Raw genomic sequence first — 55,400 nt, 5'->3', positions numbered from 1 at the left:
CATCCGAAATCTTCATCAAACGGTCAAGCTCATTAACAACTTCAGTTGTAGCGTTGAAATGAACCAGAACGAAATAACCGTCACGAAGCTTGTTGATCTCATACGCAAGACGACGTTTGCCGATCACATCAGTTTTCGTGACCTCGCCGCCGTTGGAGATGATGCCATTGAACTTATCAACGAGAGCTTGAACGTTTTCTTGCTCTACGTCTGGACGAATGATGTACATCACTTCATATTTGCGCATTGTGTTTCACCTCCTTTTGGACTAACGGCCCCATAAAATGGAGCAAGGAACGAGCTGTGCTCGCATCCTTTTACTATATCAAATTGTCCTGCCCATGGCAAGTGCCTTTCATGCTGCCGCATGGATTGCATGGCGGGGAATATCCGTAAACTGCTATTCATAGCACAGCGACGCCTGGTTCAAACTAAAGCGGCAGGACTCAGACACACCTCTGGCGGATGCTGTTAACCATCCCGCTTCGAGGAAAACCATTTTACAGCCGGAGGTATCAGTATGGGTGAATGGACTTTATTTTCGCCAGGCGATAAAGCGCCCAATGACGGTACGTATATTGAAGACGGCGTTAATTCCTTTCATATGGGGATTCAAAACCCCCAGAAGGTGGAATTGCGCAAAGGTCAGCGCTTTCCGGAAACAAGCAACCACGAACGAAAATGGAAAAGGATGGGGCGTGCATAAATTTCTGCAATATGGCCATCCTAATCAATGACGGTGGAAGAGAGGTGTGGTTCCGTTGGACCAATTGGTGCAAGGATCAGCAGTTGTATTTCATCCACTGCATGTAACCGCGAAGATGCTTTTTGAGAACAACGAGTTCTTGAGGGCGGCATTTGCAGGGAGTTGAACTGAAGCTAAGGACGCAAGTCCATTGTTCTTCATTTCGATGTCCAGCAGCACGTGAGAAGGATTACGCTTGACCATCAAACACACCGTCAAGAAAGAGGGCTCCTTAAAAAAGGGCCCTCTTTTCTTGGTTTGTTATGGATTTACAATGCAGTTATTCTGTAATACAGTAAATGGATGGTCTTATCTTCAATTACTAATTATAGGGGAACAAAAAAATGAATTTGCATAATATCCGCACCTTTTGTCATCGTTCTATCTGGATTATTCTAATGATCGTTGTTGCTGCAATCGCGCTGGCCGCTAATGCAAAATTTCTGCAAAATGTTTATCAATACGTCGGTCTGCCCTTAACGATCGTCTGCGCGCTGCTGGCAGCAGGCAGTATATGGGCCATTGCTTACTGTATAAAGCATGAAAAGCTGATTGTCCCACTGCTGAAATCCTGGGGAGGCTGGTTGGCGGCAAGACCGCTTGCCGTGACGATCGCCGTTGTTTCCTTGTCGGTTATTTTACGCGGCTTGTGGCTGTATGGCTTTCAAATTGACCAGTTTGAATCCGACTTTGAAGCTTATTTTGAACGGGCGGCCAGCTATGCCGGAGGTATCTATCCCGTTGACGATTATTCGGCGCTGTTTCCGCACGTATTCGGCTTTTCCTATGTGCTCGGCGCAGTCATGAAAGTGTTTGGCTCGACCATGCTGGTGTCGCAATTGTTTAATATCGCTCTTTATATTCTGTCGATTGTGCTGCTTTGGTTTCTGTTTCCCGCTGTCCGTTATCCCGGCCGTTACCTGTTCTGCCTGTTTGTGATCAGCTTATGGCCTTCATTTATTTATTTCACTACCTTTGCCAATACGGAATATATGTTTATTTTATGCTGGCTGCTCTTTCTTCTGGTGCTTAAAGCGACCTTTACCGCTCCGTTTCCCAAAATGGTTGCCTTCACCGGCTTGCTCCTTCTGATCGCGGCCCTCAGCAATTTTGTACGGCCGATCGGAAGCATTCTGGTCATTATTTTTGTCATTATGGTACTGCTGTCTCCCGGTCCATGGCGTCTGGTTCGCCGCGGCGTGTTGCTTGTCGTCGGGCTGGTTCTTTATTTCGGGGTTTCCTCCCTGCTGAACGGCTTTGTCAGCGACCATATCCAGCTGCAAGCTGCCAAAATGCCAATCGGCTTTAATGTTTTTGTTGGAACCAACCCTGACATGCAGGGTGAAGATCTCGGCTTATGGAACGCCAATGACAGCCAGGCGCTAGGCCTGGTTTACAATGAGCTTGGAGATGCGCAAGCCGCCCACGATGTCATGCTGGAACAGGGCTTGGAACGCCTGCAGGATTGGTTTGGCAGCGGACAAGGCGCCTTTTTCCTTGCCAACAAGATCAAAACGGCATGGGGCACGGATGGCTGGGCGCTGCAGTTAATCGACGCCCATATGGCCTCCTACGCCAAGCATGAAGGCGCGCACCAGCTTTACAATAAGCTGCACTTCAAGCTGCTGGGCTTGGGCGATCTGCTCTATACACTCCTTCTTACCGCAGCGGCATGCGTGCTTTTCGTCAAGCTCAGGCGCAGCAGCTTTAAGCCGACCGGACTGGTTCCGCTGGCAGCGGCCTTGTTCCTGATCGGCACCTTCCTGATGCTGCTGCTCGTGGAGTCCGCTCCGCGTTATCATGTGCCTGGCTTTATCGCGCTTCTGCTTGCTATTGCCGGCCCTCCCGCCGATCAAGAGGGGAACGGCCAGCAAGGGGCCTAACCCTTTATTTAAACATTTGGCTATGTTAAATTCTGATGTTGATAGTTGACCATAAGAAAACCGCCTTCGTTGAAAAGGCGGTTTATTGCTAGCGTGTCCTGTTAGCGCAACGAATAATGAGCCTAATCCGACAGTGCCCGCATGATGTTGGATTTCGCCTCTGCCGCGATCGCTTCATTCCCGTCATCGACCGCTTGCATCAAGATCAGTATGGGGATGTATACCGCGATCAGTCGCGCCAGCATCTTCGTTTCCTCGTCCGCTCCTCCGTATGTTTCGAAAAACACGCCGCGAGCGTAAGGTGGTAAAAAGCTGTAAGCAACGCTCAAATCGCAAGCCGGATGGCCTACGCTCAGATCCCCCCAATCAATGATGCCGGAAACGATCCCGTTCTCATTCACAAGCATATTTTTGAAATGAAGATCGCCATGTAGCAGTACATTCACCGCCTCGACACGGTCCTTTTGCAGCCTGCTAATATACCCTTCGATCACACCGGATTCCTCCGGCGACAGGTGTTCAACCACCTTTGATAGAAAGGCCTCCAATTTCACTTTGCGCGATGCTATGTCCGTCAAGTTTCGATGATCTTGCTGAACTCCGCACTTCAGCGCCGCCTGCACCGGAAACTCATGCAATCTCCGCAAAAATTTCGCCAGCGTCTCTGCCGATAAAGCCCGGCGTTCTTCCGTCAAACCGATTGGGAAATCTCCTTGCACGTAGGCATAGCCAAGAAATGGTGCCGGGTATTCGTCACTTGCTTCGCCATAAAACAACGGTTTCGGATAGGGGATGTTTATATATGTCTCCAGCTTAGGCAGCAGCTTCCCTTCCATACGAATCGAGCCAACTGCAATCGTTCTTCTTGGAAATCGGAACACGTACTCGTCACCGATGAGAAAAACCGTATTGTCCCAGCCCCAGCCCAATCGCTTCACTTGCTTCAATGACAGCTGAGGGAATTGTCTGCCGATCAGCGTCCGCGCCTGCTCTTCGCTAACCTCCCACTCCGCATCCCATACATTCGTTACTCCCATAAATTGTCTGCCTCCTCGTTCCTTACGTTATTTAGATGCTTACATTCCCTGGAAGTTGCGCATGACTGCCCGTTAGGGAGCTTAACAAGAATAAGCAAAAAGTTCCTTTTACCTTTATCGTCCAGTGTATCAGCAAACATTTAAAAACCTGATGATACCAGGTATGATATACTACGTATTTATGACTATTTTAAAGGCCGAGGTGATGTCAGCATGGAGAGAAAGCAAGTGTTTACGGGATCGCCTTGGGAGCCGGTCGTTGGTTACTGTCGCGCCATCCGAGTCGGCTCCATTATCGAGGTCGCTGGCACAACGGCCATGAAGGACGGAGAGGTCGTGGGGGTGAACTCGCCCTATGAGCAAACCCGCTACATTTTGGAGACCATTGAACAAGCTTTAAAAGAATTGGGTGCAGAGCTGTCCCACGTTACCCGGACACGCATGTTCGTAACGGATATTTCCCGCTGGGAGGAAATCGGCAAAGCGCACGGCGAGTTTTTCGGGAGCATTCAGCCCGTTGCCACAATGGTCGAAGTCAAAGCGCTCATCGACCCCCTGCTGCTGGTAGAAATTGAGGTGCAGGCTGTTCTGGATGAACAAAAATGAACCCCCGCAATAGCGGGGGTTGGACCTATGAACTGGAGGAGATCATTCCTTCCAGTTCATATTTATTTTACCCGAGCTTTTTTCCCCATAAAGCGTAATGACCACTCTGCTCTTGTCCGGATAAGGCGATAAGTCCCATGTAAACTCCTCGGTCAGTTCATTTAATGAAATGCGCTGAACCTCCTCGCCGCCTACCGTTATGCCAAGCTCCGCCTCTCCCTTAGTGATCTCGGCATTAACCCTGAACGTTTGGGGCTTTCCGTCCTTGATCGTAAATGCTTGCGCCTTCTCTCCATCAAAATAACGGAACGAAAGCTTCCATAAGCCCGGCCTCATCGTTTGAGTTTGAAACAGCGAAACGTTTTTGGAGGTGAACATTTCCGGCTGCTGTATCCCTATGGAAACCACCGCGCCTATCATCGTAGCAACAGTGATTCCTACACATGCCAGAGCCACTACCAACGGCGTTTTTCCTGTCTTTTTAACCGAAGCTGCAGCGAAATTCGTCATATCTTGATGATCGCACAAATTCGAACCACAATTTGAGCAAAACGGTTTGCTTGCTTCCGTTTTCTGGCTGCATGACGGGCACAACACTTTATGCTGCTTTCGGGCGATTAACATATACAGCAAGAAGCCAAGCAAGTTGGGAACCAGCACAACAATAGCCGTCCACATACCGGCTTCCAGCCCTCTGGCTCTGGCATCCCTATATGTCCATACCCCAAGGCCAATTAATGTCCCGATAACGGCCATTAAAACAATTCCTATATAGATGTAGGTTAGCTGCATGCTTCTCCATCCCCTTTTCCTTTTTGAAGGACTCTCGCAACGATTGTAAGAAGAATTGCACTGATCATCAGAATAGAACCCCCGATTGTTGACAACTGTGCCATCAGGGAGCCTGGGAACATGAGTTGAATACCCGCAACTAAACCTGCAGTCTGCAAACCGCCTGCCACAGCCGGCATCCAAAAAGGAAGGTGCCAGGGTGGCTTGCTATCGCGAATTTTGGCTATCAGCTCTGCCTGAAGTGCCGGCGGCGGCGCTTCCTCGAACAAAAGCGAAGCCGTCATCAACTCCTCCCATTGTTCATCATGAGAATTAACGTTCGAAGACGTTTTTTTCGTCATGTCCAATCCCCTCCAATCCCTTCTTTAATTGCTGCCTCGCTTGATGAAGCCGGCTTTTTACCGTACCTTGCGGAATGCTCAGCAAGCTGGCAATTTCCGCCGTGGTCAATTGGCCCATATATTGCAGCAAAACCGGCACGCGCAAAACATCGGGCAAATGCTCCACCAGCATACGGATATCAGCTTGAAGCTGTTTTTTCTCCAGTTCATTCTCCGTTGTTTCGGCAGAAGTAACCGAGCTGATATCCCCGTCCATATCCTGTATCGGGGCGATTCGCTGCCTTCGGGCATATTTCCTCGTTTCATCCCGCCAGATGCGGGCGGCAATCGCCATCAGAAATCCCGCGGGATTATGATCCATATCCATTTGCCGGGGCATGACCAGCACACGCAAAAAAGTCTGCTGGTACAAGTCGTCGGCATCGCTTTGCTTTAAAGCCAGCTTTCGGCAGAAGGCATAAATCCGGCTTCCGTAAAGCCGCACCAGCCTCTCTGCTTCCTGCCCTTCCATCGGCATATTTCCACCCCCTCGATTAGCTATCTGCACAACTGGCTAAACGGTTCGGCAAAACGCAAAAAAACCTCCTACATGTCGATGTAGGAGGTTTCTGTCTTTTCTTCGTACGGAGAGGGTGGGATTCGAACCCACGCACGCTTTGACACGCCTAGCTGATTTCGAGTCTCGTATGTCTCCGGTAATTGCCGCAGAAGTACCGTAAATACAGCGCTCGCTTACGTCCACATGCCCGCACTGATTCGTACTCTTCTACGTTTATTAAGTTAGTTTCTACTATTATATAACGCAAAAGGGACGACATCAAATGCTTTGTGTAGAAAATCTATGTATCAAACGGTTCTATCCTACTATTTTACACCATAGAGTAAATAGGATATTATTTACTTTGCGAGGAAATTAAAGGAGGAATACTATGAATAAAGTAGAGGCATATAAAGTTGCTTTCGAGCTTACTCAAGAGGGAAACTCTGTCCTGTTATTTGCTTTTGAATCTACAGCCCCGGTTGTATACGAGCTTCTTGTTTCGGAATACACGAAAACTCCACTAGACCTTTTACGGTCCGATGCTGAGTTGGAAAGAGAAAAGCGGGATCAGTTTAATGAACGCATAAGCCGTGACGAAAAGTTAGTGATAATTAGCGAAGTCACTCTATCCAATTCAGAAATTGAGGAACGGATTAAATCCTGTAAGCAGAAACATGAATTAACCCACGTAGTTTTTGATTCAGACATTGATGCCGACTTCTTCTTCAGGTTAGAGTCAAAGTTCAATATAAAGGTTATTTCCAGCAATATGCGTAACGATTGACCCCGAAGAAAAACATAATTTGCGTATTGTTCATATACCTGATGAACCCCCGCGGGACCGCCCCGTTGGGGGTTTTCATGTTATCAACTAATATACAGTCATATTCACTTGACACCTAGCTGATTGATAATCATAACGGTACGATGAACGCCAGCAAACGCAATCCCCGCGCGGCTTCCGACGATTCGACACGCTGGCGACCGTTTATGCACCGTTTCGGGGCCGAGATTATGCATGATTGACGCATATTTATGCAGTATACCCGTGAGTTTGCGGCCGCCCGTCCGTCCGGAGCGCGTTGCAGGATTACGGCATATAGTCGTTATTAGTCCCGCAACGTCTCCAAATCGTCCGCTTTCGTCCGCCCGCGCCTACGTTATCCGATCGTCAATTCCAACCGTATTAGACGGAATACGCGGATTTAAGCCGGTTAGTCAACGTATTGATGTCCAGCAACCGGTCGGACACTATCCGTACTCTCACCGCCAAGCAAGCGGTCAAGCTCTGCTATCTCATCGCGCAATTCATCGTTCGACTTCACGCGGTACGGCGAATCGTGCCCAACGTTCTCGACAACGGTCTTATCCGTAAGCAAGCCGTATCGACGCATATATAAGTCAAGCGCCTTAACGGAAGGAACTCCGTTAGCTCCGCCGCGAATCAGCTTCATTAGGCCGACGTTAGCTTCCGTACGCATGGCTTCGAGCTGCTTATCCGTCAGATAGTTCACGTACGCTATGAGCGGTTCCAACGCCTTCCATTCGTATAACGTCGACCTTGCTATTCCGATTTCGTCCGCCAACTCCTGCATTGTCCGCTTCCGACCGTCCTCGCGGATCAACTCGCCCCATTCGTTCTCTACGATAAGTTGCGCGGCCTTCCGTTGCTGCGGCGTCAATTGTGCTTCCAAATCACGTTTACCTCTACTCATGCGTATCCCCCCGTTTAATTTCGTCGTATTTCGTGCAAACCTCGTCATATGCTCCCTGGAACGCGGCGGAATCGGAACGCAACCGAGCGACCTCCGCTCTATGTTCGGCTATCATCCGTTCTCTCGTCAAATAGTCGGTATCTTGCGGCGACATATCTGAGCTTGTGTTAAATCGTGCAAATCTGATATAAAGCGTACTCGCTCGGATTGCCCGGCTTATGTCGGCCTCGGTCACGTCAGCCTGTGCGTTCATATCGTCCATGATCCGCAGTAATCCCCTTACGCCCGCGGCGGCAAGACTGCAATTTGAACCGGTCGAATGAGCAAGCAGTTCCGCATATTCGCGATACTGCGCCAGCTTATCCGTATCAATCCGGTATACTGTACCTTCTGCCAAAATTGCGAGGTATTTGACCGCAATCCGGATAAACGGCCGGAGCCGTTCAGCTATGACGATGGATAGCGGGATATCAACGAATGGAGCCGGCCTTTCCGGCTCAGCGGGTAGTCCGGCGCGGGCCTTCGCTTTTATCTCCTCAATCGAGTCTATTAGGCGCTGGAAATCCATAACGTTCAGTTTCTACAACCCCTTTCGTATTTCAGCCGCCACGTATTCCGTAAGCTTGTGCGCGTTCTCTTTTAGTGGACGCTCCAAGAACTTCGGCTGTGTGCCAGGCGTAGTCGGATTTTTATACTCGCCCATTTCATGCAGCTTCAGCGCGTAGTCGAATGCTTTGCCGTTTGCGTCCTTCTCACTAACACTAAAATGAATTTCGCTCGATAATGTGGTCGGGGTCTCCGAATACTCCGTCCAACTTTCGCGCCGGAGCGTACCTTTGTCATTTGGCGCTAGTTGTCGACTCGCATCATGTACCATTTGTGTAAAATCGTACAGGCCACGCGCAGCCCCTTCAGTAATCCGTTGCTCTAACGTCTCTAACCCCTTCGTAAAATCATGCGTATCGAAATCAAAAGCTCCCATTCCGCCACCCTTTCATTTTTTCATATTTTCACATAACAGAAAAAGACCCCCGACCGTATAGGCGAGGGCCTTGCGTTGTGTGTTCGGACAGTTAAGCGCTTTTTAGCTCAGCAAGTTCCGCTTCGAGCTTAACAATTTCTGCTTTTAGAACATCAATTCGAGATAAATTCTCCTGACGTGTCTTTTCGTACTCTGCTATATATTCATCCGAGATATTGGGATCGTAAGCAAGAAGTTGCTTGTGCGTCTTTTCGCTGCCTGCGATAATCTTTTCCATTCCTTCAATCTCGCTCTTAGCCTGCTTAAGCGTTTCGTTAATTTGACCTATCCGATACTCAGTCGGAGTCGGCCCCGTTAGACCATCTTCGATTTTTGTCGTAAGAAACACCTTCCCCTGTTCAAAGTCAACGTCCATACCGGCAATTTCCGCAATCTGGCGGACAGGTGCGTAGCTGCTGCCTTTGATTATCGGAACCTCGCCGACAGCCTCGCCGTTTACGTTCAACTCCCATACGCTGCCGACTTTTTCATTGACAAGCGACTTGATTCCGTCAGCCGAAGCTTGTACAGCGGTAAATGCCAGAGCCCCCGCAATAAATCCAACGATATATTTGCGCATAACAAATAATCCCTCCGTCTTGGTTTTATAGTTATACGCAATATATCGGGTTAAGTTATGGCTGTTATAACACCGTTAGAAATATGCAAGGTTGCCGTTCCAACGTTAATCGAACCAAAAACGCCGGACTTATCTGCTTTTGACGCTAGAGCCTGCGCCAACGTCTGCTCGCCGATTGCCGTACTTAGGTGATTCCATGTAGGCACATACAAACTACCGGTAAAGTACGTTGAAGGTGCTGCTATCTCAAAATCCCCTTGAGAGTACAATCCCGAATCTGCGTACGCTCCACCGACAGAGACGCCTAGTCTGACACGACGTATCCCATTTGTAGCGTGAAATTCCGGTGCTAACGACGGTCCAGACGAAGCAATTTCCGCAAAGTTTGTAACTGACGCACTTGCCCGGAATAGTTGTAATGTATTTGATGCTTCGACACGCGGGTACGACGTTGACGTAGCGAAGTAAGCACCAATTACACTTCCCCCGGAAATAAATGAACCAATAATGCTCCCGCCGAGTATCTGCCCGGTGCCCGATAAACTTCCGGTATTAATCGACCAGCCGCCAATCGTGCCGGACAACGCCGTAATCGAGCCGGTAAAGCTTCCGTTAGCGGCCTGCAATGTTCCGCTGAAATACGCGTTCCCCGTACTAGCGTCCTGCCATATAGTGCGCGCGCCGGCCTTGTTATACATCGCCATTCCATATTCGCCTGGCCCCGTCTGGCCAAAACGTAGCATAGTTCGGTCATGATCGTCGCTCACTCGCATCCCCAGGCCGTCAACAAGCGTAATGGAGTCGTCGTATTTCTGCCCTTTGAGGACGGCATTTTCCGACGTGTATACCATTGCTTTCCGGCTGGCGACCGTGGCCCGAAATAGGTAATCGCCGGTAGTTAATTCGCGGAAGTTCGCTAATACGATCCGGCCGCGTTTCGGCTCGAACGGGTAACGTTCGTAATCCGTTACTCGCGCATCGAAACGGTATCCCATCGACTCATCAATAACAGTGACGGTATCACCAATGTCCCGAATAGCCTCCGCTCTAAACTCGGCGTTCACCTTCTCCATTTCGATAAAGTCGATCTCATACGCGACCTTCGGCAGTTCGACCGTCTTTAAATGCCGCTGCATGGCGTCAAGTAACGCGGCTTGGTCCTCAATCTCCGGAAAGTCGATTCGCTCCATCAACGGGTTGTCCGGGTCAAAGTACGGGCTGTCGATATATTTCACGGTATGGCCGGCATGTCCCTCGATTGTGAGCCCGTTTTTACCATAACCGTATAACCGGGTCACGCGCTCCATAGATTGCGATTTCCGCGTAATGCCGGCAAGGTTCTTTCGATAGCGGATTTCTACGCCATGATTCGCGCCGGCTCGCGTTGTCAGCTTGATTGCATAGTTGTCGTACGTCAGGTCGCCGTTATAGAGTGTCTTAACCTCGGATAACAAATCGTGCTTCCGCTTCTCGCCAAACTCGAATACGTCCTGCGGCGTAAAGCTTCCCTCGATCATCATCGTATACGGCGTATCATTCCCAATCATGGCGAGCAACGATTCCGGCGGCTGGGCGGCAGCAAAGTCGATATAATCATCGAGGAAGTATTGACCAAGTTTGAACGCAACATGATGCGCTTCGACGTGCTTGTAAACCCGGAGGCCGCGGCGCTCCTCGTTGACGCTCTTTATCACAAAATGCTGCCCTCGCTCAATACCGTCAGGGAACCGGACTTCGTTTTCCTCGACCAGAGCGTCATAGCGTTCCTTGTCGTCCGGCAGCCGAGGATAAGTAAACGTTACCATATACTGACCGTTTAGCGTTTCCTTGACCCGCACCTCGGATGCCGCCGCGAGAACCTGCCGGGCCGATACTCCGTTGATGACGGAATGAAGTTCGAGTCGGCTACGAAATTTGTCCGTCAATTACAGCCCTCCCGTGTAAATCTTCCGACGCATTTCGTCGCGGAAACGTTCCTCGTCGGTTCTATCGTCTTCCCAGCTTGTTGGGAAATCTTCCTCCGGCAATACATCGTCTTCTTTCTCTCTTTCTTCAATCATGCATTATCCCCCTTTGAAATGAAAAAGAAGCCGACAGGCATGAGCCCGTCAGCTTCACACTTTTTAACCGATTATTTCGCGTTCTTTCCCGACACTTCGAGCAAGAATACTTCCGTACTTATACGCATTGTCAATTTCGTCTAGCCAAATACCGTGAAGAGGCGCGCCCCATGTATTGGTAAATACGACCTCGCCTCTAAAGTGCGGATTGCCGCCGACTTGCCGTGTTACATGAGACGTCGAGTCAGCACCGTCGCTGCCGTAATTCCAAATTGACCCAGCTTCGCGCTCAAGCTTCCGGTAATCCGTTAGCGCTTTTAAGTACGCGTACTTGGCATCTGCAATCGCCTGTTTTACTTGCCCGATATTATCGTTGAAATGGCGTTCAGCCTCTTCTTTCCCGATTCGCGCCGCCTCGATCCGAAGCTCCGACACCCTACCGGCTCCGACCTGAAACGCGCGTGAAGCTCGCTCGTCGCCGCTGGCTGTGGTCATACGTAGCTCCGCAACCTTGCGTCGGGCTTCCGTTTCCTTCTGCTCATTCGCTGGCGTCGGCTCCATAATCGCCCGGTCAATCGCCGCGTCAAGTTCCTGTTCAGCAGCCGCCAATTCTACCGCCAACTCAGCGTTACGTGACCGTACTCGTTCAGAAGCCGCTTCACCGGCTGCCTTGTATTTCTGGTACTCCTCAACCGCGTCTGTTACTCGCTTTGGCATCGTGAACCCGGTCTTCTCTCTCATTCAATCGTTCCCCTTATCGTATAATTTTGTTTGGCCGTAACAGGCAATCGCGCCAATACCGGAATGTTCCCGGCAGCGTGGCCGCTTGCTCCAACGCGTCTATTGCGTCATCAACTACGGATATCTCTTGCGGCGTAGCATCTGTTTCATCGCGCTTGAACGTTGCCAGCTCGCACTTATCGAACCTCCGCATGATTCGTTTTGTTGTTCTACATAACGTTGGGTACAACGGAGCCTGGGCCAATACGTCGATTAGTTCGTAGCCGATTGCGTCCGAAACCGTTTCGTCCATTACCAGGCGAAGTTGAATTACGCCTTCTTGCCGGGCCACCGCTCGAAGTGCCCGCTGCAAAGCGATATGGCTACCGTAGTTTTCGTCGAATTTTCGTTCACCTTGCGTCAAATAAATATCGGACGCGGCAACGCCGTCGCTATTAACGAGGAGCCACGAATAGGCCGTTCGTCTATCGTCAGACGCGGCCCCAATGTATAGCGAATGCTGCATTATTCCGCCATCCCCACCAGTTTATTTGATAACGATATAACAGCGCCAATGTCCTTACGGGACTTAGCATCCGCAAGCTGCTGCGTTACTTTATCGCGTTCCGTCGGCTGCGGCTGCTTGCTTTGCTCTACCAGTTCCGCCACTTGCTGCGTAAGTGAATCGAGCTTTTCTTCAATTGTCTTTTCCATATTTCGCTTCTCCTTTTTCGTTGAATATTAATTTTCAGTAGGTTTAACGAGCTGCACGTCGACCGCCTTTTCGCGGCTCGATCGTTTGTCGACGCCTTCTTCGTATGCCACTGTCGCGCCTTTACGTACATGCGCCTTATTGCCGTCGATCAATTCGGCAACGTGAAAGAATAGGCGGCCGTCGATGAAGCCAAACCCCTTATCGCGGACAAATCCCGTAACCTTGCCGACGTGCTTCGACGGGTTGACCGGTAAGTACTCCTGTTTAGGGCGCTCCTTTGCTGGTCGGCGCGGGCTGATCGCAATTGATGGTCCGATACGCGATTCCAGTTCCGCCCTGTCTGCGCCTGCACCTTCGAACCATACTTTCGATTCATTAAACATTTCGTTTCCTCCGTTTATTTTCTTTGTACACTAGCGGAGCCCGCCAGCGGATAACCCCGTCCGTAACCGAGTCACCGTAAATCATTTCGCCGACTAAGTCCGACTTGGTATCACAGATAACGACACGCTTACGATGGTACTCAATCGGAATGATTGCGGACACAAATAACATGACGTCACCGCCTCTTCATTAAATGCTTCTCAAGATACCGACATTGCTCCGGCTGCTCCCGCCAATATTTACATCTCGAATTGGTTTCAGTCGCCAACGCCTCCATAATCGCGCATGTCCGGTCCGGCCGAAGGTATCCGCATAGCCGGCGCGCGTCTGCTTGTGCGTTATTCATACCCGTCCCCGCTATCTTGGACGAAGAAGCCCGGTCCCGTATGGTACTCGTCCGGCCAATGCCCGGCCTTAATCCCGGCTAGCAACGTAAATACCACGACGCCGCGGACCTCCGGTTTAGTCACGCCCCAATTAGTAGTAGGCGAAAATGTCTTGCATACCATCGTTGCCAGCCGCTCGACCAGCGCGTAATAATTCGGCGGTTCCATTTTCTTAATGTGTTCCGGCGCATTCGCAATACGCGTAATCTCAGATATCATGCGGAATAGATTGTCGTATCGGGAAAAGTCGCCGGCAACGTCATACACGGCGATCTTTAGCGGCCGTTTACCCTCCGCGTACGTCACGTAGGTAAATCCGTCTTCGTGCCTTACTTCAACGATCATTTGCATCGTCCTCGTTGCAACCGTTCGCGTAACGATTGACTTCGTTTTGTTCCGCTGCCCTTTCGAGCCCTGCCGTTTAACGTCCGACTGTACGACGCTTAAAGCTAAGCCCCGATAAGGCTTTCGTACTGCCTGCGGGGTAGCATTTTTCGGAGTTGTTCATCCGTATAAAACTGCCGAGCTATCGCGCCAAAACCCCCACCGCTGCCTTCAATTAAAACAACCCCGCCAGAATCAACACCGTCCTCGACCGCTAACGTCAGACGGTAAACATTTGGACGCTTGATGAATGTTCCTACTTGTTTACGGTTTCGGTTGACAACCTGAATAACGCCTAACTTTTCTAGTCGCTCAACCTGTCTAAACGCGGTTCTCCAATCAATTCCGGCCGCTTCGCCCATTTGCTGGTATGTCATGTAGAACGCGCCGCCGGTGCCCGCCCATCGCTTCGCGTGTACCAACATCGCGTAAGCTAGAGCCTTGTGGTTCTTCTGCGGACAGGTCCGGATTATAGCGTCAATCTCGGCCATTGAAACAGTCAAATCTCGTTGCTCTACGGTAAGCGTGAGGTCGTTGTCATAAACGTACTCAACGCATTCGCCAAGATCGCGCAGACACTCGTCTAAGCTCGAAGAGTAGAACCGCGTGTCCTGCCAGGCAAACCATTCCGCAATGCTCTCGTGCGCTTCTTCTCTATCGACGCCGTGATGATTCATAAACCGGGCAAGCAATAGAAATGACTTATGCCGCTGCCCTAGGCCCGTTAGCCCCGTTTCGTAGCGGTCTGCTGCTCTCTTCAGCGTGTAGCTTTCGGATTGATCGTACGTTTCGAGAGGCTTATGCCGGGCAACTGCGTTTTCCATTTCAACCGCATCTTTTACTTCATATGCCGGTGCTTCCTCCGCAATTAAGTCGAGAACAAACTCGTGCCGCGTCTTCTTTATCGTCAATAGGTAAGCTTCCGACTCCGACTTTCCCATTACAGACAAGCCGCTTTCAACCGTACAAAACCCGCAATAATTGCCGGTTTTTTGGTGGACTCCGAGCGGTAATTTAACGCCCTGTGATGACGCCGGCCTAAACTCTACCTCTCCGCCTTCAACTTCAGTGACGTCCGCCGCCTTTGTAATGAAGTCAAAAAAGCGCGCCGCCGTATCGTTCCCGATTGCTTTGTCGAGGAATACGTCAACATGGTACCCCTTGCTGCCGGAATAAGATATCGCATAGCCTACGCCGCAAGCGTCAAGCTCCGCAGCAAGTTTATACGTTATCCAGCGCGCGACCTCGCCGTCTTGGTAGTCGACGTCAAACGTGATGAACTTCGTCAGGAATCCAGCCGCGAACGTTCCGAGCGTTGCCTTGCCTGCGAGGTGATTATCAAGCATGTACCGTCGGATTGGTTTACTACGATCATTCATTGTAATGTAGCGACCGCCTGGAAGCTGTAGCAGGTAGTGATAGTGCTGAATGATGTAAAGATCGAATAAGCGGTTTACTTCGGCCGCCTCTGCATAGTGTTTCAATTGCTTACGCCTCCCCTACCGGCTCTGTTTAATAGAAGACAGTACCGCATCTAGCTCGCCCGTTCTCTCGAATAGCCAAAACTTACGGCCCGTTTGCGGATGCAGTGCTTCGGTGATCCAGTCCAGTCCGTAAGTTCCACGTAACCGGTAGCTCAATGACCTGTCGTAACAGAAAAAGTAGTTATGATTTTTCATTTCGCGTCCCCTTCTGCCCTAGTTTCGTTTCCTCGTAATGCGTGAAAAGGCGTTCCAACTTGCTTGGCGTTAATGAGAGTTCTCTTACCAATTGCTCGGCGCGATCCCTCGGTAGGTTCTTTTCTCCTCTCTCGATATAGGATACGAATCGGCCGGATACGCCCATTAACGCGCCAAATTCAGCGCAGGACAGTCGATAGACTGCTCGGATGTGGGCGATGTTTCTTTCGTTAACGATTGACATTTTCGAGCCTCCTCTTCGGTTCTAATTTGGGAACTAAAAGGGAAAATAAAAAGAAACACTACCGACCGGCCGAGTCAGCAGCGTTTTCCTCTCCTTATTACATAAGGGTAACTAAAGGGGTAAAATACAAGGTCACTTATAAATTTCTTTTCATAACTTAGGGGTAGCTGTGAGAGCAAAAGTAAAGGCCGCCTAAAAGTTTTCCTCATAACGTATAGGTGACAAACGAACCAAAATATACGGGAGCAAAAATAATTATTTTCAATGGGGCTCAATACGCATAGGTTTGAAATGGCGAAAAAAACACTATTCAAAAAAATTCTTCATAACGCATAGGTAGCTAAAGGGGTAAAATGGTGGGTTGAATAAAAACTATTTTCAATACGTATAGGTTTGAGATTAGGTAAAATGATGTCTTCGCGCAGGAAATTTCCCCGTGACTTCGTGTACGATTTGACAGGTAATAGGTTTAATTCTACAAAGTAACGAGATAGGCAGTAAAAGAACACGTCTATGCAGGCACCGTGCGTTGCTGTCCGCACAAGCGAAAAGCCCTGTTATCTCCGGGCCGCCCTCGCTTCCGCAAACGATACGACGTTACTTCCGGTCTCGGCCGCTTCCTGTTCCGGATGCGTTGTTATTCCCTCCGCGACTTCGACCACTTCTTTACGCAAATAGTCAAACACTTCGTTGTCAACGGTTGATCCGTCGGCTTTAAAAACATCGGCTTCTTCGAGGAAATCGCGGAACTCGTCGGTACGGTCGTAGACACGCAGATAAAGGCTGAGTATACCGAGCGCATCGTCGTAATGGCGCTCGGTACGATCCGGCAACGTCATAACGTCGGCCCTTACCGCGGAAACGTTAACTTGTTCATAAGTCTCGCCCTTGAAGATGCGCTCCGCCTTGTCGACCCCGATAGTCTCGTCGAGCGCCCAAAACAACCGCCATACACGCTTGTCCATCTCTTTAATGACGAAACAATTCCTATATCCGCGTTCAATCATGTTCGCGCGTTGTACAGGCTGGCCGGATTCAAAACGGCGAAGTGTACTCGGTGATACTCCGATAGTGCCCGCGACTTCTGCCAGACTCAAAAACCTACGTTCGCGTTCCTCCCGATACTTCGTACCAACCTCGATCCAATCGACCTCTTTCGCCACTACCCACTCTTCCGGAGTCAACGTCTCGTCACGTTCCAGGCGTTCCCGCAGCGCTACCCTTTTCGCAACCTCTTCGCGTACCGTTTTTTGAATATTCATATTCACCGTCTCCTCTTCGTTTTGGTATGTGAGTCACGCCCACCTTGTGCATGTGCCTACGTATATAACCACGGCCGCAGCTCGTTTCGCACACTTGTCCTCAACATAGTCGCTGTGGTGGGTTGGGTTGCACAAATTTCCGCAAAATAAACATTGAAACCCGCAGGCACATATGTTCGTATTAATTGGTATAAGAAACGGAGAAGACGCTAGAAACGCCTCCTCCAAACTGTGATATAATAAAAATGCTAAACGGCAAGGTAGTCGCAATAATCTCCGAAACGATTAGCGTCGTATCTGCGAGACAACCTGCGTAGTTTCCGCTTAACATCCTCGTGGTGCAGTCCTAGCGCTTTAGCGAGCGCGTTAACGGACTTGTACTTCGAGAACTCAGTTACGATTAACGCGGTAATGGGGTCCAGGTCATTGATATTACCCGCAAGGAAGTCGACCAGTTGGCGCTGGTCGACTTCTGTCTTTTGCAGGGCTTCTCCCTCTAAGTCGAAATCGCTTCGCGCCGCTCTCGGGAGTAACGCCCCATCTTCCGCAGACGCTTCGAGTAGAGCATCGAACGATTCAGACTTTCGCAGCCTATACCCTTCCCGCAATAAATCGAGCCGTCGGTATTTCAGCCGGCCATTAAGAGCCCTTTCGAAATTCATGTAGACGACATCCCTGTAGCATAGTTCGAACATCGAATTATCAAAGCCAGTGAGTGCGTCAGTATCATCAAACCCTGAGTACCCGCGAATCTTCCCTCGGTGCCTTTTATAGTATGGCTGTGCTAATGCGTATAGCTCCTCGAAGTGTGCGGCCGTCGGGTCCGATTTGAACCGAAAGTATGCGTCGTTTAAAATTTGCTGATCCACTTTTGTCGTAACCTCCCTTTGGTTAAAAAGACGCCCGGCTAACAGTTAGTACCGACATTCGGGCGCTTATTGAACCGCTGCATGGCATGACAAATAACGCTGAATATAAATATTCAAACGTATAGACATGTCGCCAACTGGTCCGAAGAATATTCAAATATCAATGTGCAATCTATGGTTAAGGCCAACGTTGCAACGTCAGCTCGTAGCGGGTTACCGCGACAAGGGTGTGCCCCTTGTTTCGTTCGCCTCCGCAAAGGGCGAAACTCGTCAGGCGGTCGTTTAGTCAAAGTGATACTTAACCAACTCCAGCTCGAAGTCGCAGCCGGATTGCATCAGCTTTTGCGTCAGAAAGTCGAGAGCGGTCATTTCCGTCAGTTTGGCGGCAAGCTCATGGATGACGATATCGCCGCGTTCCACGTTCTGCGCGAGTATGTAGCCGCCATAGCCACCAGCCGTGTATAAGCCAGGGCAGCCGTCAACCGCGCGGCAGGACTCGATCCAGAGCGTACCTTCAATGTCGATGTGCATGAGGTTGAGCGAGTTAATCAGTATTGCATCGTGTTGAACGTAACGGCCGTCGAATGGACCGGCGATGTAAGTAACGCGTTTCAACTCCATGTAGCGTGCCTCCTCTCGTCTTCGAACCTGGTATTTAACGTCATTTTGTAACGGAGTAGCCGGTCAGGCCGGGAAGTTGGCGGAACCTTTACGGGCCTGCCGCAGAGTAGGTCAAATCGGGCTCCGTTGTAACGATTGACGGCGCGCAAGTAGAACGCCATCCGCAGACTAAGGCACGGCTTGAACGCCCGAAGCTTGTCCGGCATATAGATAAGATCGAAATGGGCACCGCATTCCGTACAACGCGCATAAATGGAATGGCGATCGTGGCGAAGGTAACGGAAATCAACTTTCCGCCCGCAATCGTTGCAGTAATCGCGCTTAACTCGCATCGCGTTTATCCTCCTTCCGAAATCCGGGCCGCTGGACGTCTTCGCGTTTTATCGGTACGCAGCCGCACAGCTTATCGAATCTTGACGGTAGGAATTGACGGAGCCTTTCCTTGCTTACATACACCGTCGGTCGCTGCCCATAGAAACCAGACCAACGCGTAATCAGCGTTACCTCGTATATGTTGCGGCGGCGGGACCAGCAGTAACCAATACATGGCGGGTCAAGCGAAATAGTCCGGTCAACTTCGCCGGTTGCCGCGTTAATGACATCAATATGGTACGTAATTGTCATCGGCCGAGCGCCCCCTTCACGAATTCAGAGAATAGCGCGCCCAAGGCGTACGCAAGCAGGCGGCCCCATCCTTTGCGAGTTTGACCGTAATAACGCTTAGGAGACGATCCAATTGCGAGCATCATCCGTGGCACCTCCTTTCATACCCGTTAATGAGGCGAGTTGATCACTCGAAACCCGGACGGTCCCGAGAACTTTGCGGCTATCGACTCCGGTCACGGACCGGAAAAAGCGAGGCTGTGCGAGGAAACACGTCCAGTTTTCGGAGTTAAGGATCGTAACGCGGGCGATGTTAGCGATGATTACGAAGCGGAGACGGTACTGACGGTTATTAGCGGATTTCATATAGAGATACCTCCAATATCGTTAATAGTAAGTGTGACGTTGATCAAGCAGTAATTTGTCCGGAACTCTCGTTCGCGTTTTCCGTAGTAATGGTTATTAGTTGCTTGATGTGATACAATAAAACTATGAAGCGTAATTCGATATCGCGACATTTTATGTCGTGACTCAATACTACATGACATTTTATGTCGTGTCAACCTTATTTTTTGAGGGGTAATGATTAAGATGGCATCGATAGGCCCAAGAGTAAAAAAGTTACGGGAAGATATGGGGTTAACACAAGCGGACCTTGCCTTTCTGATGGGGTATACAACAGCACGTCAAATCCAGAGAATCGAAGGCGAAGTCTCAAAACTCGACTCGGAGCAACTAAAGGCATTGGCAATATTCTTTGATGTTACCTCAGATTACCTTCTCGGCTTAACGGACGATTCAAGTAAACAAGAAAGAAATTTACCTCAAAAAGGGGTATCTGTGACCGTACCTGGTAGGTACGTAAGAGATGACGAAGGTTATATAAAAATTTCAAAAATTAGCAATAACGACAAAACGTAAAACCGCCAGCCCTCCGAGGTTGGGCGGTTTTTCTTTTCGTGAAATAACGACTTCAATTCCCACCCTCCTAACGCTATCGACGAAGGGCCTGCGTCGATTCTACGAGAAATTAGAAAGTTTATTCTAAGCGTCTCTATAAGGGACGCGTCTATTTTTATTTCCACCGTAGTAAAATCTCCTATCAAATGGTAAACTCGTCATAACGTTACTTTTTGGTTAACGTTCAAGATTACAAATTGAAGAATATAGAATAAGCATTCTAGTAATATGGGGGCAGCAATATGAATCAGACCGTAGTATACGACGTTGCGCAAATTTGTCTTAATGGACATGTGAATAGTTCGAAGATTAATGGAAACAACCACTTATTTGTTGACTACTGCCGTGATTGTGGAAGAGAGACTATAACGAAATGTGTATCATGCCACAAGGATATACGTGGTTCAGCAATCTATAATGGTATACCTTCTTACGGGAAGTACAATTCCCCTTCGTTTTGTATTCATTGCGGACAAGCGTTTCCGTGGATCGCTGAACGTCTCAAAGCCGCTGAAGAACTGGCCGAATTATTTGAAGAATTGAGTGACGAAGATAGAAAAATACTTACAACGTCCTTGAACGATCTAGTTCGAGACACGCCACGTTCCCAGGTCGCCGCTCTGCGCTTTAAGAAAATCGTCGCGAAAGCCGAAGAACATATCGGAGTCGCATTCCGAGACATACTTCTCGACGTAGTTACAGAGCCTATTAAAAAGATGATATGGGGCTAACGTATGTACTGGCTGAACGTCGATATCGTAACGAAAACTAATACGATTCACTCCGCTGATTGCCATCATATGCAAGGCCGTAAGAAACGATCCTCTGACGGAGGCTGGACGTTATTTGATACGCTAGCGGCTGCACGGGAAGCTGCGAAAGTGAACATAAAGCATACGGTGAAGGAATGCCGACATTGTTTGCGGGAATAACCGAATGGTTACTCGATAACGGAGGTGCCCGGATGATTAACGACTTCTACTTAAACGCGGAGGCTATCGCGTACTATCTCGTTAACAAGTACCAATATACGGAGTCAGACGCGCTAGAAACGGTCGCGCGTTATGATGCCGCTATTTCCGCCGCATTAGACGGAACAAAGAACGAGGAAATGGCTGCGTATATAGCCTCCGGAGGGTCGCCCGAATATTACGTTGAGTACGCCGCAGACTTGAACTTTTTCTTTAATCATCCAGAGATTGCGAAGAAAATTCCGGATATTGGGCCGCGCAAGGTTGAATACTGCTTTTGGTGCAACTACCCGAAGTATATCGGTGAAAAGTGTGCGTTTTGTAATCACGATAACAGAAATTAGGTTCATACATATTCGAAACCCAGCGAAATAGACGTTAAAACATCGCGGGGTTTCTTTCTTATTTTCAGCGTACAGAAAACTACAACACACGGTTATAATGTATTCATAATTTTATACGTATAAAAGTACGTATTAAATATTGACACGTGTTATTGTACGTGTTATTATATACATAAGGAGGGACGCGATGAAGCAACGGGGACAATCATCAAGGACAATAATTAAACAGATTGAAGCAGACGGTTGGTATCACGTACATACGGCAGGCAGCCATTGGCAATTCAAGCATCCAACGAAGCTTGGAAAAGTAACGATACCACACCCGAATAAAGAATTACCAGTGAAGACAGTAAAAAGCATTCTAAAGCAAGCGGGGCTCTTGTAGCCCCCTTCTCTACAGAACGTTTTAACATAGATAGCTCCGATTTGAAATTTACAATTGTAAGCGAGGAAGTGATTTGAAGTTGTTAGAGAATAACACACGTAAAGATCGGTATATCTATCCGGCCATTTTCGATTATGCCGACGACGGAATTTCCGTGGAATTTCCCGACCTGCCAGGCGCATTTACTTGCGGCGACGATGACGAAGAGGCGTTACGTATGGCTCGCGAATGCATGGCGCTGCACCTTTACGGAATGGAATCGGATAACGACGATATCCCTAGTGCTTCACGCGCGGTTGACGTCAATACATCCAATAACCAAACGGTCGTCCTAGTTGAAGTCTGGATGCCGCCGTTCCGCGACGAAATGAAGCAGAAAGCCGTTAAAAAGACGCTGACCATTCCGAAGTGGCTCGATGAATTGGCCGTAGAGAATAACGTTAACTTCTCGCGAATATTACAAGACGGTCTGAAGTCTTATCTCGGCGTAAGTGAGAAGAGCGAAGACAACGTTAAACCTTGAGAAACATACTGTAATCGAAAAAAGCCCGGCTACTAACGGAGATAATTCCGTCAATAGCCGGGCCTAGTTCATTTTATTATTTCGATGTGGTCTTGCATATTTACACGCAGATACACACATAACATAAATATATGTCCGCCGCAACTTCCATTTACAATCGTAAAGTTGTATACTTAGTACGACAATACTAATCACGAAATACGACCGAGGCGTCGAAGTGTTTAGTATAATACGGAATGAGCCCGCCAATCCGCCAAGATGATCGGGCTTTTTTCTATTTCAGGGTCAACGCTATAATTCCAATAAATAATGACGCCAATGCGATTACTAATGTTCCAAAACCAATCATTAGGTGTAGCACGTCTTTTGTCTTCAATGTACCGGCCTTTCTCTTCAACGCCTCGGTTAGGTATATTATAACAGTTAAAGGCGTCTGTGTCTTGTACTTAGCACAGTCAATTCCCTGCCAATCTTTTTAGAACAGAGCGCCTTGATTGCATAATATACTATTCATTATATCACATACATGTCGTTTATTAAGCACACTTCCATACTACCGTTTCAACACCCTTCCTAACGGGCTAAACCGCTTGTGTTGCTCCGCAATCGACTCCGGACTAAGCTGCACGTACTTCCTCGTCGTCTTAATATCCGCGTGCCCCATTAGCTTCTGCAAATGAAACACGCTCATTCCGTTCTCTGCCGCCATTGTCGCGAAGTTATGACGCAAGACATGCGGCGATACGTTCCGGCCGAGTTTCGCTTTGTTGGCGTATTTGTCGAACGCCTTCTGGATCGTCTTTTCGCTCAGCGGTTCCCCGTAGTTTGTCGTAAAGACGTGCCCAGACTCGAAGTGCTGCTCCGACTCCGTGACGAGCTGCTTTAAAAGCCTCGCCGTCTCCGTAGAAAGCGGCAAGATACGGCTTTTCCGATTCTTATTTTTTGCGGCCGGTAGCGTAATTAACTTTCGTTTGAAATCGACCTCGGCCTTCTCCAACGCGCATATTTCGTTAATTCGGAGCCCCGTATCGAGGATAAGCACGATTATAACGTAGTCCCTCCATTGTGCCCAATAACGCTGGTCCGGCGCTTTTATGAACCGACGCAGCTCCTCCTCGGTCAGCGGCTCGACCGTATCCTCGTCTTGACGCATCAGAGACACGTTTTGCGCGGGGTTGCGGCTTATAACCTCTTCCTCATGCAGCACGGAGAAGACCGTCCTTAGAACGCGAATACGGACGTTTACGGAGGCTGGCGATAGTCCCTTCCGCCCTTTCTCATACTCAGACTTATACGGGTGACCTTCGTAATACTCCTTCTCTTCCGCGCACCACAATATGTATTCCCGAAGCATATCCGTTGTTACCTCGTTGATGGCGGTCTCACCGTACCTGCCCGTAGCCCAATCGATAAAGTATCGCATGTTCTGTTCGTAGCCAGCTAGCGTCTTCGGCTTCAGGTTCTTTGCACGCTTAACCTTCATAACGAACTCGACCGCTTCTTCGAGCGTGAACGACGGAATTCCTACGGCTGCTATCTGATTTCGCTGCGTTACTGTCCGGCGGCCGGCCCGTTTGTCATTTCGTTGCATAAAAAAATCCCCCTACGCGTTATTGACGTAGAAGGATCGGAATCAGCCAGGCTTAACGGAATCAGTTAGCGCACTAGCCTATTCATTTACGGACTGCTTTCGCCCACATGCCGTACTGAAACGGCGTAGTGGCGGGCAATTACGATAAGTACGGAGAGGGTGGGATTCGAACCCACGCACGCTTTGACACGCCTAGCTGATTTCGAGTCAGCCCCCTTGGGCCTCTTGGGTACCTCTCCGCAATATAAGCGGCACAAGTAAGATTGTACCATAGCGGGCATAGGCTTTGCAAGCGTATTGTATTGGCATGCTGTAGCGCCCGATGCTTCTCTCTAGCTATGGCGTAATTGAGAGACTTTTTTTTGCATGGCCTCAGGGTATGTTTTTCAATGCTTGACACATCACTACACGTTGTAGTAAATTTAAAACCACTACGTAGTGTAGTGATTAGGTGAAACGTTATGGACGCATAACGTGCCGGAAATGCAAACGGAGAGGTTTAAAAGTTATGATGGTAAACCGATGGAAGCCGCTCGGGGCAGCTGTGATCGTCCTTTTGACAGCGGCGTTGACGCTAACGGCATGCTTTGGCGGGAATAATGCGCCCAATAACGCCCCAGGACCGCTGGATCAGGATGAGCAAGTGACCATCAAGGTGATGTTTGGTTATGACGAGGATGAATTTTATCGGGATTACGGCACAGCCTTTATTAGCAAGTTCCCCACTATCAATATCGAAGTGTTGAATACGCAACAGTTTGACCCATCGGGCGAAAACGGCAGCAACTTTATTGATTCCTTTATCGAAAAGGAAAAGCCGGATGTGCTATGGCTGTCCCTGGACGATTATGAAAAGCTCTCGGATGAGCGGAAGCTTGTTGACCTGGATGTCTTTGTCCATCAAGATCGGTTTGATCTTGATGGCATTCACCCTGCAATTCTCAAGCTTCTTCGCGACCGATCGGGAGGCAAGCTGAACGGGTTAGCTCCGATATTTAATAGCGAGGTGCTGCTCTATAACGAGGACTTGTTTCAACAATACGGTATACAGCCCCCTACCGATTCCATGAGCTGGGATGAAGTATTGATGCTGGCAAGACGCTTTCCGCCCCAAAATGATGATGGTGATCAAATCTACGGCTTTGGCTTGCCGCTTTTCAATACGTTCAGCGGCTTGGCCTACACCATTGGATCAACAAACGGACTTGCTCTGTTAAGCCCGGATGGCAGCCGGGTAACGTTGAATACGGAAGGCTGGAAAAACGCCTTTCAAAGCGTTGCAGATGCCGTTAACGCGCAAGCAATCGTGATTCCTCACATGCCGGAAATTCAGTCCTTTGACAATTATTACCGGGACGATCCCTTTATTTCCGGGAAAATGGCTATGAAAATCGGCAACTCCTTTGATCCCGAAAGTCTTAAGCAGGCCGGGGAAGCGTTGGATGAAGGAGAAATGCCATCAGAAGCTTGACAGCACGCAGCCGGCTGTAGTACGTTTTCCCCACTACGATACGTAGTGATTATGATACGTTAATGATGAATCAGGAAAACGCTATGGAGAGGTGTTCAGAATGAACCACATTCAAAAACTATCCGACACGGAATTGGAGTTAATGGAAGAGATTTGGTCCTGCAAGCCCCCTGTTACGTCAACCGAGCTGCTTGCTATCTTTGCTCAAAAGGGACGCGAATGGAAAGCGCAAACGATCTCCACCTTCTTGTCCCGTTTGGTGGACAAAGGCGCTCTTGCATTTACTAGACATGGACGCACGAACCAATACGAACCCCTCTTGTCCCGGGAGGAATACAAGCTGCTGGAAACGCAGAATGTACTGGACGGCTTGTATCAAGGCTCCGTAAAAAACTTGATTTCCGCGATGTACGATGGCAACAAGTTGTCCGATCAAGACATGGTCGAACTAAAAAAATGGCTTTCGGAAAAGTAGGTGGCTGCAATGAATCTTATGCTTGAGCTTTTGTTTACACTGACGATGGCCGGAAGCGTTGCCTCTGCTGCCATTCTCTTGCTTCGTCTTGCTCCAGCGGAACGTTTTCCGGCTATATGGCGTTACAGGCTTGGCAAAATGGCAGCGGCGTTTTTTCTGCTTCCATTTGCGCTTGCGCTGCCATCGCTAAGCGGGGGTTTTTTGGGCTCAAAAGGTTCTGATTTGCAAAATGGAGATGCCGGTGCACGCATTTTGAATGCATCCCCTCTCTCCGAGCTCCTTTCGCTCGCAACTAAACCTGTATTGGCCCTGCCGAGGAATGCCGTTATTATTCTATTGCTTCTGTGGGCCGCCGGGGTGCTGATATTTTCGGCATGGCAGCTCTATTGTTATATTCGGTTCACCTCAATGCTGAAACGCAGCCAAGAAGCTGTTGCGGCCCATAGCGAAGCATTCGTTCAGTTAACACTCATCAAAGCTGATTTAGGCATAAAGGGCAAGGTCGGGCTTGCTAGCAGCCCATTGCTGCAAAGTCCTATGCTGGTTGGATTCTTCAAACCAATCATCTATCTCCCTGCCCCCTCTAATGACGGACTTGATTGGGACATGGTTTTTCGCCATGAGCTGATTCATCTGAAGCATAAAGATTTGTGGGTTAAGGCCATCAGTCTTGGCATAAGCGCTTTGCATTGGTTTAACCCCTTGGCTCACCTGCTCCGCCAAGACCTCTACCTGTGGAGCGAGCTGTCATGCGATGAAGTGGTTGTCAAAGAGATGCCGCGCCCGGAACGATTGCGTTATGGCCAAACCCTATTAAACGTGGTTGCAGGCAACCGGCTTCTTGCAAGTCGGCTTCCCTCGCAATTTGGATCTTCATTATCGGGCGACGGAAAAAAATTAAAAAGGCGGTTAAACGCTATGCTAAATGTAAAACAACTAAGCAAAAAAACGCTTTTCCTGCTGCTTTCAACATTTATTATTATCGCGGCGGTCAGCACGGTTGCAGCGATCTGGGCTACATCGGTTACCCCGACTGTTGCAGATGCCAATGATGCAGCACAGCTTATTGGACTGGGAGAAAAAGACGAGCCAGAGTCTGAAGTCGTAACTGATTTCGATTCTAATTCTGGTCAGGCTCCAGATTCTGATCCGGATTCAAACTCAATTTTTCCGGGACAATACAGACCCACTCCAGAGGATGAGTCCAAGCGGAACGAAGAAGTTCAGAATAGCGTTGGCACTGTCAGCGTGCCCAAGGATTCCAAGGATGAAATCGCAGCCGCTGAAGTTGCAGAGCTTGTGGCAGAGGCAGACAATGAAGCCATCATTGCCGTACCGCAGGAAGCGTTAGCGGAGCCTTGGCCCCAGCCTGCAAAATCCGCCAATAACGGAGAGGTTCCAATGGAGGACTTGCCGAAAACCATGCAGCCTGCAAGCGATGAAGTTTCTCCGATTTCAGAAGCGCCTGCCCCCGAACTTACTGGAGCGTAAAAAAATAAAAGCGCAAGCTCAGGAACACATTGGAGAGTTTCCCCTCTCCCCCTGAGCTTGCGCTTTTTTATACGTTCAGCAGCTTATTCGCCTTCGGCACTCTGCGGCTTGGAACGCAGCACTTTTTTTAAGTTTTTCTCGAATTTGGCGCGCGGGATCAATACGCTATGCTGACAGCCTACGCATTTGATCCGAATGTCCATGCCCATTCGAATAACTTCCATCTCGTTTGTGCCGCAAGGATGCTGCTTTTTCATCTGTACAACGTCGCCGAGCTGAAACTCTTTGCGTTCCATGCCTCATCCCTCCTGTATTTCATTTTTAATAGAGCTAGTCACGCTTTTGCCAAGCAGCATCTCTTGTATTTCTTTATAGAGCAGCCGCGATACCGCGCTTTGTGAATTGGGTCTGCATTCGGCAATGACTCGAATCACCATGTCGGCCGCTGTTATGCTCTGCACGCCCAACACTTTGGGTGTTTGTACGATATTTTCATGATGCAGTCCGTTCACTGTTTCTTGAATCCAGCCAATCGCCGAATTGACGTCTGTAGCAAACGGCACAGCGATGTCGACGACCGCCAGTGAATTGTGTATGCTGAAATTCGTAACATCCTGAATCATGCTGTTGGGCAAAATATGTACCTCTCCCGTCCAACTCACAATTCGGGTTGTCCTCAAACCGATTACCTCTACGGTACCTTTAAACTTGCCGGTCTGAATAACATCCCCTACTGCAAACTGATCCTCCAGAATAATAAAAAATCCGGTTAAAATATCCTTCACCAGACTTTGCGCGCCAAAACCAATCGCTAGGCCTACAACGCCTGCACCTGCCAGCAATGGTCCCAGATTAACGCCAAACTCGGACAACAGCAGCATAAAGGTGATGAAATAAATGATATACGTGGTCACGTTTTTCAGCAGTTTGCCCACTGTTGTCATTCGGCGAGCCTGGCTCACCGTTCGTTTGCCCACATTATCCAAAACAACGCGATTAATCGTCTTATGCAGCAGCCAAATTATAAGTCTGCCTATTACCAGTATGGCGGCAATTCGGATTGCGGATAACCCGATCAGCTCCCACTCCCAGTTTTTATTTAACCACACTATAAACGAAGCATACATCTTGCCCATACGGTCAATACCAACTCCCGGTCAAAAGGTTGAAATCTCTTTATGTTGATGCCACAACCGATAACCGCCGTTACTTGATCAATTCATATACACCTGGCGAGGCTTCCAGAAAAATACCCCGTATCTCTACCTTCTCTGACTCAATCACTTGCTTGACTTGCCCCAGATCGCCCTCTTCAAAATGGATCGACAAAGCGCATCCAGCCGTTATTTCTTTGGGTGTTGGGCAAATATCAATTTCAATCTCTACATATTCCAGCAGCATCTCGGCTCGAAGGGCCTGCTGCGTCGAGTCAAACGCAATAAGCATAAGTCCTCCTCTATAGCTATCAAGACGTATAAAACGGCAGTCTCATCCATATACTAGTAACATATTTGATATTGGAGGGATTCTATGAAGCTTCCATTTGGCAAAGAGGCGCCTTTTAAAATTCCTTATACAACAACCAACGCAGCCGGTATGCTTACCCATCGTCTAACCGGCCACCTGGAGGAGCTTGCCTGCGATCGTCCCATCGTTATTGTCTGCATCGGAACCGACCGCTCGACCGGCGATGCTTTGGGACCGCTTATCGGTTCTGCTCTGCTGAAATTTAAAAGCCCTCACTTTCACCTCTACGGCACGCTGGAGGAACCTGTCCATGCCATGAATCTGGAGGATACTTTGACCAAGATAAGCCAAAGCTTCATACATCCTTTTGTCATCGGCATCGACGCTTGTCTAGGACAGGTTTCCAGCGTAGGCTGCATTCAGGTCGGCGAAGGTCCGGTCAAGCCCGGCGCGGGCGTTAACAAGGAGCTTCCGCCAGTTGGCGACATCCACATTACCGGAATTGTTAATGTAGGCGGCTTTATGGAGTATTTTGTACTGCAAAATACCCGTCTTCATCTCGTGATGCGTATGTCCGAAATCATCGCTTCAAGCCTTTTTTCCGCTGTAGCCTCCCACATCCGTTCAACTTCCATCATGAGAGCCCAAGCTGCTGCAGCCGAAAGCAATTAATTCCGGGCTATTCGATTGCGGCATTTACTTGGCTTCCTGAATCGCTTTGCGTTCTTCCGGTGTAAGCGGGTAGTTGGATTCGCCGCCCGCAACCGGCTTTGCGTACACATAGGTGCTTTCGCGGCTATGGAGTCCCGAGAACACAACTCCGTCCTGCTTGGGACTCAGAAGGGCAATCGAGAAGCTAAGATCGCTGCCGCCTTCCGAGAAGGCATTATACCGAACAACTCCAACTTTGCTTTTCATTGCGGGCAGTTCTGCTTCGACTTCAGCCAGTCTTTGATGAAGCCGTTCGCTATAGACGCGATTGTCCTCAATTTGTTTTCTTAGCTCGATCACCACATCTTCAAGATTAGTGATGCCCGTCTCTCCCATTGTCGCCAAATAATTTTTGCGCAGTTTTTTTAGTTTAGAGTTCAAGACACCTATCCATATCATTAAAAACAATACAACTGCCGCAACCATCATCATCACGATACCCGCAGGCTCCAATAACCAATCCCCCATGCCTTGTTTCCATCCCCCACTATTTTGATGCCCTCGCCGCTGCTAACGGAGAGGTTTAACGTTTTGCGCCGATTGTTAAAGCTTGTACTGCTCTACGATTTCCTTCACTGCTTCCGTCAATGCATCAACGTCTTGTTCTGTCGTATACAGGCCTACGCTTGCCCGAACAGCGCCGGTTGATGAAGTGCCTGCGCTCCCATGCGCAAGCGGCGAACAATGAAAACCCGATCTTACCGCAATTCCATAATGTTGATCCAGAATAAAAGACATCTCCGAAGGATCAACCATATCGACGTAGAAGGCCACAATGCCCGTTCTCGGCTCCCCAAGCGCAGGCCCTAGCACATTAACGCCATCTATGCCCGACAGCCCTTCCATGAGGCGTTGCGACAGCCTCCATTCATTAGTATGGATCTTCTCAACTGTCTCATTCAAAATATATCTTACGCCTGCCTGGAGACCTGCCAGCCCCGGCGTATTTTGTGTTCCGGCTTCATATCGGTCCGGTCTCACCTGCGGCTGCCAAGGCGTTTCTGATTGACTGCCTGTGCCTCCATGCAGAAGCGGCTCCAGATCCAATTCCGGGTGGATATAAAGCCCTCCAGTACCTTGCGGACCCAATAACCCTTTATGGCCCGGAAACGCCAGCATATCGATGCCCATGGCTTCTACGTCGATTGGCAATATCCCTGCGCTTTGCGCCGCATCCACAAGCAGCTTAACGCCATTTTTTCGGGCTATTTCACCAATTTCCGCAATGGGTAAAATGGTGCCCAATAGATTGGAGCTATGGTTGGCTACAATCAACGTTGTGTTGCTCGTAATGGCCTCTGCAATTTGGTCTGCATTGATATAACCTGCTGAATTACTTTCTATATAAGTCACCTGGACACCGTGTTTCGTTTCCAGATCATATAAAGGTCTTCTTACAGAATTATGTTCAACCGAGGTCGCTATGACGTGATCCCCTGGCTTTACCCATCCCTTAATGGCCATATTCAGAGCCATCGTTGTATTGCTGGCAAAAGCAATGTCGTTTGGGTTTTTGATATGAAAAAGTTTGGCTAGCCACTTGCGAGTATCGAACAGAATACGGCTTGCTCTAACTGCCATCGCATGGCTTCCGCGTCCCGGATTTGCCGCATCATGCAGTGCAGCCTGGACCATCGCTTCGGTTACCTGCGGCGGCTTCGGCCACGATGTTGCCGCATGATCCAAATAGATTATTTGTTTTTCTTCCATGGTCATGATTACATCCCCTCTTCAACAACAATGGCATATCTTAGTTTAATCCTTCGACTGAAAGATTACAACTTCGATATGCCATTTCGCGTGTATATCGCCATAACCAATTGTTGCTTTTAAATTGCCGCCGCTTAGACATTCTGCCGCAGCAGATCATTAGCCAACTACGGAAGATGATTGACTTGCTATATCCCAAAAATCCGGTTTACGCAAACTTCTGCAGCAGCTCCAACAAACGTTCCAAGTCTTGTTTATTATAATACTGGAGTTCGATCTTCCCTTTATCCTTTTGCTGCTTAATTTTTACCGTCGTCTTGAACTGTTCTCTCAATGTTTCTTCCAAATGCTCGATATACGGATCTCTCTTTTTCTGCTTTACTGGTTTTTGATCCTTCTTGCCTTTCGACTCCAAGGATTGAATCGCATCTTCAAGCTCGCGAACGCTCCATTCCGAGCTAACCGTTTCGTCAGCCAATTCCTTTTGAACGGAAGCTTCTTTAATGCCTGCCAATGCGCGAGCATGTCCCATAGAAATTGTTCCACGTGAAACATATTGTTTAATTTCTTCAGGCAGCGAAAGTAGCCGCACAAAGTTGGCGATATGGGAACGTGATTTTCCCACCTTAAGGCTGAGCTCTTCCTGGGTTAAGTTAAACTTGTCCATCAGGGACTGGTAAGCCACGGCTACCTCTAGCGCATTAAGATCTTCACGTTGAAGATTCTCAATTAGAGCAATCTCCATTACCTGTTGATCCGAAAAGCTCCTGACTACAGCAGGGATTGTAGTGTTGCCGCAATATTGTGATGCACGGAAACGGCGTTCCCCCGCAATGATTTCATATCCTTTAAGAACCGATCGCACAATGATGGGTTGGATAACGCCATGTTGCTTAATGGACTCGGCCAATTCCTTTATGGAATCCTCATCAAAGTTCTTCCGAGGTTGGTACGGGTTGGGGCGAAGCTGAGCTAGCGAAACTTCAATAACTTTATCGTCATCCTGTACGGATAAGGACGGTATTAGCGCATCGAGACCTCTACCTAGCCGCTTGCTCATACATAATCACTTCCTTTGCAAGTTCAAGATAAACCTCTGCACCTTTAGATCTTGGATCATACGTTATAATTGCTTGACCATGAGAAGGCGCTTCGCTCAACCTTACATTTCTCGGAATAATCGTTTGATACACTTTCTGTTGGAAATATTTCTTCACTTCTTCAATTACCTGTATACCAAGGTTGGTACGCGCATCAAGCATCGTAAGCAAAACGCCTTCGATTTGCAGCGTCGTGTTCAGATGTTTTTGAACCAAGCGAACCGTATTGAGAAGCTGGCTTAATCCTTCCAACGCATAATACTCGCATTGAATTGGTATAAGAACAGAATCGGCTGCCGTTAATGAATTTATCGTCAGAATCCCCAGGGATGGCGGGCAATCAATTAAAACATAGTCGAATTGACTTTTCACCATTTGGAGCGATTTTTTTAAACGAAGCTCTCTGGATATGGTTGGAACCAATTCAATTTCTGCTCCGGCTAACTGAATGGTTGCCGGAATGACGGATAAACCAGGCACGCTGGTCTCTACCATCGCATCTTGCGGATGAACTTCATTGATTAAAACATCATAAATACAGTTGGACACATCGGCTTTATTAATACCGAGGCCACTTGTTGTATTGCCCTGCGGATCGATATCAACCAGCAATACCTTTTTTCCCAGTGATGCAAGACAAGCTGCTAAATTGACTGACGTTGTCGTTTTGCCGACACCGCCCTTCTGGTTGGCAATCGCAATAATCTTGGACAATTCTCATTCACCTCATGTGTGAAACTTTGATATAAACGGCATCGCCGCCTTCGGTGAAGGCGGCCCACAGGTCGATATTAATCATAGCATGTCATACCGTGTATTGGTACTAAAATTAGACGATATTCATTAACGCTTCGGTATTTTTATCGTAATTTCGTAATGATCCTCATGGTCTTTTTCATCGGTCTTAATTTTCAAGCCCGATCCTGACACCATTTCGATGGAATGACGGATTGTATTTAGAGCAAGACGAACATCCTTTGTAAAAGATATCCGTTTGCTTTTTTTGCTCTTTGCAGCCTCTTTTAGGAAAGCAATTCTCGCTTCGGCTTGTTTAACATTCAGATCCTTGGAGACAATCTCCTCCAATACCTTAAGTTGAATATCTTCCGAATCAAGCGACAATAAGGCACGTGCATGTCTCTCCGTAATTTTCCTCTCCATTAAATGCTGTTTAATCACTTCAGGAAGCATGAGCAAACGAAGCTTGTTAGCAATAGTAGATTGGCTTTTACCCAATCGTTGCGCCAAGCTTTCCTGGGTCAATTGATGGAGTTCGATCAGTTTTTGATAAGCAACTGCCTCTTCAATGGCCGTTAGGCCTTCCCTCTGAAGATTCTCGATCAATGCGATGGAAGCTGTTTGAGAATCATTAAATTCACGGATAATTGCAGGTATCGTGTCATAACCCAGTTTTGTGACCGCTCTCCAGCGGCGCTCGCCGGCTATGATTTCATAGCGATTGTTTCGAACCCGGACAACGATTGGCTGAATAACTCCATGTGTTTTGATTGTTTGACACAACTCTTCAATGCGCTCGTCATCAAAGATTGTACGAGGCTGAAATGGGCTTGTATCAATTTCGCCAATCGGTATTTGCCGCACCTCATCTTGACTGGTACGTTGCTCGGACAATCCAAACAAACGGGAAATTTGCTCTTTCATCTTGATTACAACCACCCGATTTTTTGATAAATCTAGTATTTGTTTGCTGCTTGTATCGGGCAATCACTCGAATCAAGCAGGCTCATTACTGCATTAGCGATATCGCCCAACAACAGGAACATTTTTCCTAATCATTGAATTCATCAATAGGGCAACTTCTCTTCTGATATCATTCCAGGCACACCACCAATAATCGCCAGCAGAAAACCGGCAAATTAATGTCTTCAATATCAATGAGAAACATTGATATCTTCGTGGCATCATACCAAGTCTGAAATGAAGACCATCTCCATTGACATGGACAAAAGAAGGTTATCTATTGCCGGATATCCGCAGAAAGAGGCGCAAATCTAGACTTTCCGGTTATTCTTGTGAAGGAATAAAACCTCTATCGTGGCCAATACAGGATGCGTGACCGCGTTTAGAGGTTAGTTATATTGCCAATAGGAACTCTTTTTCAGGCAGGTTCAACAACCTATAAATGCTTATGTGGTAAAAAATTCGACGGATATGGAATGAAATCCTGCTTGACAATATGTATCTATTATAAAATGTTTTGAGCTATTGTTCCACGTGAAACAATAGCTCAACATATCTTTATATAATGGGTTGTTTTAACGGCAGCCCTGCTTTGCGAGGGAATTTCGATGGGGTATCGCCTGTTTTTTCAACAATAATAATGCTTCGCTCTGATTGTTCATGAGGCAGCATGAGTTTGTGTTCCCCTTTAAGCTTGCCTTTCAGCAATTTGAAGCTTGTTGCTGCTTCGGCTATTTCATCGCCAGATTGAGAACCTTTCATCGCCGCAAAATGGCCGCCCTTTCGCACAAAAGGCAAACAAAATTCATTTAACACATTTAAGCGGGCAACAGCTCGTGCGGTTACAATATCATATTGGTCACGGTGAATCGGCAGCCGGGCAATATCCTCTGCACGGCCATGGACACAATCTACATCCTTTAGGCCAAGCTCTTCCGTTAATGCATTTAAAAATTGTATCCGTTTGTTTAAAGAATCAACGATTACAACTTTAAGATGCGGAAAACAGATTTTAAGCGGAATGCTTGGAAATCCTGCGCCAGAACCAATATCCGCTAAACTTTTCCCCTCCCCCATTGGAAGAAAAAAAGATAACGTTAGTGAATCGAAAAAATGTTTTTCATATACGGCATCCTGCTCCGTTATGCCGGTCAAATTCATTTTTTCGTTCCATTCCACAAGAATGGAGTGATATTGATGGAATTGGTGCAGCTGATGAGAAGAGAGGTCGATCCCTCTCTCCTTCAGCAATTCACTAAACCATTGAATGGTATGATTTATTTCAGTCATTGTGAACCTCTCGCTGCCGTAACTCGATTGTAATGCTCCAAGTACACAAGCAGAATAGAAATGTCAGCTGGAGTAACGCCGGCAACACGCGATGCTTGCCCAATGGACAACGGACGAATCACATCCAGCTTTTGCTTCGCTTCCGATGCCAAGCCACGAACATCGCTGTAATCGATATCGGAAGGAATCCGTTTTTTCTCCATCTTGTTAAGGCGTTCTACCTGAAGAAGTTGTTTGTCGATATATCCCGCATATTTAACGGTGATTTCCACTTGCTCCTTCATTTCTTCACTCAAATCATAAGGAGAAGGCAGCACCGTTTCCAAATGATGATAAGTGACTTCTGGACGACGCAATAGAGACAGAGCGTCTCCGCCTTGAAGCATCGGCGCCGAACCGGCCGTTTCCAACATGCCGTTCATTTCCTCCGGCTTAACTTTAGTTGTGCGCAGCCGTTCCGTTTCCAGCTCCACCAGTTCTTTTTTACGCGTAAACTTCTCATAACGTTCTTCCGTAATTAAACCAATTTCATAACCCAGCGGAGTCAGACGCAAATCCGCATTGTCATGGCGCAGCAGCAAACGGTATTCCGCGCGCGAGGTCAACAGACGATAGGGATCATTCGTACCTTTTGTAATCAAGTCGTCAATCATGACGCCGATATATCCTTGGGAACGTCCGATAACAACCGCTTCCTTGCCCTGAACTTTGCGAGCGGCATTAATGCCTGCGATGACTCCTTGACCCGCAGCTTCCTCATAACCGGATGTTCCGTTAATTTGTCCAGCTGTGAATAAACCTTCAATCACTTTGGTCTCCAAAGAAGGCCAAAGCTGAGTGGGGATAACTGCATCATATTCAATCGCGTAACCCGTTCTCATCATCTCAACATTTTCCAAACCTGGAATAGATCTCAAAATACCAAGCTGTACATCCTCCGGCATACTTGTCGATAACCCTTGAACATAATATTCTGATGTGTGCCTTCCTTCAGGCTCCAGGAAAATCTGATGTTTCGGTTTATCCGCAAAACGGACGATTTTATCTTCAATCGAAGGGCAATAACGCGGACCTGTTCCTTCGATCGCTCCCGAAAACATTGGGGCCCGATGTAAATTATCGTTGATAATTTTATGAGTGTCCTCCGATGTATACGTCAGCCAACAAGGGATTTGCTCGATGTCGGAGCTTTCTGTTTCATGGGAGAAAAACTTGGGTTTTTCATCGCCGGGCTGAATTTCCGTTTTGGAAAAATCAATACTGTCCTTGTGTACGCGCGGAGGCGTTCCTGTCTTGAAGCGAATCAGTTCCAGCCCATGCTCCTTCAAGCTGGCCGACAACGCAATGGACGGCTGCTGATTGTTTGGACCGCTTTCGTACATCAGCTCGCCCATAATAATTTTGCCGCGAAGGTACGTGCCTGTTGTCACCACAACAGCTTTGGCGCGATATTCAGCGCCTGACTTGGTAACAATGCCAACACATTTGCCATCTTCAACGATCAGTTCCTCCGCCATTCCCTGGCGAAGTGTCAGATGCGGCGTTTCTTCAATCGTTTTTTTCATCAGGTGCTGATATGCAAATTTATCCGCTTGCGCGCGCAGCGCATGAACAGCCGGACCTTTGCCCGTATTCAACATCCTCATTTGAATAAACGTTTTGTCAATGTTTCGGCCCATTTCGCCGCCCAATGCGTCGATTTCACGAACCACATGACCTTTGGCCGGGCCGCCGATGGACGGATTGCAAGGCATAAATGCGACCATATCCAAATTAATGGTCAGCAGCAGTGTTTCACAGCCCATACGAGCGGATGCAAGAGCAGACTCGCAACCCGCATGACCCGCTCCGATGACGATAACTTCAAATTCTCCAGCCAAATATCTCATTACCTAACCCCCCTACTTTCCAAGACAAAATTGTGAAAAAATCTGATCAATCAACGAATCGCCCGCCTCATCGCCCAAAATCTCGCCAAGCGATTCCCATGCCAAACGGGCATCGATTTGAATCACATCTATAGGTATCCCGCTATACGTAGCTTCTATTGCATCCTCCAGCGACGACTTTGCTTTATTCAGCAACGAAATATGGCGAACATTGCTGACATAGGTCAAATCGGCCGCTTCCAGCCCGCCTTCAAAAAACATGTCGCTAATCGCTTTCTCCAGCAGGTCAAGCCCGCTCTCCTGCAGGACTGACATATGCACAACGGGCGCCGACGGCACAATTGCCGCGACCTCTTGAAGCTCCAGGCGTCCCGGCAGATCGTTTTTGTTCACAATCACTATAACCTGACGGCCTTCCAATTGCTGCAGCAGTTCCCTGTCGTCCTGATGCAGAGGTTCGTTATGGTTCAGCAGAAGCAAAATCAAATCTGCTCCTTGAAGCGCGTCACGCGACCTTTCTACGCCGATTTTCTCCACGACATCGCTGGTTTCACGGATACCGGCTGTATCCAGCAAACGCAGCGGTATGCCGTTAATCGTGACAAACTGCTCAATCACGTCTCTTGTCGTGCCCGGTATATCCGTCACAATTGCTTTTTCCTCCTGTGTCAGCACGTTCATCAATGATGATTTGCCCACATTTGGACGGCCAACAATGGCGGTCATAATGCCTTCCCGCAATATTTTGCCCTCGCTTGCCGTCTTCAGCAGCTTATCCAGCTCAACAATAGCGGAATGGCATTGCTCCCGGATATAAGCGCTAGTCAATTCCTCGACATCATGCTCCGGATAATCGATATTTACTTCAATATGTGCAAGCAGCTCAATCACCGTTCCGCGAAGCGCCTTGATCTTCCTGGACAATAGACCCTCCGCCTGCTTTCTCGCAACGGTAAATGCCCGGTCCGACTTGGAGCGAATGAGATCGATAACCGCTTCCGCCTGCATCAGATCGATACGTCCGTTCAGAAAAGCTCGCTTGGTGAACTCGCCCGGCTCGGCAATCCGAATCCCTTCCTGCCGCAGCACCAGATCCAGCACCCTGCGCACAGCGATCACTCCGCCATGCGCATTGATTTCGACAACATCCTCCGCCGTGAAGGAGCGCGGGCCGCGCATCAGCGTGACCAAAACCTCCTCCACCTTTTCGCCGCTAACGGGATCGCTAATATGGCCATAATGCACCGTATGCGATTCCGCATCCTTAAGACGGACTTTGGATGAAAAAATATGATCCGTACCGCTTATCGCGTCAGGACCGCTAATACGAATTATCGCAATTCCGCCTTCTCCCACTGCCGTAGAGATCGCGGCGATTGTATCATGGACCATATCGATCACCTCTAAATGGAAAAACAGCAATGACCTCAAACCACGCCATTGCTGCCATTTTTAATTTATATTTCGGGTACGCTCTACCTTAAAGCGATAACGACTCTCCGGTTTGGCTCATCGCCTTTGCTAAAGGTCCTTACCTTAGGATGATTCTGAAGCTGGGAATGGATAACCTTGCGTTCGTGAGGCGACATCGGCTCCAGGACAACTTCCTTCCTTGTCCGGATCACTCGTCCGGCCAGACGGTCTGAAAGCTCCTCAAGCGTCTTGCGGCGCCGCTCTCGAAAATCCTCTGCATCAAGTACGATACGAACATGACTGTCCGAGTAACGATTGGCTACAATATTGGTTAAATATTGTAAGGCATCAAGCGTACCGCCGCGGCGTCCAATCAGCATTCCCAGCTCTCCGCTGCCCGAAACGGCCAGCAAAACGCCTTCTTTGGTTTGCTTACGCTCAATGCTGGTATCAAGTCCCATCGCTGCCGCCACTTCTTTGAGAAAAGCAGTGGCTTCTTCAATGGGATCCGGAATAAGCTCCAATTCGACCTTGGCTTCTTTAACGCCAATCAGACCAAACAGGCCTTTGGACGGCTGCTCCAGCACGACTATGTTAACACGGTCTTCCGTTACTTGCCATTTTGCCAAGCCGTTACGCACAGCTTCGTCTATCGTCTTGCCTGATGCAACGATTTTCTTCACTTTGCAAGGACCTCCTTCTTACCCTTGTCAGATGAACGTACATACAGGAAGTAGTTTTGAACAATTGTATAGGTGTTGCTGAAAACCCAGTACAGAGGCAATGCAGCCGGGAACGACAGCGACATCACGAAAATCAACACAGGGAAGATCGTCATGATCATGCCCATGCCGGGCATTTGCTGCGTTTGCTGCTTCTGCATCATTTTGGACTGGATAAAAGTCGTTATTGCTGCAAGAATCGGCAGGAAGTACCATGGGCTTGGCTCACCGAGAACAAAACCAAAGATGGAGTCTGTCCGGATATCCTTGTTCCAGTAGATCGCGTTGTACAGTGCAATAAATACCGGCATCTGCACCAAAATTGGAAAACAGCCGGCCATTGGATTGACCTGATGCGTCTGGAACAGCTTCATTGTTTCCTCTTGCTGTTTTTGGGGGTTGTCCTTATATTTCTTCTTGATTTCCGCCATTTGCGGCTGCAGCGCCTGCATTGCCTTGGAACTGCGGTATTGCTTCAGGGTGAGCGGCAAAATTAGCGTGCGCACGATAATCGTCAACAATAAAATCGCAAGCACATAGGAACCGCCTAACCAGCCAGCAAACGAATCAAGCGTAATGGCGAAATAGTATACAACATATTTCTCCCAGAAGTTCCCTTCCAATAAGTCTTTCGTCTCCATGGTGTGATCAGCCGGCGCACAGCCTGCAAGCAGGCCGACTAGCAGTATTAGTCCGACAACCAGGAGCCACTTTCGCTTTGAATTCCGAAACAAAATCCAATCTCCTCTCTGAGAGCCTCAACATAGTCTACTCCACCATTGACTATACCACAATTGGAAGCACAAATAAACAAGCAGGCACGGCGCGTCTGCAAGAAGCTGTTCAAAAAGCCCGCCTTAAATGAAAACTTTTTGAACATGCGCTGTTAGCCGCATTATTTAAGCAATCCCGCTCTCTTCAATACATGAAGAACGCTTTTTTCCATTTCCCGCAAAGTCATGGCCGTTGCCGGCTTTCTGACAATCAGGATCAGATCGGTTTGCGGTATAATCCGGTCTTCCAGATGACGGACGATTTCCTTCACCATGCGCCGCATTCGATTGCGAACGACCGCATTGCCGATTTTTTTGCTGGCGGACACGCCAAGCCTAAACGGATCGGCGCTCCTTTGCCTGGACCAATATACAACAAATTGACCGTTGGCGAACGATTTGCCGCCCCGGTATATCCGGCTAAAATCTGCGCGGTTTCGCAGACGCAATTTTCTACGCACAGCTGACTCCACCATTCGTACTTAAATGAGAATAAAAAAAAGACCACTGGAAGTGGTCTCATGCTTACGCGCTCAGAACTTTTCTACCCTTTTGACGACGAGCCGCCAAAACTTTGCGACCGTTCTTCGAGCTCATCCGTTTGCGGAAGCCATGCACTTTCGCACGTTTGCTGACATTTGGTTTAAATGTAGGTCTCATTAAGCTGCACCTCCTATTAACGCATTCTTGCATAAACGGCTACGTGCCGTATGGTTCGCAAAAATCACTTTTATTATTAAACCACGCCATGGCCCAAAAGTCAATCTCTTCATTATTCGGGAACATCGGGATGTCCCGCCGGTTCCCCCAACGGCCGATTCACGCTGTGGATAACACGATCCCAGAGCCCATTTACCTGAAATTTAATAACATGTGGACAGTTTTTTCGCGCCGGGAGCGAACTTTGTCGAATTCTTAACATGATATAAACAATATCTTGTGTTGTCGATAAGATTTATACACAAGTTGTTGAGGATGTGGATAATATGCTTAAATGCGTTGAAATATAAGGCGTCATTTGCTATGATGTATATGTTTTCGTTGTGGATGGACCATCGCTTTCCACAATTTTATTAACAGGTTGTGGATAACATTGTGAACAAACTCATCCCCTGTTTATGAATCTTACCATAAAATCCGTCATAATGTGGACGGCTTCGTCTGAACGCCGCCCTATTCGACATATTTTCCGCGCAAACCGCGCCCTCAAGCAAGTGACGATTAAGGAGTGACAGTCTGTGGACAGCCATACCTACGATTTATGGCAACAAGTATTGTCAATCATCCAAACGAAGCTCAGCAAACCCAGTTTTGACACCTGGTTCAAAGCAACCAAGGCTTCTTTTCGCGATGATTCCCTACTTGAAATAACAGCGCCGACAACTTTTGCCGCAGAATGGCTGGAAGGACGATATACCAATCTGATCAGAAAAACGCTTCATGAATTTCTGGGCAGACAGGTCGACGTAAAATTTACGATTGAAGAGCCGAAATCGGCGGAGCAAAGCCTCGTACCGCCGCCAAAGCCGGTTCAAGCTCCTATATTGAGCGATGAACCCCACACTCATATGCTTAACCCGAAATATACATTTGATACGTTTGTCGTTGGCGTCAACAACCGTTTTGCCCATGCAGCCTCTCTGGCTGTAGCAGAAGCCCCGGCGAAGACGTACAACCCGCTGTTTCTGTACGGCGGCGTCGGCCTTGGCAAAACGCATCTCATGCACGCCATCGGACATTTTATAATGGACCACAATCCCGACACCAAAGTGCTGTACATCTCGTCCGAAAAGTTCACGAATGAGTTCATCAACGCCATTCGCGACAGCCAGGGCGAAAGCTTCCGCACAAGGTACCGCAACATCGACGTTTTACTCATCGACGATATTCAATTCCTTGCCGGCAAGGAGCAGACGCAGGAGGAGTTTTTCCACACCTTCAATGCCCTGCATGAAGCGCGCAAGCAAATTGTCATCTCCAGTGACCGCCCGCCAAAAGAAATTCCGACCCTCGAAGACCGGCTGCGTTCGCGGTTTGAATGGGGGCTGATTACGGATATCCAGGCGCCGGATCTGGAGACGCGCATAGCGATTCTGCGCAAAAAGGCTCGGTCCGAGAATCTGGATATTCCCAACGAAGCGATGAACTATATCGCCAGCCAGATCGACACCAACATCCGTGAGCTGGAAGGCGCGCTCATTCGGGTCGTGGCCTACTCTTCCTTAATGAATGCGGACATTACCTCGCATTTGGCGGCGGAGGCGCTTAAGGACATTATTCCTTCCAGCCGTCCGCGAATGATTACAATTAACGACATTCAGACCAAAGTGGGCGAATTTTACGGTTTGCGCCTGGAGGAGTTCAAAGCGAGGAAACGGACGAAGGCGGTGGCGTATCCGCGCCAAATCGCCATGTACCTGTCTCGCGAGCTGACGGATTATTCCTTGCCCAAAATCGGGGAAGCCTTCGGCGGCCGAGATCATACCACCGTTATTCATGCCCATGAAAAAATTACGCAGCAGCTCAAGAACGACCAGGATCTGGGGAAGATTATTCAGAATCTGATTGAAAAAATCAAAAATCATATGTGAACAACGAAGCAAGCCTATGCACACACTATGCACATGTGGATAGGCTTGCTTTATCCCTGTTCCATGGGGTTATCCACATATTCAGGGCCCCTACTGCTACTGCTACTAAAAATCTTTTAAAATAATACCGTCTTAAAGCGGTAGTTCAAACGTCTGCGAATTCCAAAGAAACGGGTGAAAAGATGAAACTGACCATCTCTAAAAACGAACTGAACGATGCGATTCAACAAGTCGCAAAAGCCGTATCGCCACGACCGGCCATTCCGATTCTCGGAGGCATCAAAATAGATGTTAATCATCAATACGTAACGCTCACAGCCAGCGATACTGATATTTCTATTCAAAGCTTTGTTTCCGTAGAACAAGGAGACAAAATAATTGCCCAAATCGATAAACCCGGAAGCGTCGTGCTTCCAGCCAAGTTTTTTGTGGAAATCGTCAAAAAGCTGCCTTCCGACCAAGTCGCCATTGAAGTAACGGGACAGTTTCAAACCGTTATTTCCTCCGGATCTTCGGAAATTCAGATGGTGGGACTAGACCCCGAGGAATATCCCGTATTGCCTTCCATCGATCAAAATCAGGTCATTCAAATTCCTGGAGATCTGATTAAATCCATGATCCGGCAAACGGTGCTTGCCGCTTCAACCAGCGAACAAACCCCGATTCTTACAGGTGTGTTGTGGAACCTTAACGAGGGAGAATTGAAATTTACGGCTACCGACCGCCATCGTCTTGCCAGCCGCACGACCAAAGTCGATTTGGACAGCTCCTATCATTTCAGCAATATCGTCATTGCGGCCAAAACGCTGGTTGAACTGTCGAGACTGATCCCGGACCAAAATACAATGGTTGATGTCGTTGTTGCCGATAATCAGGTATTGTTCAAAGTGGACAACATCCTGTTCTATACGCGCATTCTGGACGGAACCTATCCCGATACATCCAAAATCATTCCCAATGCTTACGAAACCGAGCTTGTGCTGAATACCAAAAATCTGATGGACGCGATTGACCGCGCCTATCTGATGTCTCGCGAGGAAAAAACGAATATCGTTCGTCTGACGACGCTTGAAAGCGGAGGAATTGAAATCTCATCCAGCTCCACGGAGCTTGGACGGGTAACGGAGCAGCTGGATGCCGGACAAATGTCGGGTCAGCCGCTGCGGATCGCTTTTAACTCGAAATATATGCTGGACGTTCTCAAAGTCATCGACAGCGAGCAGCTGTTCATCGGTTTTACGGGAGCAATGCGCCCAATTATAATTCGTCCGATGGATCATGATTTCAGCATGTATGTCATTCTGCCGTATCGGACAACCGGCTAGGCCCAAGCCAGCCAATTCAGAATGGAGGCGCGAATGATGAAAGAAATCGGAATCGATACGGAATATATTGCATTAGGACAGTTTCTGAAGCTGTCGGATTGCATATCCACAGGTGGACAAGCTAAATTTTTTCTGCAGGAAGCAGTTGTCCACATTAACGGCGAGCCTGACAACCGTCGCGGCCGCAAGCTGTACCCCGGAGACAAAGTGGAAGTGGAAGGCTGCGGCGCCTTTATCGTAACGGCAAAATAAAGCGTGAAACGGGCCGGGAGGGCGTAACGTGTTTTTGAAAAGCATTGCTTTGCAAAATTATCGCAACTATGAAAGCCTGGAACTGGAAACGAGCAATGGGGTCAACGTCTTTCTGGGGCCTAATGCGCAAGGAAAAACAAATCTTCTGGAAGCGATATTTGTTTTGGCGCTGTCGAAGTCGCATCGGACCTCCAAGGACAAGGAGCTGATCGGCTGGCAGGGAGACGCCGCCCGCATCAGCGCCGCTGCGGATAAGCGCTACGGATCGGTTACGCTGGATCTGGCTTTTTCCTCGCAAGGGAAAAAGGCCAGAATCAACGGGCTTGAGCAGCGGAAGCTGAGCGACTTTATCGGCTCCATCAACGTCGTCATGTTTGCTCCCGAGGATTTGGAAATTGTGAAAGGAACGCCGGGCGTACGCCGCAGATTTCTGGATATGGAAATCGGGCAAGTACAGCCCGGCTATCTGTATACGCTCCAGCAATACGGAAAAGTGCTGCAGCAGCGCAATAACTACCTGAAAACCGGCGGCAGCGGCAAAATGAATGATACCATGATGGAAATCTGGAATATGCAGCTGGCAGAGCACGGTGTTAAAATTATGAAAAAAAGGAAAGACTTCATACAGAAGCTCCAGGGCTTTGCGGAACAGATTCATGCCGGCATTACGGGAGGAACCGAGAAACTATCCATTGCCTACCGGCCTTCCTTCGAATGCGACCTCGAACAAGATGAATCTGTTTTATTTGAGCAATTTATGTTAAAGTTAACACAGGTGAAAGATCAGGAGATTCGGAGAGGAGTCACGCTTGCGGGACCGCATCGGGACGACCTTGCTTTTTTCATTAACGGCAAGGAGGCCCATGTCTTCGGCTCGCAAGGACAGCAGCGGACAACGGCGTTGTCGCTTAAGCTGGCGGAGATCGAGCTGATTCGGGAAGAAATCGGCGAATATCCCCTGCTGCTGCTGGATGATGTGTTGTCGGAGCTCGACCAAAACCGGCAAACCCAGTTGATAGAAACCTTCCAAAGCAAGGTGCAAACCTTTATTACGACGACCGGCCTGGAGAGCGTCAACATGAGCAAGCTCCACGATGCCGGCATCTATTATGTGCGCGATGGCAGAGTGACTAGGTAGCATAGCGCCCTAGGAGAGGTGAGACGGCATGTATATTCATCTTGGCGGCGAAAAAATCATTCGCACGTCGGAGCTCGTTGCCATTTTCGATATTTCAATTGAGCAGTCCTCAAAGCTCTCCAAGCAATTTGTTGCGGGTGCTCGCAAACGCAAGGATGTGGAGACGATTGGCGAGGAAGAGCCCAAGTCTATCGTCGTCACCAAAAAAAGGATCTATTATTCGCCAATATCGTCCTCGACGCTTAAGAAGAGGGCGCATCTGTTTGTAGCGAACGGATAAGGAACAGGAAGAGCAGTTGAGAGGAGCAGTGAACTTGCATGTCTTTGGAACAGCATACGTATGACGAGAGTCAGATTCAGGTTCTGGAAGGATTGGAGGCCGTTCGCAAACGTCCCGGTATGTATATCGGATCCACCAGCGGAAAAGGTCTTCACCATCTGGTATGGGAAGTTGTCGATAACAGTATTGACGAGGCGCTCGCCGGCTACTGCAACAAGATCGATGTGATCGTTCACGAAAATAATAGCATCACCGTTATCGACAACGGCCGGGGCATTCCGGTAGGGATGAATACCAAGCTCCAGAAGTCGACGCTTGAAGTCGTTATGACCGTTCTCCATGCGGGCGGCAAGTTTGGCGGCGAAGGCTATAAGGTATCCGGCGGACTTCACGGGGTAGGCGTATCCGTAGTGAATGCCTTGTCGGAGCATGTAGTCGTTCAGGTTAGCCGCGAGGGCAAGGTTTATCAGCAGGAATATCGCCGCGGCGCGCCGCAATACGATGTGCGGATTGTCGGAGAGAGCGAAACGACCGGCACCAAAACGACGTTCCTTCCCGACCCGGAGGTTTTCACGGACACGACCGTTTATGAATACGAAACGCTGCAAAACCGCATTCGCGAATTGGCGTTCCTGAACAAGGGCATTGAAATCACGTTGTCCGACGAGCGGACGGGCGTATCCAATTCGTTCAAATACGAAGGCGGCATTATCGAATTCGTCAAATATTTGAACCGCAACCGCGAGGCGCTTCATGAAGACCCGATTTATGTGGAAGGCTCCAAGGATCATATCCAGGTTGAAGTTTCGTTGCAATACAACGATGGATACACCGAAAATATCTATTCGTTCGCCAATAACATCAACACGCATGAGGGCGGAACGCATGAATCCGGCTTCAAAAGCGCGCTTACCCGCATCATTAACGACTACGCCCGCAAAAACAACCTGATCAAGGACAACGACTCCAATTTCTCCGGCGATGATGTGCGCGAAGGTTTGACCGCCATCATTTCCGTCAAGATTCCGGAGCCGCAGTTTGAAGGGCAGACCAAAACCAAGCTTGGCAACAGCGAAGTTCGCGGTATCGTGGAATCGTTTTTTGCAGAGAAGCTGCAGGAGTTTCTGGAAGAGAACCCGGCAATTTCGCGCAAAGTCGTCGAGAAGGGCCTTCAAGCGGCCCGTGCCCGCGAAGCGGCTCGCAAAGCGCGCGAACTGACGCGGCGCAAGAGCGCGCTGGAGGTAGGCTCGCTTCCCGGCAAGCTGGCGGACTGCTCCTCCAAGGACGCCTCCATCAGCGAACTGTACATCGTCGAAGGCGATTCCGCCGGCGGCTCCGCCAAGCAGGGACGCGACCGGCACTTCCAGGCGATTTTGCCGCTGCGCGGTAAAATCCTGAACGTTGAGAAGGCTCGCCTTGACCGCATTCTCGGCAACGCGGAGATTCGCTCCATCATTACAGCGCTTGGAACGGGCATCAGCGATGATTTTGATATCTCAAAAGCCAGATACCACAAAATCATCATTATGACGGATGCCGACGTCGACGGAGCACATATTCGTACGCTGCTGCTCACCTTCTTCTACCGGTACATGCGGGAAATTATCGAAGCCGGCTTTATCTATATTGCGCAGCCGCCGCTTTTCAAAATCGAACGCAATAAAAACGTTCGTTACGCATTGACGGAAGAAGAGCGCAACGTCATTCTTGCCGAGTTCGGCGAAGGCGTGAAGGTCAACATCCAGCGTTACAAAGGTTTGGGCGAAATGGATGCCGTGCAGCTGTGGGAAACAACGATGGATCCCGAAAGCCGCTCCATGCTTCAAGTATCCATTGAGGATGCGATGGAAGCCGATATCATATTCGACACGCTGATGGGCGATAACGTCGATCCGCGCCGCGATTTTATCCAGAAATACGCTCGTTACGTTACCAATCTCGATATTTAATACATGGAAGGAGCAGCCGCCTTGACCTAAGGCAGGCTGCTCATTTTACATATCAGGCGCTGGATAACGTGGCGAGTTGGAGGCTGCATCCGAAAAAATAGGGCTTGCTTACCTGCTTCGCCGCTTGATGCCGCCGTAGGCTTTGGCGTAGGATACAATTTTGCGGTGCATGCTTTTGTCGGACAGCTTGTTGAAAATATAGGGATGGGGCTTTGTATTGACCTCCAGCACCCATGGTCTCAGCCCGGTATCGATTGCAACATCGACGCCAAGCTCCTTCAGACCGGGGTAAGCGGTGGACAATTGCTTCCCGATAGCAACGCCCAACGTTTGCAGCTTGCTCAAATATCCGGTCATTTCACCCTTGGAGAGGTGGCCGGACATTAATTGCTGGAAAGACATCATCGTGCCGCCGTTATGATAATTGGTCACGATTTTGTCAGGGTGGGAAAGCCGGCCGATTACGCCGGTCGTTTCCCAGGAGCCGCGGGGATTGCGTTGGACCATCACCCTCAGATCAAACCGGCGTTTTCGGTGTTTGAGCAGATGGATGCCTTGCTGAACCAGATACTTGCGCGTTCCCGTTATGCGCCTCAGCCCTCTGTATAACTCGTCGAAGGATGAAGCGTTTTGCTCATTCGTTCCGGTTTGATAGCGAAAAGAAGAATCGTGAGTCGATTCCACGCGAATAACGCCTTTGCCGAAAGTGCCGGACATGGGCTTAACATAAACCATCTCGTAATTCTGCAGCAGACTTCGCAAGCTATCGCGATTGAAAACCTTGGTTAGCGGGATAGAGGGTGCAAGCCTCGGCGATTTCATGAGCACTTTGGTTTTTGCCCATTTGCTTCTTACCCGTCTAATAGACAATTTACAGACACCTCGTTTTCCATATGGTATAATAAAAGCTCAGTCTGTTTACTTTATGTCGTCCTTGGACGTATGGGGAGGGCAAGTTTGCCTATTTTCGAAATAACGCTTGTTTAATGCTAGAAGCCGTGTTTAGAGGCTTCGGCTTTGTGAAAGAAATAGAGGTAACGGACTACAAGTTTATGGGATAGATAAGGTCAGGGAGGTTAAGCATGGCGGAAGAACAACGATTGTCAGTGACAAACCGTGATATCGGCACGGAGATGCGTGATTCCTTTATGGCTTATTCGATGAGTATCATCGTAAGCCGCGCTTTGCCCGATGTAAGGGACGGGCTGAAGCCGGTTCACCGCCGTATACTGTATGCGATGTCCGAACTTGGCATGTCGCCGGACAAGCCGCACAAAAAGTCGGCGAGAATCGTCGGCGAAGTCATCGGCAAATACCATCCGCACGGCGATTCGGCTGTTTACGAGTCCATGGTACGGATGGCCCAAGACTTCTCCATGCGCTATATGCTGGTTGATGGCCACGGCAATTTTGGCTCTATCGACGGCGATATGGCGGCGGCGATGCGGTATACGGAGGCTAGGCTGTCGAAGATGGCGATGGAGCTTCTTCGCGACATCAACAAGGAAACGATCGATTTCAAGCCGAACTATGACGGCGAGGAGCAGGAGCCGGTTGTGCTTCCTTCACGCTTTCCGAATTTGCTCGTCAATGGCGTAACCGGCATTGCGGTTGGCATGGCCACCAATATTCCTCCTCATAACCTGGTGGAGGTGATTGACGGATTGCAAGCAATGATTGTTAATCCCGATATCACTCCGCTGGAGTTGATGGAGTATGTGAAAGGGCCGGACTTCCCGACAGCCGGCTTTGTAATGGGGCTATCGGGCATTCGCCAGGCCTATTTGACAGGCCGCGGCTCCGTTACCATGCGGGCCCGCGCAACCATTGAAGAAAATAACGGCAAAGCCCGTATTTTGATTCATGAGTTGCCATACCAGGTCATCAAAGCCAGATTGGTTGAAAAAATAGCGGAATTGGTGCGCGAGAAAAAGCTGGAGGGCATTACCGACCTGCGCGACGAATCCGATCGCAACGGCATGCGGGTTGTCATCGAGCTTCGCCGCGACGTCAATCCAAGCGTTGTGCTTAACAATCTGTACAAGCACACGCAGCTGCAGTCCAATTTTGGCATCAATATGCTGGCGCTCGTTAACGGGGAACCTAAAACATTGAACCTGCGGGAAATGCTTTATCATTACCTGCAGCATCAAATCGAGGTTATCCGCAGACGGACGGAATATGATCTGAAGAAGGCGGAAGCCAGAGCTCATATTCTGGAAGGCTTGCGCATCGCGCTGGACAATCTGGACGAAGTCATTAAGCTGATTCGTGCTTCTCGTACAACGGAAGAAGCTCGCGAAGGCTTGATTAGCCGTTTTTCGCTTAGCTTGGAGCAGGCTCAGGCGATTTTGGATATGCGTTTGCAGCGCCTCACCGGCCTGGAACGCGACAAAATTGAAGCGGAGTATAACGAGCTTCAAGTTAAAATTGCGGAATTCAAAGCGATTTTGGGAGACGAGCAGCTTGTGCTTGATATTATCAGCACGGAGCTGAACGAGATAAAAGATCGGTTTGGAGACGAGCGCCGTACGGAAATTACGGCAAGCGACGATGAGATCTTGGATGAGGACTTGATCCCGCGCGAAGACGTCATCATCTCCATTACTCATTCCGGCTATATCAAACGCCTTCCGGTCACGACCTACCGAAGCCAGAAGCGTGGCGGCCGCGGAGTCATGGGCATGGATACCAAAGAGCATGATTTTGTGGAGCATCTTTTTGTATCCAATACGCATCACTTCCTGCTGTTCTTCACCAATAAGGGCAAGGTATACAAGCTGAAGGCTTACGAAATTCCGGATTTGAGCCGGACTGCGCGGGGAACGCCGATCATTAACCTGATTCAAATTGAACAAGGCGAAACGATCAATGCGGTTATTCCGGTACAAGCTTTCGACTCCGACCACTACCTGTTCTTTGCTACCCGTCAAGGTGTCGTGAAGAAAACGCCGCTTGATGATTATGTCAACATCCGCAAGGTCGGCCTTATCGCCATTTCCTTGCGCGAGGATGATGATCTGATCGGCGTGAAGCTGACGGACGGCAACCAGGAAATTATTATGGGAACAGGCCAAGGCATGTCGATTCGCTTCTCGGAAAACGATGTTCGTTCCATGGGACGGTCCGCAACAGGAGTTAAGGGCATTGGACTGGATGATGCCGATGTCGTTATCGATATGGACGTTGTTCAGAAGGATAAGGATGTCCTGATCGTAACCTCCAAAGGATACGGCAAACGTACGCCTGAATCCGAATATCGGATTCAGAACCGCGGCGGCAAAGGCATCAAGACGTTGAATGTAACGGATAAAAACGGACCAATTGTTGCGCTGAAAGTTGTCGAGAATGACGAAGATCTGATGATCATGACGGCACTTGGCACTATGATCCGCACCAGCATGGACGGCATTTCTTCCATGGGCCGCAACACGCAAGGCGTCAGACTTATCCATACCCGCGAGGACGATACCGTTGCAACGGTTACCCGGGTGGCACGGAGCGAGGAAAACGAAAACCTGGATGAAGCGCAAGAAGATGGAGAAGGCGATTCCCAGCAATAAACAACACTGTATGATTCGTGCGATTAAGGGAGAGGACATCCGTGGGAACGGTAATTGTTGAGCAGCTTAAGCCAGGAGATAAACTGGAAGAGGATGTCCTTACTTCGTTTGGCAGCGTCTTGCTTCAGAAGGGCAAGGTGATCTCGTCAAGGGAATTGGATATCTTGCAAGCCTTCCTTATATCAAACGTCAAGGTTGAAAATAGCGCCGCCGACCCCAAAGCAAGCGAGGAAAATGTGGAAGAGCCGTTACCTGCGTCAAAAGGGCAGGTAACGGCAACGCCGCTGCAGCAGGAATACGAAAAAATGGTTGAAGTGCTGCGGACTATTTTTAACTCGCAGGTTACGGGACAAGGCATGCCTATTATGGATATACGGGTGCAATTGGAAAAGCTTCTCCAGCACATTGATAGCTACAAGGTGCTGAGCTTTATGCCAAGGCCTTTTCCGGAAAGAGACTATCTGCTTCATAATAGCGTTGAATCTGCAATGACCTCCTATTTGATTGCCCAATGGGTCGGGTTGCCGCAGAAAGAATGGATGCAGGTTGCACTCGCCGGGCTGCTCAAGGATATTGGCAATGTACGCATTGATAAAGGCATTCTGTACAAGCCCAATGTTCTTACCCAGGATGAAGCCGAGGAAATGAAACGCCATACCGTTCTTGGCTATCAGCTTCTCAAAAATGTCGCCGCGCTTAACGAGGGAGTTAAGCTGGCTGCGCTTCAGCATCATGAGAAAATTGACGGCAGCGGTTATCCGCTAGGGATTGATTCCACCAAAATCCATCCCTATGCCAAAATCGTCGGGATCGCGGATATTTTCCATGCAATGACGCTGAATAAGTCATACCGCAAGGCTACATCTCCATATTTGGTATTGGAGCAGCTGATGACGGAATCGTTCGGCAAGTTGGACGCGGGGTATGTAAGAACCTTTGTAGAAAAGGTAACGCAGATCAACAACGGCACGGTTGTCCGTCTGAGCGATGACCGCGTTGGCGAAATCGTATTTTGCGAACGTTCCTATCCGACGCGCCCTTGGGTTTCTGTCGACGGCACGATCGTTAATCTGTCTGTAGAACGCAATCTTCATATTAAAGAAGTCGTCAAATAGATACCAACGTAAAAAGCCTGTATCTAAAGCTCCATCTGGAGTTTTGGATGATCAGGCTTTTTTGTTAATTCATAGGAGGTGAAGGTGAGATGGATGGCGGGCATGCAAAGACAGGGCAAGAAATAGCTTCATGGATTGCCTAATGGAAATTAATAACGCCGCTTATGGAGAAGTGGATGATTGCAGGTGAAATTCATTCCTTTACTAGCCCTGCATTTATCCTGCTATTAGTCGGCCAAGCGGTTTTGAATATTAATGGCTTTAGGGTTCATGTTGAGATGGGGCAATTCATTTCCGTTCAGGAAGGTTCCATTATTGAGGTTCTGGATGGAGGTAGTCCGGATTTGGCAGGTTGGGAGGCTTTATTCACTGCTTATAGTGGTGATCCCGTAACCGGGACTAAGTTAAAATTTAATTGGCAATTGCCGAGCGGAGAATCTTTTCAAATCGTGCCGATGACGGGCGGATTTTTGGCAAACATCAGTAATGATTTGAAGGATGACGCTTATGAGGATGCAGCTAAGGATCGGAATCTTGTGGGCAACCAGCTTTTTTTGTATAAGCTGCTTAACCTGTTATACATGCTGCGCCTAGATGAGCAGCCATCAGCAGAATCCGGTATTATGACTTCAATAACCTACATGCAGGAGCAATATGCGGAAGTGATTACTCGCGAAAAGCTGGCGCAAGTCGCAGGCATTACACAGTGGCATTACTCACGCAAATTTGCGGAAGCTTTCGGCCAGCCTCCTCTAGACTATCTGGCACGGCACCGAATTTATCGCGCGCAAGAAGAACTTCTGCTATCCTCAGCCTTAGCCCCCATATAGCGATAGCGGCTATGCTCAACCCGCAGCACCATCACCGTCTGATCTCCAAGCGCCTTCTCTTTAGCTGCTTCGTCCTTTACATTGAATTCTGCCAGCAGTTGTTCGCTGTCGGCCTGCTTGTCGAATATTTCCGCCAGCTTCGGCATAGCATCTTCCATCTCACTATTGGAGTCCAAGGAGATCGTAGGGGCGATCCTGGATATTGGTTCACGCCGTTTTCCCTGGAAATCCTGCCTGAGCTTAACCCTGATTATATTTTTCTCGAAAAAAGAACGTTGAAAGATTACGACGCCTCGGATTCCATGACTACTCTTCAGGAGAGCGAACTGTGGGAAAATTTGAATGCTGTTAAAAATAACCGGGTGTTTCCGCTGATCACGAGTGATTTCATTGACGGCGTTGGCCCAATCTGTTCCAGTAGGCTTATCGATTATGTAGTAGGAAAGCTGGTGCCCTAAATGAATGGTCAAAACAATGAAATTTATGACATCACTATTATAGGCGGCGGGCCGGCGGGTATGTATGCGGCTTTTTTATAGCGGCATGAGAGCAATGCGAACAAAGATAATTGAAGCAAAGAGCGAACTGGGCGGCTTTATGCGCACTTACCCTGATAAGCTGATATGGGATGTAGGGGGAATCGGGCCTATTCGCTGTGAGACATTAATCGAGGCTTTGGCGTAGCAAGCAAGTACATTAGACCCTACTATTGTATTTAATTAAGTAGTGGCCATGATGGAGCGCCAGCAAGACGGAGTTTTTGTTTTAACATTCAAAACAGGTGAGCTTCATTATACGAAGACATTATTGCTATACTGCGGAAGAGGCATGACTCAAATTGAAAAGCTGGATGTAGAAGGGGCAAGTCGGTATGAATTGACCAATCTCCATTATGCAGTAACGAATATACCCGATTTGCTAATAAAGTCGTGCTTATATCTGTCGGTGGCGACTCGGCTATTGATTGGGCGAATGTAATGGCAGCATTGGCAAAACAGGTTATTGTGGTTCATAGGCGAAATCATTTCAATGGGCACGAGCAGCCAGTTATGCAAATGAAAAAGACAGCTAAGGCCATGACGCCTTACTCCATCTCATGTCTACCCGGCAAGGACGATCATATAACTAGCGTTTCGATTAAACATATGGAGCATGAAGGGATAGAACAGATTGATGTAGATGATGTATTGGTTAGTCATGGATTCGATCTTAATTTTGGGAATTAAGCAAATTGGGGCTTAAAGAGAGAGGATTACGGAGCCACCGTGGATGCTAAAATGAAAACAAGCATTGCGGGAGTTTTCGGTGCTGCGATTATATTACTTACGGAAGCAAGGTTCGGTTAATCGCCGGCGCATTTAATGATGCCGTCTTGGCAGTCAACAGTGCAAAGCTCTACCTGGAGCCGGACGCTTCGGACATGGCGGGGGTATCCTCTCACCATGAGTGTTTTATTGAGTTGAATAAGGGTATTAATAAGATGATGCAATAATAAGGATCATATAGCAATTCAGTATTGGGATAGCCTGAAAAGCCCTGATTTCAGGGCTTTTCTTAAAGTTTAGGAATTCATTTTACAGGGTCATTTCTAGAGGTAAAAAACAATTATAAATAAATTTTAAAAAACACTTGCATTACTCTAGGCGGCTATGTTATATTATTTAAGTCGCCGCTGAGACATGCGGGACACACGAAACAAAACGAAACAAAAGCTTGTTCTTTGAAAACTGAACAACGAGTGAAACTGCCCTGTTTAATCTCCTTGAGAAGCAGCAATGCTTCAAGGGATCAAATGGATAAAGCAACACGTAATGAGCAAGTCAAACACTTTTATGGAGAGTTTGATCCTGGCTCAGGACGAACGCTGGCGGCGTGCCTAATACATGCAAGTCGAGCGGAGTTGATGAGGTGCTTGCACCTCTGATACTTAGCGGCGGACGGGTGAGTAACACGTAGGTAACCTGCCCAGAAGACCGGGATAACAGTCGGAAACGATTGCTAATACCGGATACGCGATTCTGTTGCATGACGGAATCGGGAAAGGCGGAGCAATCTGCTGCTTTTGGATGGACCTGCGGCGCATTAGCTAGTTGGTGAGGTAACGGCTCACCAAGGCGACGATGCGTAGCCGACCTGAGAGGGTGATCGGCCACACTGGGACTGAGACACGGCCCAGACTCCT

Annotated in this window: 66 protein-coding genes, 1 tRNA gene, 1 rRNA gene and 1 pseudogene (1 of these 69 running past the window's edge); 27 read left to right on the top strand and 42 right to left on the bottom strand. The window is 48.6% G+C overall.

What is annotated here, in order from left to right:
* Positions 1-247: the 5' portion of a 30S ribosomal protein S6 gene (gene rpsF / locus ACX93W_RS12620; protein WP_459392730.1), read on the bottom strand. The gene continues 38 nt to the left of window position 1, outside the view; the window shows 247 of its 285 coding nt (coding positions 1-247); its start codon is at positions 245-247; its stop codon lies off the left edge, out of view.
* Between the two features lie 273 nt (positions 248-520).
* Between rpsF and ACX93W_RS12615 the strand changes: the two genes are divergently transcribed.
* The gene (locus tag ACX93W_RS12615; protein ID WP_459392729.1) at positions 521-706 is read left to right on the top strand and encodes a YjzC family protein; all 186 of its coding nucleotides are present in this window, start codon (positions 521-523) and stop codon (positions 704-706) included.
* Positions 707-1,089: 383 nt separating this feature from the next.
* Positions 1,090-2,628, top strand: coding sequence for a hypothetical protein (locus ACX93W_RS12610; protein WP_459392728.1), 1,539 nt, complete (start codon positions 1,090-1,092; stop codon positions 2,626-2,628).
* 122 nt (positions 2,629-2,750) lie between these two features.
* Here ACX93W_RS12610 and ACX93W_RS12605 read toward each other — a convergent pair whose 3' ends face one another.
* Positions 2,751-3,665: a phosphotransferase gene (locus ACX93W_RS12605; RefSeq protein ID WP_459392727.1), complete on the bottom strand. Its 915-nt coding sequence runs from the start codon at positions 3,663-3,665 to the stop codon at positions 2,751-2,753.
* Between the two features lie 213 nt (positions 3,666-3,878).
* Between ACX93W_RS12605 and ACX93W_RS12600 the strand changes: the two genes are divergently transcribed.
* Positions 3,879-4,271, top strand: a complete 393-nt coding sequence (locus tag ACX93W_RS12600; protein WP_459392726.1) for a RidA family protein — start codon at positions 3,879-3,881, stop codon at positions 4,269-4,271.
* Between the two features lie 42 nt (positions 4,272-4,313).
* Here ACX93W_RS12600 and ACX93W_RS12595 read toward each other — a convergent pair whose 3' ends face one another.
* Genes ACX93W_RS12595 through ACX93W_RS12585 form a run of 3 tightly spaced genes read right to left on the bottom strand, consistent with a single transcriptional unit; the run spans position 4,314 to position 5,921 of the window.
* Entirely contained in the window at positions 4,314-5,063 is a 750-nt protein-coding gene (locus tag ACX93W_RS12595; RefSeq protein WP_459392725.1) for a hypothetical protein, read from the bottom strand.
* Complete coding sequence (locus ACX93W_RS12590; RefSeq protein ID WP_459392724.1) at positions 5,054-5,404, bottom strand: hypothetical protein; 351 nt, start codon at positions 5,402-5,404, stop codon at positions 5,054-5,056. Before ACX93W_RS12590 ends, ACX93W_RS12595 begins: the two co-directional genes overlap by 10 nt.
* Entirely contained in the window at positions 5,376-5,921 is a 546-nt protein-coding gene (locus tag ACX93W_RS12585; RefSeq protein ID WP_459392723.1) for an RNA polymerase sigma factor, read from the bottom strand. The genes ACX93W_RS12590 and ACX93W_RS12585 overlap by 29 nt, the downstream gene beginning before the upstream one ends.
* A gap of 412 nt (positions 5,922-6,333) precedes the next feature.
* On the opposite strand from ACX93W_RS12585, the gene ACX93W_RS12580 reads away from it, so the two are divergent.
* Positions 6,334-6,729: a hypothetical protein gene (locus ACX93W_RS12580; protein ID WP_459392722.1), complete on the top strand. Its 396-nt coding sequence runs from the start codon at positions 6,334-6,336 to the stop codon at positions 6,727-6,729.
* Between the two features lie 430 nt (positions 6,730-7,159).
* On the opposite strand, the gene ACX93W_RS12575 is transcribed toward ACX93W_RS12580, so the two are convergent.
* From ACX93W_RS12575 to ACX93W_RS12490, 18 genes are all read right to left on the bottom strand, one after another.
* Complete coding sequence (locus ACX93W_RS12575) at positions 7,160-7,660, bottom strand: phBC6A51 family helix-turn-helix protein (protein ID WP_459392721.1); 501 nt, start codon at positions 7,658-7,660, stop codon at positions 7,160-7,162.
* The gene (locus tag ACX93W_RS12570) at positions 7,653-8,228 is read right to left on the bottom strand and encodes a hypothetical protein (protein WP_459392720.1); all 576 of its coding nucleotides are present in this window, start codon (positions 8,226-8,228) and stop codon (positions 7,653-7,655) included. Before ACX93W_RS12570 ends, ACX93W_RS12575 begins: the two co-directional genes overlap by 8 nt.
* Before the next feature lie 12 nt (positions 8,229-8,240).
* A complete protein-coding gene (locus tag ACX93W_RS12565) occupies positions 8,241-8,642 on the bottom strand; it encodes a hypothetical protein (protein ID WP_459392719.1) in 402 nt (133 codons plus the stop codon).
* Positions 8,643-8,733: 91 nt separating this feature from the next.
* Positions 8,734-9,261: a hypothetical protein gene (locus ACX93W_RS12560; protein ID WP_459392718.1), complete on the bottom strand. Its 528-nt coding sequence runs from the start codon at positions 9,259-9,261 to the stop codon at positions 8,734-8,736.
* Positions 9,262-9,311: 50 nt separating this feature from the next.
* Positions 9,312-11,186 carry a phage tail spike protein gene (locus ACX93W_RS12555; protein ID WP_459392717.1) on the bottom strand — a complete coding sequence of 625 codons (1,875 nt, stop codon included), beginning with the start codon at positions 11,184-11,186 and terminating at the stop codon, positions 9,312-9,314.
* On the bottom strand, positions 11,187-11,321 hold the full coding sequence (locus ACX93W_RS12550; protein ID WP_459392716.1) for a hypothetical protein: 135 nt from the start codon (positions 11,319-11,321) through the stop codon (positions 11,187-11,189).
* A gap of 63 nt (positions 11,322-11,384) precedes the next feature.
* A complete protein-coding gene (locus ACX93W_RS12545) occupies positions 11,385-12,062 on the bottom strand; it encodes a hypothetical protein (RefSeq protein ID WP_459392715.1) in 678 nt (225 codons plus the stop codon).
* A 13-nt stretch (positions 12,063-12,075) separates the two neighbouring features.
* Positions 12,076-12,567 (bottom strand): hypothetical protein, encoded by a 492-nt coding sequence (locus tag ACX93W_RS12540; RefSeq protein ID WP_459392714.1) that lies wholly within the window; start codon positions 12,565-12,567, stop codon positions 12,076-12,078.
* Complete coding sequence (locus ACX93W_RS12535) at positions 12,567-12,755, bottom strand: hypothetical protein (RefSeq protein WP_459392713.1); 189 nt, start codon at positions 12,753-12,755, stop codon at positions 12,567-12,569. The genes ACX93W_RS12540 and ACX93W_RS12535 overlap by 1 nt, the downstream gene beginning before the upstream one ends.
* 27 nt (positions 12,756-12,782) lie before the next feature.
* A complete protein-coding gene (locus ACX93W_RS12530) occupies positions 12,783-13,139 on the bottom strand; it encodes a cold shock domain-containing protein (RefSeq protein ID WP_459392712.1) in 357 nt (118 codons plus the stop codon).
* A 339-nt stretch (positions 13,140-13,478) separates the two neighbouring features.
* Positions 13,479-13,871, bottom strand: coding sequence for a hypothetical protein (locus ACX93W_RS12525; RefSeq protein ID WP_459392711.1), 393 nt, complete (start codon positions 13,869-13,871; stop codon positions 13,479-13,481).
* 104 nt (positions 13,872-13,975) lie between these two features.
* Positions 13,976-15,394 carry a hypothetical protein gene (locus tag ACX93W_RS12520; RefSeq protein ID WP_459392710.1) on the bottom strand — a complete coding sequence of 473 codons (1,419 nt, stop codon included), beginning with the start codon at positions 15,392-15,394 and terminating at the stop codon, positions 13,976-13,978.
* A gap of 181 nt (positions 15,395-15,575) precedes the next feature.
* Positions 15,576-15,833 carry a helix-turn-helix domain-containing protein gene (locus tag ACX93W_RS12515; RefSeq protein WP_459392709.1) on the bottom strand — a complete coding sequence of 86 codons (258 nt, stop codon included), beginning with the start codon at positions 15,831-15,833 and terminating at the stop codon, positions 15,576-15,578.
* A gap of 557 nt (positions 15,834-16,390) precedes the next feature.
* Positions 16,391-17,095, bottom strand: a complete 705-nt coding sequence (locus tag ACX93W_RS12510; RefSeq protein ID WP_459392708.1) for a helix-turn-helix domain-containing protein — start codon at positions 17,093-17,095, stop codon at positions 16,391-16,393.
* 248 nt (positions 17,096-17,343) lie between these two features.
* Positions 17,344-17,790, bottom strand: coding sequence for a hypothetical protein (locus tag ACX93W_RS12505; RefSeq protein ID WP_459392707.1), 447 nt, complete (start codon positions 17,788-17,790; stop codon positions 17,344-17,346).
* 456 nt (positions 17,791-18,246) lie between these two features.
* A complete protein-coding gene (locus ACX93W_RS12500; RefSeq protein WP_459392706.1) occupies positions 18,247-18,579 on the bottom strand; it encodes a hypothetical protein in 333 nt (110 codons plus the stop codon).
* A 327-nt stretch (positions 18,580-18,906) separates the two neighbouring features.
* A complete protein-coding gene (locus ACX93W_RS12495) occupies positions 18,907-19,209 on the bottom strand; it encodes a hypothetical protein (RefSeq protein WP_459392705.1) in 303 nt (100 codons plus the stop codon).
* On the bottom strand, positions 19,206-19,334 hold the full coding sequence (locus ACX93W_RS12490) for a hypothetical protein (RefSeq protein ID WP_459392704.1): 129 nt from the start codon (positions 19,332-19,334) through the stop codon (positions 19,206-19,208). The genes ACX93W_RS12495 and ACX93W_RS12490 overlap by 4 nt, the downstream gene beginning before the upstream one ends.
* 37 nt (positions 19,335-19,371) lie before the next feature.
* Here ACX93W_RS12490 and ACX93W_RS12485 point away from each other — a divergent pair, with 37 nt between their 5' ends.
* The 7 genes from ACX93W_RS12485 to ACX93W_RS12455 all read left to right on the top strand — a co-directional run bounded on the left by ACX93W_RS12485 (position 19,372) and on the right by ACX93W_RS12455 (position 22,371).
* Positions 19,372-19,608 carry a hypothetical protein gene (locus ACX93W_RS12485; RefSeq protein ID WP_459392703.1) on the top strand — a complete coding sequence of 79 codons (237 nt, stop codon included), beginning with the start codon at positions 19,372-19,374 and terminating at the stop codon, positions 19,606-19,608.
* A 171-nt stretch (positions 19,609-19,779) separates the two neighbouring features.
* Positions 19,780-20,109 (top strand): helix-turn-helix domain-containing protein, encoded by a 330-nt coding sequence (locus ACX93W_RS12480; RefSeq protein ID WP_459392702.1) that lies wholly within the window; start codon positions 19,780-19,782, stop codon positions 20,107-20,109.
* A 281-nt stretch (positions 20,110-20,390) separates the two neighbouring features.
* Entirely contained in the window at positions 20,391-20,879 is a 489-nt protein-coding gene (locus tag ACX93W_RS12475; RefSeq protein ID WP_459392701.1) for a DUF2321 domain-containing protein, read from the top strand.
* 3 nt (positions 20,880-20,882) lie between these two features.
* Positions 20,883-21,080, top strand: coding sequence for a hypothetical protein (locus ACX93W_RS12470; RefSeq protein ID WP_459392700.1), 198 nt, complete (start codon positions 20,883-20,885; stop codon positions 21,078-21,080).
* 32 nt (positions 21,081-21,112) lie between these two features.
* Positions 21,113-21,463 carry a hypothetical protein gene (locus tag ACX93W_RS12465; RefSeq protein ID WP_459392699.1) on the top strand — a complete coding sequence of 117 codons (351 nt, stop codon included), beginning with the start codon at positions 21,113-21,115 and terminating at the stop codon, positions 21,461-21,463.
* Positions 21,464-21,650: 187 nt separating this feature from the next.
* Complete coding sequence (locus tag ACX93W_RS12460; protein WP_459392698.1) at positions 21,651-21,848, top strand: type II toxin-antitoxin system HicA family toxin; 198 nt, start codon at positions 21,651-21,653, stop codon at positions 21,846-21,848.
* 73 nt (positions 21,849-21,921) lie between these two features.
* Entirely contained in the window at positions 21,922-22,371 is a 450-nt protein-coding gene (locus ACX93W_RS12455) for a type II toxin-antitoxin system HicB family antitoxin (RefSeq protein WP_459392697.1), read from the top strand.
* A 274-nt stretch (positions 22,372-22,645) separates the two neighbouring features.
* Here ACX93W_RS12455 and ACX93W_RS12450 read toward each other — a convergent pair whose 3' ends face one another.
* The 3 genes from ACX93W_RS12450 to ACX93W_RS12440 all read right to left on the bottom strand — a co-directional run bounded on the left by ACX93W_RS12450 (position 22,646) and on the right by ACX93W_RS12440 (position 24,201).
* Positions 22,646-22,732 carry a hypothetical protein gene (locus tag ACX93W_RS12450; RefSeq protein ID WP_459392917.1) on the bottom strand — a complete coding sequence of 29 codons (87 nt, stop codon included), beginning with the start codon at positions 22,730-22,732 and terminating at the stop codon, positions 22,646-22,648.
* Between the two features lie 192 nt (positions 22,733-22,924).
* On the bottom strand, positions 22,925-23,962 hold the full coding sequence (locus ACX93W_RS12445) for a tyrosine-type recombinase/integrase (protein WP_459392696.1): 1,038 nt from the start codon (positions 23,960-23,962) through the stop codon (positions 22,925-22,927).
* Positions 23,963-24,113: 151 nt separating this feature from the next.
* Positions 24,114-24,201: transfer RNA gene (locus ACX93W_RS12440), tRNA-Ser, on the bottom strand.
* 269 nt (positions 24,202-24,470) lie between these two features.
* On the opposite strand from ACX93W_RS12440, the gene ACX93W_RS12435 reads away from it, so the two are divergent.
* The 3 genes from ACX93W_RS12435 (at position 24,471) to ACX93W_RS12425 (ending at position 27,399) form a co-directional block, all read left to right on the top strand.
* Entirely contained in the window at positions 24,471-25,433 is a 963-nt protein-coding gene (locus ACX93W_RS12435) for an ABC transporter substrate-binding protein (RefSeq protein ID WP_459392695.1), read from the top strand.
* Positions 25,434-25,533: 100 nt separating this feature from the next.
* The gene (locus ACX93W_RS12430; protein WP_459392694.1) at positions 25,534-25,908 is read left to right on the top strand and encodes a BlaI/MecI/CopY family transcriptional regulator; all 375 of its coding nucleotides are present in this window, start codon (positions 25,534-25,536) and stop codon (positions 25,906-25,908) included.
* Positions 25,909-25,917: 9 nt separating this feature from the next.
* The gene (locus tag ACX93W_RS12425) at positions 25,918-27,399 is read left to right on the top strand and encodes a M56 family metallopeptidase (RefSeq protein WP_459392693.1); all 1,482 of its coding nucleotides are present in this window, start codon (positions 25,918-25,920) and stop codon (positions 27,397-27,399) included.
* A gap of 83 nt (positions 27,400-27,482) precedes the next feature.
* Here ACX93W_RS12425 and ACX93W_RS12420 read toward each other — a convergent pair whose 3' ends face one another.
* The 3 genes from ACX93W_RS12420 to ACX93W_RS12410 form a co-directional block, all read right to left on the bottom strand.
* Positions 27,483-27,695: a DUF951 domain-containing protein gene (locus ACX93W_RS12420; protein WP_459392692.1), complete on the bottom strand. Its 213-nt coding sequence runs from the start codon at positions 27,693-27,695 to the stop codon at positions 27,483-27,485.
* A 3-nt stretch (positions 27,696-27,698) separates the two neighbouring features.
* Complete coding sequence (locus ACX93W_RS12415; protein WP_459392691.1) at positions 27,699-28,535, bottom strand: mechanosensitive ion channel family protein; 837 nt, start codon at positions 28,533-28,535, stop codon at positions 27,699-27,701.
* Positions 28,536-28,605: 70 nt separating this feature from the next.
* Complete coding sequence (locus ACX93W_RS12410; protein ID WP_459392690.1) at positions 28,606-28,845, bottom strand: DUF3343 domain-containing protein; 240 nt, start codon at positions 28,843-28,845, stop codon at positions 28,606-28,608.
* Positions 28,846-28,929: 84 nt separating this feature from the next.
* Here ACX93W_RS12410 and yyaC point away from each other — a divergent pair, with 84 nt between their 5' ends.
* On the top strand, positions 28,930-29,538 hold the full coding sequence (gene yyaC / locus ACX93W_RS12405) for a spore protease YyaC (RefSeq protein WP_459392689.1): 609 nt from the start codon (positions 28,930-28,932) through the stop codon (positions 29,536-29,538).
* Positions 29,539-29,562: 24 nt separating this feature from the next.
* On the opposite strand, the gene ACX93W_RS12400 is transcribed toward yyaC, so the two are convergent.
* The 12 genes from ACX93W_RS12400 to rpmH all read right to left on the bottom strand — a co-directional run bounded on the left by ACX93W_RS12400 (position 29,563) and on the right by rpmH (position 40,835).
* Positions 29,563-30,045: a DUF4446 family protein gene (locus ACX93W_RS12400; protein ID WP_459392688.1), complete on the bottom strand. Its 483-nt coding sequence runs from the start codon at positions 30,043-30,045 to the stop codon at positions 29,563-29,565.
* A 75-nt stretch (positions 30,046-30,120) separates the two neighbouring features.
* Positions 30,121-31,287, bottom strand: a complete 1,167-nt coding sequence (locus ACX93W_RS12395; protein ID WP_459392916.1) for an aminotransferase class V-fold PLP-dependent enzyme — start codon at positions 31,285-31,287, stop codon at positions 30,121-30,123.
* 208 nt (positions 31,288-31,495) lie between these two features.
* Complete coding sequence (locus ACX93W_RS12390) at positions 31,496-32,347, bottom strand: ParB/RepB/Spo0J family partition protein (protein ID WP_459392687.1); 852 nt, start codon at positions 32,345-32,347, stop codon at positions 31,496-31,498.
* Positions 32,328-33,101, bottom strand: a complete 774-nt coding sequence (locus ACX93W_RS12385; protein ID WP_459392686.1) for a ParA family protein — start codon at positions 33,099-33,101, stop codon at positions 32,328-32,330. The genes ACX93W_RS12390 and ACX93W_RS12385 overlap by 20 nt, the downstream gene beginning before the upstream one ends.
* A gap of 129 nt (positions 33,102-33,230) precedes the next feature.
* Positions 33,231-34,049, bottom strand: a complete 819-nt coding sequence (noc, locus tag ACX93W_RS12380; RefSeq protein WP_459392685.1) for a nucleoid occlusion protein — start codon at positions 34,047-34,049, stop codon at positions 33,231-33,233.
* Between the two features lie 597 nt (positions 34,050-34,646).
* On the bottom strand, positions 34,647-35,378 hold the full coding sequence (gene rsmG, locus ACX93W_RS12375; protein ID WP_459392684.1) for a 16S rRNA (guanine(527)-N(7))-methyltransferase RsmG: 732 nt from the start codon (positions 35,376-35,378) through the stop codon (positions 34,647-34,649).
* Positions 35,375-37,267 (bottom strand): tRNA uridine-5-carboxymethylaminomethyl(34) synthesis enzyme MnmG, encoded by a 1,893-nt coding sequence (gene mnmG / locus ACX93W_RS12370; protein WP_459392683.1) that lies wholly within the window; start codon positions 37,265-37,267, stop codon positions 35,375-35,377. The genes rsmG and mnmG overlap by 4 nt, the downstream gene beginning before the upstream one ends.
* Before the next feature lie 12 nt (positions 37,268-37,279).
* Positions 37,280-38,659: a tRNA uridine-5-carboxymethylaminomethyl(34) synthesis GTPase MnmE gene (gene mnmE, locus ACX93W_RS12365; protein WP_459392682.1), complete on the bottom strand. Its 1,380-nt coding sequence runs from the start codon at positions 38,657-38,659 to the stop codon at positions 37,280-37,282.
* An 83-nt stretch (positions 38,660-38,742) separates the two neighbouring features.
* Positions 38,743-39,363 carry an RNA-binding cell elongation regulator Jag/EloR gene (jag, locus tag ACX93W_RS12360; RefSeq protein ID WP_459392681.1) on the bottom strand — a complete coding sequence of 207 codons (621 nt, stop codon included), beginning with the start codon at positions 39,361-39,363 and terminating at the stop codon, positions 38,743-38,745.
* Complete coding sequence (locus ACX93W_RS12355; protein ID WP_459392915.1) at positions 39,360-40,139, bottom strand: YidC/Oxa1 family membrane protein insertase; 780 nt, start codon at positions 40,137-40,139, stop codon at positions 39,360-39,362. Before ACX93W_RS12355 ends, jag begins: the two co-directional genes overlap by 4 nt.
* Positions 40,140-40,297: 158 nt before the next feature.
* Positions 40,298-40,636 carry a ribonuclease P protein component gene (gene rnpA / locus ACX93W_RS12350; protein WP_459392680.1) on the bottom strand — a complete coding sequence of 113 codons (339 nt, stop codon included), beginning with the start codon at positions 40,634-40,636 and terminating at the stop codon, positions 40,298-40,300.
* A gap of 64 nt (positions 40,637-40,700) precedes the next feature.
* A complete protein-coding gene (gene rpmH / locus ACX93W_RS12345; RefSeq protein WP_068681599.1) occupies positions 40,701-40,835 on the bottom strand; it encodes a 50S ribosomal protein L34 in 135 nt (44 codons plus the stop codon).
* 578 nt (positions 40,836-41,413) lie between these two features.
* Here rpmH and dnaA point away from each other — a divergent pair.
* The 6 genes from dnaA (at position 41,414) to gyrB (ending at position 47,710) form a co-directional block, all read left to right on the top strand.
* Positions 41,414-42,766: a chromosomal replication initiator protein DnaA gene (gene dnaA / locus ACX93W_RS12340; protein ID WP_459392679.1), complete on the top strand. Its 1,353-nt coding sequence runs from the start codon at positions 41,414-41,416 to the stop codon at positions 42,764-42,766.
* A gap of 182 nt (positions 42,767-42,948) precedes the next feature.
* Positions 42,949-44,091 carry a DNA polymerase III subunit beta gene (dnaN, locus tag ACX93W_RS12335; RefSeq protein WP_459392678.1) on the top strand — a complete coding sequence of 381 codons (1,143 nt, stop codon included), beginning with the start codon at positions 42,949-42,951 and terminating at the stop codon, positions 44,089-44,091.
* Between the two features lie 36 nt (positions 44,092-44,127).
* Positions 44,128-44,343 (top strand): S4 domain-containing protein YaaA, encoded by a 216-nt coding sequence (gene yaaA, locus ACX93W_RS12330; protein WP_068681605.1) that lies wholly within the window; start codon positions 44,128-44,130, stop codon positions 44,341-44,343.
* A gap of 28 nt (positions 44,344-44,371) precedes the next feature.
* Positions 44,372-45,481 carry a DNA replication/repair protein RecF gene (gene recF / locus ACX93W_RS12325; protein WP_459392677.1) on the top strand — a complete coding sequence of 370 codons (1,110 nt, stop codon included), beginning with the start codon at positions 44,372-44,374 and terminating at the stop codon, positions 45,479-45,481.
* A gap of 28 nt (positions 45,482-45,509) precedes the next feature.
* Positions 45,510-45,761 carry an extracellular matrix regulator RemB gene (remB, locus tag ACX93W_RS12320; protein WP_459392676.1) on the top strand — a complete coding sequence of 84 codons (252 nt, stop codon included), beginning with the start codon at positions 45,510-45,512 and terminating at the stop codon, positions 45,759-45,761.
* 38 nt (positions 45,762-45,799) lie between these two features.
* Positions 45,800-47,710, top strand: a complete 1,911-nt coding sequence (gene gyrB, locus ACX93W_RS12315; RefSeq protein ID WP_459392675.1) for a DNA topoisomerase (ATP-hydrolyzing) subunit B — start codon at positions 45,800-45,802, stop codon at positions 47,708-47,710.
* Between the two features lie 108 nt (positions 47,711-47,818).
* Here gyrB and ACX93W_RS12310 read toward each other — a convergent pair whose 3' ends face one another.
* Positions 47,819-48,580: a YheC/YheD family protein gene (locus ACX93W_RS12310; protein ID WP_459392674.1), complete on the bottom strand. Its 762-nt coding sequence runs from the start codon at positions 48,578-48,580 to the stop codon at positions 47,819-47,821.
* Between the two features lie 212 nt (positions 48,581-48,792).
* Between ACX93W_RS12310 and gyrA the strand changes: the two genes are divergently transcribed.
* From gyrA to ACX93W_RS12280, 6 genes and pseudogenes are all read left to right on the top strand, one after another.
* A complete protein-coding gene (gene gyrA, locus ACX93W_RS12305; protein ID WP_459392673.1) occupies positions 48,793-51,273 on the top strand; it encodes a DNA gyrase subunit A in 2,481 nt (826 codons plus the stop codon).
* A 41-nt stretch (positions 51,274-51,314) separates the two neighbouring features.
* The gene (locus tag ACX93W_RS12300) at positions 51,315-52,388 is read left to right on the top strand and encodes an HD-GYP domain-containing protein (RefSeq protein ID WP_459392672.1); all 1,074 of its coding nucleotides are present in this window, start codon (positions 51,315-51,317) and stop codon (positions 52,386-52,388) included.
* 176 nt (positions 52,389-52,564) lie between these two features.
* Complete coding sequence (locus ACX93W_RS12295; RefSeq protein WP_459392671.1) at positions 52,565-53,218, top strand: hypothetical protein; 654 nt, start codon at positions 52,565-52,567, stop codon at positions 53,216-53,218.
* 11 nt (positions 53,219-53,229) lie between these two features.
* Complete coding sequence (locus ACX93W_RS12290; protein WP_459392670.1) at positions 53,230-53,676, top strand: hypothetical protein; 447 nt, start codon at positions 53,230-53,232, stop codon at positions 53,674-53,676.
* Positions 53,677-54,710: pseudogene (locus ACX93W_RS12285) on the top strand (NAD(P)/FAD-dependent oxidoreductase).
* A gap of 337 nt (positions 54,711-55,047) precedes the next feature.
* Positions 55,048-55,400, top strand: a 16S ribosomal RNA gene (locus ACX93W_RS12280); the annotation flags it as partial.

Source organism: Paenibacillus sp. CAU 1782 (assembly GCF_054551715.1).
This window is presented reverse-complemented; position numbering and strand designations above follow the sequence as displayed.

Coding starts and splice junctions, on each gene's coding strand:
- ACX93W_RS12615 (WP_459392729.1), top strand. CDS start 521: ATGGGTGAATGGACTTTATTTTCGCCAGGCGATAAAGCGCCCAATGAC.
- ACX93W_RS12610 (WP_459392728.1), top strand. CDS start 1,090: ATGAATTTGCATAATATCCGCACCTTTTGTCATCGTTCTATCTGGATT.
- ACX93W_RS12605 (WP_459392727.1), bottom strand. CDS start 3,665: ATGGGAGTAACGAATGTATGGGATGCGGAGTGGGAGGTTAGCGAAGAG.
- ACX93W_RS12600 (WP_459392726.1), top strand. CDS start 3,879: ATGGAGAGAAAGCAAGTGTTTACGGGATCGCCTTGGGAGCCGGTCGTT.
- ACX93W_RS12595 (WP_459392725.1), bottom strand. CDS start 5,063: ATGCAGCTAACCTACATCTATATAGGAATTGTTTTAATGGCCGTTATC.
- ACX93W_RS12590 (WP_459392724.1), bottom strand. CDS start 5,404: ATGACGAAAAAAACGTCTTCGAACGTTAATTCTCATGATGAACAATGG.
- ACX93W_RS12585 (WP_459392723.1), bottom strand. CDS start 5,921: ATGCCGATGGAAGGGCAGGAAGCAGAGAGGCTGGTGCGGCTTTACGGA.
- ACX93W_RS12580 (WP_459392722.1), top strand. CDS start 6,334: ATGAATAAAGTAGAGGCATATAAAGTTGCTTTCGAGCTTACTCAAGAG.
- ACX93W_RS12575 (WP_459392721.1), bottom strand. CDS start 7,660: ATGAGTAGAGGTAAACGTGATTTGGAAGCACAATTGACGCCGCAGCAA.
- ACX93W_RS12570 (WP_459392720.1), bottom strand. CDS start 8,228: ATGGATTTCCAGCGCCTAATAGACTCGATTGAGGAGATAAAAGCGAAG.
- ACX93W_RS12565 (WP_459392719.1), bottom strand. CDS start 8,642: ATGGGAGCTTTTGATTTCGATACGCATGATTTTACGAAGGGGTTAGAG.
- ACX93W_RS12560 (WP_459392718.1), bottom strand. CDS start 9,261: ATGCGCAAATATATCGTTGGATTTATTGCGGGGGCTCTGGCATTTACC.
- ACX93W_RS12550 (WP_459392716.1), bottom strand. CDS start 11,321: ATGATTGAAGAAAGAGAGAAAGAAGACGATGTATTGCCGGAGGAAGAT.
- ACX93W_RS12545 (WP_459392715.1), bottom strand. CDS start 12,062: ATGAGAGAGAAGACCGGGTTCACGATGCCAAAGCGAGTAACAGACGCG.
- ACX93W_RS12540 (WP_459392714.1), bottom strand. CDS start 12,567: ATGCAGCATTCGCTATACATTGGGGCCGCGTCTGACGATAGACGAACG.
- ACX93W_RS12535 (WP_459392713.1), bottom strand. CDS start 12,755: ATGGAAAAGACAATTGAAGAAAAGCTCGATTCACTTACGCAGCAAGTG.
- ACX93W_RS12530 (WP_459392712.1), bottom strand. CDS start 13,139: ATGTTTAATGAATCGAAAGTATGGTTCGAAGGTGCAGGCGCAGACAGG.
- ACX93W_RS12525 (WP_459392711.1), bottom strand. CDS start 13,871: ATGATCGTTGAAGTAAGGCACGAAGACGGATTTACCTACGTGACGTAC.
- ACX93W_RS12515 (WP_459392709.1), bottom strand. CDS start 15,833: ATGTCAATCGTTAACGAAAGAAACATCGCCCACATCCGAGCAGTCTAT.
- ACX93W_RS12510 (WP_459392708.1), bottom strand. CDS start 17,095: ATGAATATTCAAAAAACGGTACGCGAAGAGGTTGCGAAAAGGGTAGCG.
- ACX93W_RS12505 (WP_459392707.1), bottom strand. CDS start 17,790: ATGTTCGAACTATGCTACAGGGATGTCGTCTACATGAATTTCGAAAGG.
- ACX93W_RS12495 (WP_459392705.1), bottom strand. CDS start 19,209: ATGACAATTACGTACCATATTGATGTCATTAACGCGGCAACCGGCGAA.
- ACX93W_RS12490 (WP_459392704.1), bottom strand. CDS start 19,334: ATGATGCTCGCAATTGGATCGTCTCCTAAGCGTTATTACGGTCAAACT.
- ACX93W_RS12480 (WP_459392702.1), top strand. CDS start 19,780: ATGGCATCGATAGGCCCAAGAGTAAAAAAGTTACGGGAAGATATGGGG.
- ACX93W_RS12475 (WP_459392701.1), top strand. CDS start 20,391: ATGAATCAGACCGTAGTATACGACGTTGCGCAAATTTGTCTTAATGGA.
- ACX93W_RS12470 (WP_459392700.1), top strand. CDS start 20,883: ATGTACTGGCTGAACGTCGATATCGTAACGAAAACTAATACGATTCAC.
- ACX93W_RS12465 (WP_459392699.1), top strand. CDS start 21,113: ATGATTAACGACTTCTACTTAAACGCGGAGGCTATCGCGTACTATCTC.
- ACX93W_RS12460 (WP_459392698.1), top strand. CDS start 21,651: ATGAAGCAACGGGGACAATCATCAAGGACAATAATTAAACAGATTGAA.
- ACX93W_RS12445 (WP_459392696.1), bottom strand. CDS start 23,962: ATGCAACGAAATGACAAACGGGCCGGCCGCCGGACAGTAACGCAGCGA.
- ACX93W_RS12435 (WP_459392695.1), top strand. CDS start 24,471: ATGATGGTAAACCGATGGAAGCCGCTCGGGGCAGCTGTGATCGTCCTT.
- ACX93W_RS12430 (WP_459392694.1), top strand. CDS start 25,534: ATGAACCACATTCAAAAACTATCCGACACGGAATTGGAGTTAATGGAA.
- ACX93W_RS12425 (WP_459392693.1), top strand. CDS start 25,918: ATGAATCTTATGCTTGAGCTTTTGTTTACACTGACGATGGCCGGAAGC.
- ACX93W_RS12420 (WP_459392692.1), bottom strand. CDS start 27,695: ATGGAACGCAAAGAGTTTCAGCTCGGCGACGTTGTACAGATGAAAAAG.
- ACX93W_RS12415 (WP_459392691.1), bottom strand. CDS start 28,535: ATGGGCAAGATGTATGCTTCGTTTATAGTGTGGTTAAATAAAAACTGG.
- ACX93W_RS12410 (WP_459392690.1), bottom strand. CDS start 28,845: ATGCTTATTGCGTTTGACTCGACGCAGCAGGCCCTTCGAGCCGAGATG.
- yyaC (WP_459392689.1), top strand. CDS start 28,930: ATGAAGCTTCCATTTGGCAAAGAGGCGCCTTTTAAAATTCCTTATACA.
- ACX93W_RS12400 (WP_459392688.1), bottom strand. CDS start 30,045: ATGGGGGATTGGTTATTGGAGCCTGCGGGTATCGTGATGATGATGGTT.
- ACX93W_RS12395 (WP_459392916.1), bottom strand. CDS start 31,287: ATGGAAGAAAAACAAATAATCTATTTGGATCATGCGGCAACATCGTGG.
- ACX93W_RS12390 (WP_459392687.1), bottom strand. CDS start 32,347: ATGAGCAAGCGGCTAGGTAGAGGTCTCGATGCGCTAATACCGTCCTTA.
- noc (WP_459392685.1), bottom strand. CDS start 34,049: ATGAAAGAGCAAATTTCCCGTTTGTTTGGATTGTCCGAGCAACGTACC.
- rsmG (WP_459392684.1), bottom strand. CDS start 35,378: ATGACTGAAATAAATCATACCATTCAATGGTTTAGTGAATTGCTGAAG.
- mnmG (WP_459392683.1), bottom strand. CDS start 37,267: ATGAGATATTTGGCTGGAGAATTTGAAGTTATCGTCATCGGAGCGGGT.
- mnmE (WP_459392682.1), bottom strand. CDS start 38,659: ATGGTCCATGATACAATCGCCGCGATCTCTACGGCAGTGGGAGAAGGC.
- rpmH (WP_068681599.1), bottom strand. CDS start 40,835: ATGAGACCTACATTTAAACCAAATGTCAGCAAACGTGCGAAAGTGCAT.
- dnaN (WP_459392678.1), top strand. CDS start 42,949: ATGAAACTGACCATCTCTAAAAACGAACTGAACGATGCGATTCAACAA.
- yaaA (WP_068681605.1), top strand. CDS start 44,128: ATGAAAGAAATCGGAATCGATACGGAATATATTGCATTAGGACAGTTT.
- remB (WP_459392676.1), top strand. CDS start 45,510: ATGTATATTCATCTTGGCGGCGAAAAAATCATTCGCACGTCGGAGCTC.
- gyrB (WP_459392675.1), top strand. CDS start 45,800: ATGTCTTTGGAACAGCATACGTATGACGAGAGTCAGATTCAGGTTCTG.
- gyrA (WP_459392673.1), top strand. CDS start 48,793: ATGGCGGAAGAACAACGATTGTCAGTGACAAACCGTGATATCGGCACG.
- ACX93W_RS12295 (WP_459392671.1), top strand. CDS start 52,565: ATGATTGCAGGTGAAATTCATTCCTTTACTAGCCCTGCATTTATCCTG.
- ACX93W_RS12290 (WP_459392670.1), top strand. CDS start 53,230: ATGCTCAACCCGCAGCACCATCACCGTCTGATCTCCAAGCGCCTTCTC.